This window comes from Streptomyces sp. NRRL S-455, assembly GCF_000717875.1.
Classification (GTDB): Bacteria; Actinomycetota; Actinomycetes; order Streptomycetales; family Streptomycetaceae; genus Streptomyces.
This window is the reverse complement of record NZ_JOCT01000021.1, coordinates 170,078-225,400: the sequence shown is the minus strand read 5'-3', so window position 1 is coordinate 225,400 and position 55,323 is coordinate 170,078. Positions and strand designations below refer to the sequence as shown.

At 70.8% G+C, this 55,323-nt stretch carries 54 protein-coding genes, 1 tRNA gene and 4 pseudogenes (1 of these 59 running past the window's edge); 26 read left to right on the top strand and 33 right to left on the bottom strand.

Features of this window, described 5'->3' with window-relative positions:
* From IE97_RS0126380 to IE97_RS0126360, 5 genes are all read right to left on the bottom strand, one after another.
* A protein-coding gene (locus IE97_RS0126380) for a hypothetical protein (RefSeq protein WP_030245446.1) crosses the window boundary here: on the bottom strand, positions 1-1,037 show its 5' portion. Its footprint begins 292 nt before the window's first position; 1,037 of the gene's 1,329 nt are visible here — the first part of the coding sequence; the start codon lies at positions 1,035-1,037; the stop codon falls past the left edge of the window.
* 25 nt (positions 1,038-1,062) lie between these two features.
* On the bottom strand, positions 1,063-1,740 hold the full coding sequence (locus tag IE97_RS0126375; protein WP_030245442.1) for an iron-containing redox enzyme family protein: 678 nt from the start codon (positions 1,738-1,740) through the stop codon (positions 1,063-1,065).
* 69 nt (positions 1,741-1,809) lie between these two features.
* Positions 1,810-1,891 (bottom strand) — tRNA-OTHER (locus tag IE97_RS0126370).
* Between the two features lie 167 nt (positions 1,892-2,058).
* Complete coding sequence (locus tag IE97_RS0126365; RefSeq protein ID WP_030245441.1) at positions 2,059-3,153, bottom strand: alanine racemase; 1,095 nt, start codon at positions 3,151-3,153, stop codon at positions 2,059-2,061.
* Positions 3,154-3,282: 129 nt separating this feature from the next.
* Positions 3,283-3,660, bottom strand: a complete 378-nt coding sequence (locus tag IE97_RS0126360) for a DUF6223 family protein (protein WP_030245438.1) — start codon at positions 3,658-3,660, stop codon at positions 3,283-3,285.
* 139 nt (positions 3,661-3,799) lie between these two features.
* Here IE97_RS0126360 and IE97_RS0126355 point away from each other — a divergent pair.
* Positions 3,800-4,252 (top strand): annotated as a pseudogene (locus IE97_RS0126355) (DNA-binding response regulator); the annotation flags it as partial.
* Here IE97_RS0126355 and IE97_RS0126350 read toward each other — a convergent pair.
* On the bottom strand, positions 4,216-5,520 hold the full coding sequence (locus tag IE97_RS0126350) for a PucR family transcriptional regulator (protein WP_199809838.1): 1,305 nt from the start codon (positions 5,518-5,520) through the stop codon (positions 4,216-4,218). The pseudogene IE97_RS0126355 and the gene IE97_RS0126350 overlap by 37 nt on opposite strands.
* 365 nt (positions 5,521-5,885) lie before the next feature.
* Between IE97_RS0126350 and IE97_RS0126345 the strand changes: the two genes are divergently transcribed.
* A complete protein-coding gene (locus tag IE97_RS0126345) occupies positions 5,886-6,731 on the top strand; it encodes a DUF4394 domain-containing protein (protein ID WP_030245430.1) in 846 nt (281 codons plus the stop codon).
* A 304-nt stretch (positions 6,732-7,035) separates the two neighbouring features.
* Here the strand turns inward: IE97_RS0126345 and IE97_RS0126340 are convergent, their stop codons facing one another.
* Entirely contained in the window at positions 7,036-7,554 is a 519-nt protein-coding gene (locus tag IE97_RS0126340) for a GNAT family N-acetyltransferase (RefSeq protein WP_030245428.1), read from the bottom strand.
* A 237-nt stretch (positions 7,555-7,791) separates the two neighbouring features.
* Between IE97_RS0126340 and IE97_RS0126335 the strand changes: the two genes are divergently transcribed.
* A complete protein-coding gene (locus IE97_RS0126335; RefSeq protein WP_158708334.1) occupies positions 7,792-10,275 on the top strand; it encodes an ABC transporter permease in 2,484 nt (827 codons plus the stop codon).
* Between the two features lie 100 nt (positions 10,276-10,375).
* Here the strand turns inward: IE97_RS0126335 and IE97_RS42600 are convergent.
* The 3 genes and pseudogenes from IE97_RS42600 to IE97_RS42230 form a co-directional block, all read right to left on the bottom strand.
* Positions 10,376-12,380, bottom strand: a pseudogene (locus tag IE97_RS42600) (PAS domain S-box protein).
* A gap of 394 nt (positions 12,381-12,774) precedes the next feature.
* A complete protein-coding gene (locus IE97_RS0126320; protein ID WP_037844798.1) occupies positions 12,775-13,608 on the bottom strand; it encodes a hypothetical protein in 834 nt (277 codons plus the stop codon).
* Positions 13,609-13,636: 28 nt separating this feature from the next.
* Positions 13,637-14,275 carry a hypothetical protein gene (locus IE97_RS42230; RefSeq protein WP_158708332.1) on the bottom strand — a complete coding sequence of 213 codons (639 nt, stop codon included), beginning with the start codon at positions 14,273-14,275 and terminating at the stop codon, positions 13,637-13,639.
* Positions 14,276-14,431: 156 nt separating this feature from the next.
* Between IE97_RS42230 and IE97_RS0126305 the strand changes: the two genes are divergently transcribed.
* Genes IE97_RS0126305 through IE97_RS0126290 form a run of 4 tightly spaced genes read left to right on the top strand, consistent with a single transcriptional unit; the run spans position 14,432 to position 17,357 of the window.
* Positions 14,432-14,758 carry a hypothetical protein gene (locus IE97_RS0126305; protein ID WP_030245416.1) on the top strand — a complete coding sequence of 109 codons (327 nt, stop codon included), beginning with the start codon at positions 14,432-14,434 and terminating at the stop codon, positions 14,756-14,758.
* The gene (locus tag IE97_RS0126300) at positions 14,758-16,041 is read left to right on the top strand and encodes a putative T7SS-secreted protein (RefSeq protein WP_051705109.1); all 1,284 of its coding nucleotides are present in this window, start codon (positions 14,758-14,760) and stop codon (positions 16,039-16,041) included. Before IE97_RS0126305 ends, IE97_RS0126300 begins: the two co-directional genes overlap by 1 nt.
* Positions 16,038-16,736, top strand: a complete 699-nt coding sequence (locus tag IE97_RS0126295; protein ID WP_030245410.1) for a hypothetical protein — start codon at positions 16,038-16,040, stop codon at positions 16,734-16,736. The genes IE97_RS0126300 and IE97_RS0126295 overlap by 4 nt, the downstream gene beginning before the upstream one ends.
* Before the next feature lie 15 nt (positions 16,737-16,751).
* On the top strand, positions 16,752-17,357 hold the full coding sequence (locus IE97_RS0126290; RefSeq protein WP_030245407.1) for a hypothetical protein: 606 nt from the start codon (positions 16,752-16,754) through the stop codon (positions 17,355-17,357).
* 170 nt (positions 17,358-17,527) lie between these two features.
* Here the strand turns inward: IE97_RS0126290 and IE97_RS0126285 are convergent, their stop codons facing one another.
* The 4 genes from IE97_RS0126285 to IE97_RS0126270 form a co-directional block, all read right to left on the bottom strand.
* Positions 17,528-17,977, bottom strand: coding sequence for a DUF3618 domain-containing protein (locus IE97_RS0126285; RefSeq protein WP_030245405.1), 450 nt, complete (start codon positions 17,975-17,977; stop codon positions 17,528-17,530).
* Positions 17,974-18,411: a phage holin family protein gene (locus tag IE97_RS0126280; RefSeq protein WP_030245402.1), complete on the bottom strand. Its 438-nt coding sequence runs from the start codon at positions 18,409-18,411 to the stop codon at positions 17,974-17,976. The genes IE97_RS0126285 and IE97_RS0126280 overlap by 4 nt, the downstream gene beginning before the upstream one ends.
* Positions 18,412-18,626: 215 nt before the next feature.
* The gene (locus IE97_RS0126275) at positions 18,627-19,736 is read right to left on the bottom strand and encodes an SPFH domain-containing protein (protein ID WP_030245399.1); all 1,110 of its coding nucleotides are present in this window, start codon (positions 19,734-19,736) and stop codon (positions 18,627-18,629) included.
* Positions 19,737-19,765: 29 nt separating this feature from the next.
* Entirely contained in the window at positions 19,766-20,203 is a 438-nt protein-coding gene (locus IE97_RS0126270) for an NfeD family protein (protein WP_030245397.1), read from the bottom strand.
* 337 nt (positions 20,204-20,540) lie between these two features.
* Here IE97_RS0126270 and IE97_RS0126265 point away from each other — a divergent pair, with 337 nt between their 5' ends.
* Together IE97_RS0126265 and IE97_RS0126260 are read left to right on the top strand one after the other, a co-directional pair.
* Positions 20,541-20,744: a cold-shock protein gene (locus IE97_RS0126265; RefSeq protein ID WP_028799214.1), complete on the top strand. Its 204-nt coding sequence runs from the start codon at positions 20,541-20,543 to the stop codon at positions 20,742-20,744.
* Between the two features lie 178 nt (positions 20,745-20,922).
* Entirely contained in the window at positions 20,923-22,461 is a 1,539-nt protein-coding gene (locus tag IE97_RS0126260; RefSeq protein ID WP_030245391.1) for a DEAD/DEAH box helicase, read from the top strand.
* A 192-nt stretch (positions 22,462-22,653) separates the two neighbouring features.
* Here the strand turns inward: IE97_RS0126260 and IE97_RS0126255 are convergent, their stop codons facing one another.
* Complete coding sequence (locus tag IE97_RS0126255) at positions 22,654-23,028, bottom strand: hypothetical protein (RefSeq protein WP_030245389.1); 375 nt, start codon at positions 23,026-23,028, stop codon at positions 22,654-22,656.
* Positions 23,029-23,519: 491 nt separating this feature from the next.
* Between IE97_RS0126255 and IE97_RS0126250 the strand changes: the two genes are divergently transcribed.
* Positions 23,520-23,864, top strand: coding sequence for a MerR family transcriptional regulator (locus IE97_RS0126250; RefSeq protein ID WP_030245387.1), 345 nt, complete (start codon positions 23,520-23,522; stop codon positions 23,862-23,864).
* A 157-nt stretch (positions 23,865-24,021) separates the two neighbouring features.
* Positions 24,022-24,243 (top strand): hypothetical protein, encoded by a 222-nt coding sequence (locus IE97_RS0126245; RefSeq protein ID WP_030245385.1) that lies wholly within the window; start codon positions 24,022-24,024, stop codon positions 24,241-24,243.
* A gap of 94 nt (positions 24,244-24,337) precedes the next feature.
* Here the strand turns inward: IE97_RS0126245 and IE97_RS43645 are convergent, their stop codons facing one another.
* The 5 genes from IE97_RS43645 to IE97_RS0126220 form a co-directional block, all read right to left on the bottom strand.
* Positions 24,338-24,676 carry a hypothetical protein gene (locus IE97_RS43645; protein WP_324608023.1) on the bottom strand — a complete coding sequence of 113 codons (339 nt, stop codon included), beginning with the start codon at positions 24,674-24,676 and terminating at the stop codon, positions 24,338-24,340.
* A 314-nt stretch (positions 24,677-24,990) separates the two neighbouring features.
* On the bottom strand, positions 24,991-25,197 hold the full coding sequence (locus IE97_RS38695; protein WP_037835550.1) for a hypothetical protein: 207 nt from the start codon (positions 25,195-25,197) through the stop codon (positions 24,991-24,993).
* Between the two features lie 11 nt (positions 25,198-25,208).
* A complete protein-coding gene (locus IE97_RS0126230) occupies positions 25,209-26,510 on the bottom strand; it encodes a diaminopimelate decarboxylase (protein ID WP_037844836.1) in 1,302 nt (433 codons plus the stop codon).
* Positions 26,511-26,774: 264 nt separating this feature from the next.
* Complete coding sequence (locus IE97_RS0126225) at positions 26,775-28,433, bottom strand: helix-turn-helix domain-containing protein (RefSeq protein WP_051705108.1); 1,659 nt, start codon at positions 28,431-28,433, stop codon at positions 26,775-26,777.
* A 187-nt stretch (positions 28,434-28,620) separates the two neighbouring features.
* On the bottom strand, positions 28,621-29,613 hold the full coding sequence (locus tag IE97_RS0126220; protein WP_030899698.1) for a right-handed parallel beta-helix repeat-containing protein: 993 nt from the start codon (positions 29,611-29,613) through the stop codon (positions 28,621-28,623).
* Positions 29,614-30,060: 447 nt separating this feature from the next.
* Here IE97_RS0126220 and IE97_RS0126215 point away from each other — a divergent pair, with 447 nt between their 5' ends.
* The 3 genes and pseudogenes from IE97_RS0126215 to IE97_RS0126205 form a co-directional block, all read left to right on the top strand.
* Complete coding sequence (locus tag IE97_RS0126215) at positions 30,061-30,510, top strand: SRPBCC family protein (protein ID WP_030245372.1); 450 nt, start codon at positions 30,061-30,063, stop codon at positions 30,508-30,510.
* Positions 30,511-30,519: 9 nt separating this feature from the next.
* Positions 30,520-30,849, top strand: a complete 330-nt coding sequence (locus tag IE97_RS0126210) for a TfoX/Sxy family protein (RefSeq protein WP_030245369.1) — start codon at positions 30,520-30,522, stop codon at positions 30,847-30,849.
* A gap of 133 nt (positions 30,850-30,982) precedes the next feature.
* Positions 30,983-31,309, top strand: a pseudogene (locus tag IE97_RS0126205) (Lrp/AsnC family transcriptional regulator); the annotation flags it as partial.
* A 36-nt stretch (positions 31,310-31,345) separates the two neighbouring features.
* Here the strand turns inward: IE97_RS0126205 and IE97_RS38690 are convergent.
* Positions 31,346-31,708 carry a hypothetical protein gene (locus tag IE97_RS38690; protein WP_030245363.1) on the bottom strand — a complete coding sequence of 121 codons (363 nt, stop codon included), beginning with the start codon at positions 31,706-31,708 and terminating at the stop codon, positions 31,346-31,348.
* Between the two features lie 333 nt (positions 31,709-32,041).
* On the opposite strand from IE97_RS38690, the gene IE97_RS0126195 reads away from it, so the two are divergent.
* From IE97_RS0126195 to IE97_RS0126160, 8 genes and pseudogenes are all read left to right on the top strand, one after another.
* Entirely contained in the window at positions 32,042-32,329 is a 288-nt protein-coding gene (locus IE97_RS0126195) for a DUF4190 domain-containing protein (protein ID WP_030245360.1), read from the top strand.
* A 596-nt stretch (positions 32,330-32,925) separates the two neighbouring features.
* Entirely contained in the window at positions 32,926-35,025 is a 2,100-nt protein-coding gene (locus tag IE97_RS0126190) for a bifunctional polysaccharide deacetylase/glycosyltransferase family 2 protein (protein WP_030245356.1), read from the top strand.
* A 387-nt stretch (positions 35,026-35,412) separates the two neighbouring features.
* Positions 35,413-36,507 (top strand): LCP family protein, encoded by a 1,095-nt coding sequence (locus IE97_RS0126185; RefSeq protein ID WP_324608022.1) that lies wholly within the window; start codon positions 35,413-35,415, stop codon positions 36,505-36,507.
* A 209-nt stretch (positions 36,508-36,716) separates the two neighbouring features.
* Positions 36,717-37,289 (top strand): annotated as a pseudogene (locus IE97_RS0126180) (RNA polymerase sigma factor); the annotation flags it as partial.
* A 101-nt stretch (positions 37,290-37,390) separates the two neighbouring features.
* Entirely contained in the window at positions 37,391-38,200 is an 810-nt protein-coding gene (locus IE97_RS43500) for a hypothetical protein (RefSeq protein ID WP_030245347.1), read from the top strand.
* 85 nt (positions 38,201-38,285) lie between these two features.
* Positions 38,286-38,477 carry a putative ATP-grasp-modified RiPP gene (gene tgmA / locus IE97_RS0126170; RefSeq protein ID WP_030245345.1) on the top strand — a complete coding sequence of 64 codons (192 nt, stop codon included), beginning with the start codon at positions 38,286-38,288 and terminating at the stop codon, positions 38,475-38,477.
* 14 nt (positions 38,478-38,491) lie between these two features.
* Entirely contained in the window at positions 38,492-39,424 is a 933-nt protein-coding gene (gene tgmB, locus IE97_RS0126165) for an ATP-grasp ribosomal peptide maturase (RefSeq protein ID WP_030245343.1), read from the top strand.
* Positions 39,425-39,501: 77 nt separating this feature from the next.
* A complete protein-coding gene (locus IE97_RS0126160; protein WP_078603375.1) occupies positions 39,502-41,481 on the top strand; it encodes a protein-arginine deiminase domain-containing protein in 1,980 nt (659 codons plus the stop codon).
* Between the two features lie 59 nt (positions 41,482-41,540).
* On the opposite strand, the gene IE97_RS0126155 is transcribed toward IE97_RS0126160, so the two are convergent.
* Positions 41,541-41,966 (bottom strand): DUF1707 SHOCT-like domain-containing protein, encoded by a 426-nt coding sequence (locus IE97_RS0126155; protein ID WP_030245340.1) that lies wholly within the window; start codon positions 41,964-41,966, stop codon positions 41,541-41,543.
* Between the two features lie 87 nt (positions 41,967-42,053).
* On the opposite strand from IE97_RS0126155, the gene IE97_RS0126150 reads away from it, so the two are divergent.
* On the top strand, positions 42,054-42,638 hold the full coding sequence (locus tag IE97_RS0126150) for a TetR/AcrR family transcriptional regulator (protein WP_030245338.1): 585 nt from the start codon (positions 42,054-42,056) through the stop codon (positions 42,636-42,638).
* Positions 42,639-42,697: 59 nt separating this feature from the next.
* On the opposite strand, the gene IE97_RS0126145 is transcribed toward IE97_RS0126150, so the two are convergent.
* From IE97_RS0126145 to IE97_RS0126110, 8 genes are all read right to left on the bottom strand, one after another.
* Positions 42,698-43,894 carry an NAD(P)/FAD-dependent oxidoreductase gene (locus IE97_RS0126145; RefSeq protein ID WP_030245336.1) on the bottom strand — a complete coding sequence of 399 codons (1,197 nt, stop codon included), beginning with the start codon at positions 43,892-43,894 and terminating at the stop codon, positions 42,698-42,700.
* A 95-nt stretch (positions 43,895-43,989) separates the two neighbouring features.
* Positions 43,990-44,937 (bottom strand): RNA polymerase sigma-70 factor, encoded by a 948-nt coding sequence (locus IE97_RS0126140; RefSeq protein WP_030245334.1) that lies wholly within the window; start codon positions 44,935-44,937, stop codon positions 43,990-43,992.
* Positions 44,938-45,088: 151 nt separating this feature from the next.
* Positions 45,089-46,093: a TAXI family TRAP transporter solute-binding subunit gene (locus IE97_RS0126135; RefSeq protein ID WP_030245332.1), complete on the bottom strand. Its 1,005-nt coding sequence runs from the start codon at positions 46,091-46,093 to the stop codon at positions 45,089-45,091.
* On the bottom strand, positions 46,090-47,481 hold the full coding sequence (locus IE97_RS0126130) for a sensor histidine kinase (RefSeq protein ID WP_030245330.1): 1,392 nt from the start codon (positions 47,479-47,481) through the stop codon (positions 46,090-46,092). The genes IE97_RS0126135 and IE97_RS0126130 overlap by 4 nt, the downstream gene beginning before the upstream one ends.
* Positions 47,482-47,508: 27 nt before the next feature.
* On the bottom strand, positions 47,509-48,168 hold the full coding sequence (locus IE97_RS0126125; RefSeq protein WP_030245327.1) for a response regulator transcription factor: 660 nt from the start codon (positions 48,166-48,168) through the stop codon (positions 47,509-47,511).
* A 22-nt stretch (positions 48,169-48,190) separates the two neighbouring features.
* Positions 48,191-49,531, bottom strand: coding sequence for an MFS transporter (locus IE97_RS0126120; protein ID WP_030245325.1), 1,341 nt, complete (start codon positions 49,529-49,531; stop codon positions 48,191-48,193).
* A 92-nt stretch (positions 49,532-49,623) separates the two neighbouring features.
* Positions 49,624-49,839 carry a hypothetical protein gene (locus IE97_RS0126115; protein WP_051705107.1) on the bottom strand — a complete coding sequence of 72 codons (216 nt, stop codon included), beginning with the start codon at positions 49,837-49,839 and terminating at the stop codon, positions 49,624-49,626.
* The gene (locus tag IE97_RS0126110) at positions 49,779-50,567 is read right to left on the bottom strand and encodes an AraC family transcriptional regulator (protein WP_030245320.1); all 789 of its coding nucleotides are present in this window, start codon (positions 50,565-50,567) and stop codon (positions 49,779-49,781) included. Before IE97_RS0126110 ends, IE97_RS0126115 begins: the two co-directional genes overlap by 61 nt.
* Before the next feature lie 70 nt (positions 50,568-50,637).
* Between IE97_RS0126110 and IE97_RS0126105 the strand changes: the two genes are divergently transcribed.
* Positions 50,638-51,462 (top strand): phytanoyl-CoA dioxygenase family protein, encoded by an 825-nt coding sequence (locus IE97_RS0126105; protein ID WP_030245318.1) that lies wholly within the window; start codon positions 50,638-50,640, stop codon positions 51,460-51,462.
* Complete coding sequence (locus tag IE97_RS0126100; protein ID WP_030245316.1) at positions 51,459-51,737, top strand: hypothetical protein; 279 nt, start codon at positions 51,459-51,461, stop codon at positions 51,735-51,737. Before IE97_RS0126105 ends, IE97_RS0126100 begins: the two co-directional genes overlap by 4 nt.
* A gap of 29 nt (positions 51,738-51,766) precedes the next feature.
* Here IE97_RS0126100 and IE97_RS0126095 read toward each other — a convergent pair whose 3' ends face one another.
* The 3 genes from IE97_RS0126095 to IE97_RS0126085 all read right to left on the bottom strand — a co-directional run bounded on the left by IE97_RS0126095 (position 51,767) and on the right by IE97_RS0126085 (position 54,866).
* Positions 51,767-52,447 (bottom strand): HAD family hydrolase, encoded by a 681-nt coding sequence (locus IE97_RS0126095; protein WP_030245314.1) that lies wholly within the window; start codon positions 52,445-52,447, stop codon positions 51,767-51,769.
* A 133-nt stretch (positions 52,448-52,580) separates the two neighbouring features.
* A complete protein-coding gene (locus IE97_RS0126090) occupies positions 52,581-53,519 on the bottom strand; it encodes a GNAT family N-acetyltransferase (protein WP_051705106.1) in 939 nt (312 codons plus the stop codon).
* Positions 53,520-53,636: 117 nt separating this feature from the next.
* Complete coding sequence (locus IE97_RS0126085) at positions 53,637-54,866, bottom strand: MFS transporter (protein WP_030245309.1); 1,230 nt, start codon at positions 54,864-54,866, stop codon at positions 53,637-53,639.
* A gap of 94 nt (positions 54,867-54,960) precedes the next feature.
* Between IE97_RS0126085 and IE97_RS0126080 the strand changes: the two genes are divergently transcribed.
* Positions 54,961-55,308 (top strand): ArsR/SmtB family transcription factor, encoded by a 348-nt coding sequence (locus IE97_RS0126080; protein WP_037837047.1) that lies wholly within the window; start codon positions 54,961-54,963, stop codon positions 55,306-55,308.
* Positions 55,309-55,323 lie beyond the last annotated feature (15 nt).

Sequence of the window (55,323 nt, the reverse complement as noted above, 5' to 3'; positions counted from 1 at the left end):
ACGAAACGCACGCCGTTGGCGCGGTGCCCGTTGTGATGGGCGTCCTCCATCACCGCGATGTCGGGGTGCTGGAACGCCTGTGCCTGCATGCGCTGCTCGCGGTCGGAGCTGTAATTGCGCACCCGGCAGACGACGTTGTAGCGCATGCGCTGGCTGATCGCGTTCATGATCTGGTCGTTCTTCAGCCGTACGCCCCGCGCGGCGGGGTCGAAGTCCGAACGCACCGCCGTGTACGACATGACGTCGCTCATGGCGATGTCCTCGGGCGTCTCCAGTTTGTTCCCCCGCGCGCAGGTGATGATCGAGTAGTCGGCGTCCAACTGCGGCAGGGTCAGCGCGTACGTCGCGAGTGCGACGAGGATCTCCGCGGGGTTGGTGCCGCTCTCGATGACCTGCTCGGTCAGGCCGGTGAACCGCGCGACGTGTCCGTCACCGGGGGGCAGCCGGTGCCCGGTGTGTGCCTCGAGGTGCTCCTGGAGGTCCTCCGGGAGCTCGTCCGGGTCGATGTCCGCCTTGGGCAGGAACCACTCCCGGCGTTCCCAGGTGGCCCCGTTGATCCGCATGCAGCGGATGTGGTGCCGCTCGATGTCCTTGCGCAGCCCGACCAGCGACTCCGCGATGTCGAACAGGGACTCGGTCTCGGCCGGCGGTGTCTCCGGGCGGCCGAGGATACGGTGGTAGCCACGGCGCTTGGCGGTGAAGTACTCCTCCAGCAGGCTGAAGCTCAGGTCGGCCTGGTTCAGTTCACTGACGGCCACCTTGCCGACCTGCCACAGCCAGAGGGTGGTGACGAGGATCAGAGCCTCGTCGGTCCAGTCCGCGACCGGTTTTCCCCGGCATTCGCCGATGATCTCCACGGCTTTGTCGTTGTCGACGGACAGATCACCGACGAAGAACTGCAGCGGTCGCGGAATGACGACCTGCTCCTGCAGTTTCTCCAGTAGCTCTTCCCTTTTCTCCGTGCCGAGCTCGGACCAGCGCCGGACGGCATCATCTGCGGACAGCGAGGCGGAGGAGTCGATAACGGGTACGGACATGGCAGCCTTCCCTTCTTCGGCCCCCTCAGACGGCCGCGTGCACGTCGTCCCAGAACCGTACGTGGCGGACTATCTGATCCTTGGCCGCCTCGACCAGCCTGCGGTCCTTCTCGGACTGCGTGGCAACCGCTCCCCACAGGCCGCGGAAGTGCTCCACCTCCAGTTCCTCGTGGAGGTGGAAGAACTCCAGGGAGTCACTGATGCCGTACTTCTCCTGAAACGCGTCGATGGTGAGCCGATTACGCTTGGGCGCCACCAGCTCCCGGCCGGCCAGCGCCGCGAGGGCCTCGTCACCGCTGCGCTCGGGGGTCATGTAGAGCTCCGCGAAGTGGTTCTCGTACGCCGTGGTGTGCGGCAGCGGGAGAACGTCGCGAGGGTTGTCCACACCCAGGACCTTCAGGAACTGGACGGCCAGGCCGTGATGGTCGCCGGAGACCTCCTCCTCGATGTGCTCGCTCAGCTCCTGGAGGATGTACTCGGTCTGCCGCCCGCTGCCGAAGGCCGGGCTCTTGGCGATGCACACGCCGAACCAGCGGTGGAAGGTGTTGCGCCACAGGTAGTACTGGAGAAAGACGTCGCGAACATGCTCCAGGGGGAGCTCGCCTCGGGTGAAAGCCCGCCAGAAAGTACTGTTGTCCAGTTCTCGGTCGACCGTGTCCGAAAGCTCACCGACGATGATGTCGCTGGTGAATTCCGTAGTCACTTGCCCTCCTAGCATGGAAACCAGTATCGAAAAGGGCACGGCACAGACCGGCGTCCGGTAACTGGCCAGTGCCGAGTGAGGGACTCGAACCCCCAAAGACCTGAAGGTCCACCCGCAAACGCAGGCGCGTATTCCTTTCCGCCACCTCGGCCCGAATTGCGGAAACAACTTAACGCGGATCCGGCGCACTGCCAGTGGCCGAGGGGAGTAGCCGTTCGGCTACTCCGTGGACGCCGTCTATGCCCCTTTTGCCTGTCATGCGGATTGGGCAGCGGAACATCCCTCGGGCGATGGGCGGCGGTGGTGGCGGTGACGGGCTCAGGTATTGGCGCCTCGCGCCGTTACCTGCCAGCGGTCGACCACCTGACGATCCTGGACGACCAGCAGCTCATCGGCGAGGTTCACCGGCGTGCAGATGTGGTTGGGGACGACAGCGACCACCGACCCGAGGCGTGGCCCCCGCACCCCTTCCGGAAGCCGGACGACAGCGTGGTGCTCCCACAGCCCGGTAATGGATCCCTGCGGGAACTGGGGCAGGTAGCCGTGCCCCGTCACCCAGGATGACCGGTCGGAGCCGAGGACCTTGCTCCCGACGTCCAGCACAAAGCGGTCCGGGGCGGGAACGCTGATCACCGTCGCCGCAGCGTGCAGCGCCAGATCTTCCACCTCACAGGTGCCGATGGCCAACTGGGTGGCGTCGTTGAAGACGTAGACGCCGGGCCGCAGTTCGTTGACCACGCCCGGCTGCCACTGCCCCACCGTCGGAGTCGACCCGCCGCTGACCACAGGGACGTCGAGCCCAAGATCCCGCAGCGCCCCTGCGGCCTCACCCAGCGTGCGGTCCTCATCCCGTGCGGCGCGCTCGCGCGCCTGCGCGTCGTGACCGTAGCCGTGTCCCGGGAACGTAAACACCCCGACGACATCCAGGCCCGCGTCGACAGCTGCCTTCCCGACCTCACCAACAGCGGCAGGCTGTACTCCGGTGCGACGACTGCCGCTGTCGACCTCGACGAGAACCTCGACGCGCCGGGCGCTGCCGCGCACGGCCTTACCCAGCCGCTGCGCTCCTTCGGCTGATTCGACGCCGACCCTCAGGGCCACCTCGTCCGCCAACCGGCGCAGCCGCTGCGCCTTGCCGGCATCGAGCCACACCGGGTAAGCGATGAACAGGTCATCGACGCCTGCCCCGGCGAATTCCTCGGCTTCGCTGATCGTGGCCACCGACAGCCCACGCGCACCGGCCCGCAGCTGACGGCCCGCGATCTGCGCACACTTGTGGGCCTTGGCGTGCGGACGAAGGTCGAACCCTTGAGACTGCGAAGCCTCAGCCATCCGCGAGATGTTTCTGTCCAGAACCTCCGGATCGACCACGAGTGCAGGCGTAGCCAGCCCCTCAGGCAGCGGTATCGCCATCTCTTGCCTCCCACCACGAAGATGTCGCGGTGATCATGGCAGGTCGGCGAAACGAGGCGGCAGCGCTGTATTCGGCGGCGCCTGATGGGCCTTCGGGCGGGCGCGAACGCGTGCCCGTATCCGTCTCCGTCAGCCGGTACGCCGAGCGCGGGTCAGTGCCAGGCCGCCGAGAGCCGTGCCGATCAGCCCCAGTGCCAGGGCCATGACGCCGGCGATCACTCCGTTGCCGGTGCCGGGGCCACCGTCGGCGACGGCCAGGTTCACTACGCCCATGGCCAGGCCGACCAGTCCCGCCGCCAGGGCCGTGAGGGCCCTGTTTCGCCTCTTGCCGATGCCGGGACGATCGGTGGAGCGGGCCAGAGCCAGTGCGCCGATGACCACGCCGGCCAGTGCCACGACAGCGGCCGTGGTGCCCACCAGTCGCCCGGAGGTCAGGCCGGTGGTGGCAGCCGACTGGACCGCGATGTGTGCGGCTGCCGGTACGGCAAGCACGGATGGAACTGCCACGAGAGGCCTCCTCGGCTCCTGCGATTCGATGTCGCCTCAGTGCGACTCGATGTCGGCCCAGCATGTCCGTCGGCCCCGCCGCCAGTCGTCCGGCGGACGCGGACAGTTCACGCTGCTGCCGGTGGTTCATGCGCGCATCGCGGACCCAGCCCTGGCCGGGGTGCACGTGGTCATCCTGACCAACTACGGCCTGGACGAGTACGTCTTCGACGCCCTGCGCGCCGGCGCCGCCGGTTTCCTGATCAAGGACGTGGTGCCGGAGGACTTCCTGCACGCCGTACGCGTCGCCGCTCGAGGCGATGCCCTGCTCGCGCCCTCGATCACGCGCAAGCTGATCAACCGGTACGTCACCCAGCCGTTCCCCACCGACGCCGGCGCGGGGCTGGAGGAGCTGACCGGCCGCGAACGCGAGGCCGTTGTCCTTGCCGCGCGGGGTCTGTCCAACGACGAGATCGCCGACCGCATGGTGATCAGCCCGCTGACCGCGAAAACCCACATCAATCGGGCCATGACCAAGCTCCGGGCCCGTGACCGTGCCCAACTCGTGGTCTTCGCCTACGAGGCCGGCCTGGTTGCCCCACGCAACCCTTGACCGTGCCACGCTTCCGACAGGCGCCGGGTGACGACCGAGCTGAAAACGCGCACGCCGCGCGTCGAGCCGGGATCGATGCCGGTGAGCTCCCGCACCCGGCGGAGGCGATAGTCCAGGGTGCGGGGGTGGACGTTGAGGGCTGCCGCCGTGGCGCCGCGGTGCATGTCGTGGTGATAGTACGCGTCAAGCGTGACGAGGAGGTCCGGACCGGGCTGCAGGCTCCGGCCCACGGCGTGGAGCCATTCGTCGACGAACGGCGCGTCCGCGACGGCGAGTTCGACGAACACGTCCGACACGGTGTGCGGCCGCAGCCGAGCGGACGCCGGTCGCAGCGGTGCCGCCCTGCTGATCCGCCGGGCCAGGTCGAGGGCGTCGGCAACCTCGGACAGCGGTGAGGTGACGGTGCCGGCGGCGCAGGGGCGACCGAGGGCCTGGACGAAATCCCGTACGAGATCGGATACGAGGTCGGGCAGCAAGAGGTCGGGGGCAAGGTCGGGTACGGAGTGCGGCTGTACGGTCTCGGCTGTACCGGGCCCCGGAGACGCCTGGGGTGTGGGGGGATGCAAGGGAATCAGGGCGATCAGCTCACCGCTCCTGCTTCCACTGCCCGGGCACCACGTGATCGGCGCGTGGTGGGTTTTCACCAGCGCCTCGATCTCCCTTTCCAGGTCGAGATCACCGACGGGACGGTCCGGCACCCGGATTACCGTCACCGCGCAGCGCTCGGGCAGTTCCATGCCCAGTGCCGAAGCGAGTTCCGCCGATATGGGATCTCCGTTCAGCAACGACCTGGCCAGCAGGGCGGCCTGCTCGGCATACGGCAGACGGTGTCGCAGCGCCGTCACGAATCCCTGACTGTAGGCACGGATACCGCGTTCTCCCTGCGGGGCGAACCAGCTCATCATCCGCATGAGTTCGTCGACACCGGCGCCGCGCTGGGCTTCGGTCGCTTCGTTGATCTCGCGCAGCATGAGCGAGGTGTGCAGTCGCAGGACCCGCTGCCGTGCGTCGAGCGACATCCCCGCCGCGGCCCGCGACTCTCCGATCGCCGCGATGTAGCCGAGGTCGTCGTCGCTCAATTCGCCGTTATCCGGGGACAGTTCGACCGTACGGCGGCGCAGCCACAACGCGTACTCCAGCGTCTCGGCCCGCGCCCGGGAGTTCGTGTCCAGGAACCTGAACTCCGGAATCTCGCGCGCGTACGCCTCGACCTCCCGGCGCGCGTTGGCCGACGCCTGCCGGGCCAACTCGGCGAAGAAGCTCCCCATGGGCGGGAGCATGCCATCGCGGTCGAAGAAGCCGACAGGGCAGATCCGGACGGCGTTCATCACTCTGCGCACATCGGAGACCACCGCGTCTGGGGCACTTTGTCACAGTGCGCAAAATCCCTGGATCGGGGCATTCCCATCGACTGTTCCACTTGTGGAGGCGGTGTGAACTGGCCTTAATGGGGAGCGCGTACCAGCCCGTGGGGGAACATCACAGCGATCATTCCGGCCATCGCTCCGGATCAGCGCGGGAATCGGTACGGGAATCTCTCATCCGCGCGCCACTCAACGGTGCATGTTCAAACGGGAGGGAAACACCGATGAAAGCAGGAACGAGAAAGAGAGTCGCGGCGGCGGTCGCGGTCATGGCCACGTCGACAGCGCTCATGCTGAGCACGCCGGGCAGTGGCTCGGCCGCTCCCGCCGCCACTCCCAGCCTGCGCGCGTTCGGGATCACAGGTGACGGCACCCAGATGGCCACGTTCACCACCGACCGGCCGAACGTGCTCGACTGGGTCAGGGACGTCGTCGGGCTCAGTGGCGACACGGCTCTGATCGGCATCGACTTCCGGGTGCAGAACGGCCTGATGTACGGCGTCGGCAACAAGGGCGGCATCTACACGATCAAGACCCCGCCGGCCACCACGGACGTCGTGATCACCAAGGTGTCCCAGCTCCAGTACACGCTGCACGGCGCGAACTTCGGCGTCGACTTCAACCCGGCCGCCGACCGGCTGCGCGTGATCAGCGACAACGGCCAGAACCTGCGGCACAACCTCAACGACCACACGACGATCCAGGACCTGAACCTCACCACGCCGCCGATCGAGGGCACGACCAAGGGTGTCTCCGCCGCCGCCTACACGAACAACGACCTGAACGGGGCCACCGGGACCACGCTGTTCGACATCAACACGACCAGCGACCAGGTGGTCATCCAGTCCCCGGCCAACAACGGCACGCTGGCAGCCACCGGCAGCCTCGGCATCGACGCGCAGATCAACGCGGGCATGGACATCTTCAGCACCCTGTCGGGCGACAAGACGGTCAGCAACGCCGCCTTCGCCGCTCTCACCGCCTCCGGCGCCAACAGGCCCTCCCTCTACAGCATCAACCTCTTCACCGGCGAGGCCACGCTCGTGGCCGACGCCGTCAAGTCCAAGTTCCCCCTGAACATCACGGACCTGGCCATCTCCCTCACCGGAAGCTGAGCCCCTCCCACAGGTCACTTCCTCGCCGCGGCCCGACCGCTCCCGGGCCGCGGCGAGCCCGGAACGTGGCCCTTCGGACACACCCTGTCGCGGCCGTTCCTGAGCGGGCTGCCCTGGACAGCACACCTGTCACATGGCTTCGACCACGCCACGAGGGCCGTCGGCCTCGAGGGCCTGCCCGGATCAGGGGACAACCACTGATCGATGCCGTGGAGCTGCCGGTCTCCGGCTACCCCCGCAGGGCAGGTGTCGGATGCATGGCGGGAGCCGTTCCGAGCCACCTCCGTCCCTGTGCACCGTGAAGTCAACGTCTGATGATCCGGTGCCATCGGATCTCGCCTTCGTGCCATTCGTCGGTGGGTATGAGCCCCGCGGCGGTGGCGACGGCGGTGGATGCCCGATGGCCGGGGTGGATGTGGGCGATGACGGTGTGCACCGGCTGCCGGCTGAGCCAGGCGACGAGTCCTCTGGCTGCTTCGGTGGCGATGCCCCTTCCCTGCCACGGGGTCCCCACCAGCCAGGCGATCTCGGCGATGTGGCCGTGGCCGGAGGGGCTGACCGTGGCCTGGACTGTGCCCGTCAGGCAGGACTCGTCACGAAGCCGGATCACCCAGTTCAGCCAGGACACGGCCGGATCGGGAGAGCCTGCGGTCATGCGCTGGTAGCGCGAGCGCAGGGCTTGCGGGGTGTCCGGAGCGCCGCCGATGAAGGTGTGCAGGGCCGGATCGGACAGCACCGCGGCCATCTCCTCGGCGTGCTCGATGTGCAGCGGCTGCAGGTCCAGCCTGCTGGTGTTGATGGCCTGGGCCGCGAGGGGGCTCACGCCGCGACCGCCCCGGGGAGTTCGACGAGCTGACCGCGTTCGAAGCGGGCACCGGCCCGGACGTCCGACCGGCCTAATTCCCTGCTCGCAAACCGCATCTGACATTCACTCACCCCTGCGACGATAAGCTTCCAGCGCCCATCGTGTGGAAAGGCTCGCCCGCTCCGAAAGGCACCCGTGATACGACTGGCATGGCGGACCCTTCCGGGCCGCAGGGCAAGCTGGGCAGCCAGTTTCGTGGCTCTCGTCCTCGCGCTGACCATGACGACGGCGTGTGCCGTGCTGCTGGAATCGAGCACCCGCGCCAAGTCCCCCACCGAGCGTTACGCGGGGACGGACGTGGTCGTCGCCGGGCAGCCGTTCATGCCCCGGGCCGAGGAACTCCGTACGGCGCTGGAGAGGTTGCCGTCCGTCAAGCGGGCCGTCCCCGAACTGTCCTTTCCCACCACGGCGGTGGACGCCTCGGGCAGGCCGGTCGAGGCGCCCTGGGACGGGCCGTTCCTTGGGCACTCGTGGGAGAGTGCGGTCCTGGGTCCCTTCACCCTGCGGCAGGGCCGCGCCCCCGCCGGCGACGCCGAGGTCGTGCTGGACGGTGCCCTGGCCGGGCACCTCGGCGCCGGGGTGGGCGACACCGTACGGCTCCAGGGATCGGAAGGACTGCGTCCATATGAGGTCTCGGGCGTGGCCGATCCGCCCCGGCCACTGGCCCGCCAGTACGCCGTGTTCCACACCACCCGCGAGGCGGAGCGGCTCGCGGACTCGGAGCAGCCGGTGCGGGCCATGGGCATACTGGCGAAGGAGTCGGCGGACACAGCGGCTCTCCGACGGCAGGTGGAGGAGGCCGTCTCGGCGCTGTACGGCGACGATGCCGGGTCGCTGGTCGTCGCCTCCGGCGCCGGGCGGGCGGACGCGGAGTTCTGGGACGTGCCGTCCCCGGCGTCCACGCTCTCCTCCCTCGTCGGGACGTTCGGGGTGCTGGGCCTGTTCGTGGCGGGTTTCGTCGTCTCCGGCACGCTGACGCTCGCGGTCGCTGGGCGGCTGACCGAGATCGGCCTGCTACGGGCCGTCGCGGCGACGAAGGGGCAGATCCGCCGGATGATCGCGGTCGAGGTTCTGCTGGTGACGGTGGCGGCCGCGCTGCTCGGCGTGCCGGGCGGAATCGGCGTGGCGATGCTCCTGCACCGGGTGCTGGTGGAGGGGGAGGTGCTGCCCGGGTCGTTCGCCCTGGCCGTGGGGCCGGTCGCGCCCTGGGCGACTCCCGTGCTGGCCGCGGTGGTGGCGCAGCTCGCGGCGTTCACCGCCGCGCGTCGCGCGTCGCGGGTGCGGCCCGTGGAGGTGCTCCGCGAGTCTGCCGCTCCGGTCCCGAAGCTGGGCCGGCGGCGCGTGCTGCTCGGGGTGGGTGTGTTCGTCGGGGCAGGTGGCTGTCTGGGCGCGGTGACGACTGGCCGACTGGACGGCGGCGGTGGGACGACCGAGAGCATGGTGCTCGTCCTGATGGTCGGGATGGCGCTGCTGGCGCCGCTGATCTGCCGGGTGGCCGGTGCCCTGTTCCTGGCTCCTGCGGCCTGGTTCCTGCCCAGGGAGGGCGCGCTGGCGGTCCGCAACCTTCTCAGGCAGAACGGACGGCTGGCGGCCACCGTGACACCGCTGGTGCTGGCCCTCTCCCTCACCGGCACCCTGCTCTGCGTGCCGCTGGTGACGTCGCAGGGGGCGCAGCGGGCGGAGCGGGAACGCCTGCTCGCCGATCACGTCGTGTCCTCGACCGGGCCGGGCATCGCGCCGGGCTACGCGGAGCGGGCCGCCCGGCTCCCCGGTGTGGCGGCGGCCTCCGGGCTGCTGCCCCTGGACGGCGAGCTGAGCCGCGCGGACGCCGGCCAAGACGACGACGCGTCGGTCATCGGCGGAAACCTGGTCGCGATGCGGGCCGGGGCCGTGCCCGACCTCCTCGACCTCGAGGTCCGCGCGGGCTCGCTCTCCCGTCTTGACGACACATCCGTGGCGCTCGGTGACGGCGAAGCCCGCGACCTGGGCGTCACGGTCGGCGACCGGGTCCGGGTGAACTGGGACGACGGCGGTCGGGACACCTACCGCGTCGCAGCCGTCTACTCTCGCGACCAGGACTTCGCCGCCGCGTTGCTGCCCCGCACCTCCGCGGCCCGGCACGCGGCCGCCCCACTGGACGACACCGTTCTCGTGCGGACCGCCCCCGGAGCCGACCCGAGCGCGGTCGAGCGGGAGCTGAAGGCGCTGGCGACGGATTTCCCGGGTGTGCGGACCGATGACCGGGCGACGGAGGACGAAGCGGGGTCCGGTGCGGCGGCCGATCTCTTCGTCCTGCTGTTGCTGACCATGATCAATGTGTTCACGGCCATCGCGGTCGTCAACACCCTGAGCATGGCGACGGCGGGCCGCCGACGGGAGTTCGCCCTGCTGCGACTGGCTGGCGCGCAGTCCGCGCAGGTACTGCGGATGCTGGCCTGGGAGGCCGTGCTCACCTGCGCGGTCGCGCTGCTGCTGGCTGCTCTGGTCTGTGCGTCGGTGCTGGTGCCGCTCAGTATCGCGGTGACCGGTTCGGCGGTACCGGCCTTGGCCGGCGGGCCGTTGGGCGCGCTCGCCGTCGCCGCGCCCGTGGTCGCCGTCGCCACGGTCACGGTCGCCGGCCGTCTGGCCATGCGCAGCGCCGCGGCCACACCCGGGGGCCTGGCGAGGGCCGTCTCCTGACCGCTCCGCCGTGGCCTGCGGCCTCACACCCGTCTGCATGTCTTCGATGGGCCGCTGCCCTGGCCGGCCGTGCGTGGGCGGGGTGCTGGGGTCTCGCCGGTCACAGCCGGAGGGCGAACCAGGTGGTCTTCCCCTGCTCGTCGGGGCGGACCCCCCAGTTGTCGGCGAGGGTGTCGACCAGGATGAGGCCGCGACCGGATTCCTCGTCCTCGGCCGCCAGCCGTGGCTGGGGCAGATGAGGGCTGAGGTCGCTGATCTCGACGGCGAGTTCGGTGGCGGTGCGGCGCAGGTGGAGGACGACAGGGCCTTCCGCGTGCTGAACGGCGTTGGTGAGAATCTCGGAGACCAGCAGTCTGGTGTCGTCGGCTTTGTGAGCGCAGCCCCAGGCGGCGAGGGTCTCGACCACGAAGGAGCGACCCGCGGACACCGCGGAGGCAGTGGCCGGTAGTTCCAGACGGGCGATGTCCAGCGGGGCGGCGGGGAGCCGGGCCAGAAGGAGGGTGACGTCGTCGTCGTGGCCCTCGGCATCGGGCAGAAGCGTGGCGAGTACGTGGTCGGCGGCATCCTCGAGGCCACGGGAGAGCGTGAAGGCGTCGTCGAGCACCGTGATGAGCTTGTCGATCTGGTACTCGATGTCGCTGCCGGGGGTTTCGACCAAACCGTCGGTGTACAGCACGAGGGCGGCGCCGGGTGGGATGGCTGCGCTGGACTGCTGGTAGAGGATGTCACCGACGCCGAGAGGAGCGTTCACCGGCGCGGGAAGCCGAGCTACGCCGCTGCCGGGGGTGGCGACGAGGGTGGGCAGGTGGCCGGCGGAGCACAAGGTGACGGATCCGGCGTCCGGGGCGATGACCAGGTAGCAGCAGGTGACCAACTGGTCCGGGACATCGAGGTCGGCGACGACCGCATCCAGAGCCTGCATGAGCTGGCGGGGCTGCATTCCGGTCTTGGCCAGGGCATGTGCGGCGGAACGCAACTGGCCCATGACGGACGCCGCTTCCAGCCCTCGGCCCATGACGTCGCCTATGAGGATGCCGACTCGGCCGGCGCCGAGCGGGATCAGATCGAACCAGTCGCCGCCCACGCCGGCGCCCTGGGTCGCGGGCCGGTAGCGGCTGGCAGCCGCCAGGCCGGGGATGGCGGGCGGGGTGCCCATGAGGCTGCGCTGCAGGGTGAGGGCGATGTGCTTCTGCTGCCTGTACAACTCGGTGAGTTCGGCCTCGGCCCGCTTGCGGTCGCTGATGTCACGGACGATGGCGCAAGCGCCGACGACCGTGCCGGTGGCGTCCCGGGTCGGCCACAGGGTGACATCCACATCGAGCATGGCACCGGTGTTGGTGACCCGCAGGGTTTCGAAATGCTCGATCTTCTCGTCCTGCCGCAACCGCTCCAGCAACGTGATGATCTCGTCCTTGCGCTCCGGCGTGGCCAGCATGGACACGTGCTGCCCGACGGCTTCCTCGGAGGTGTAGCCGTACAGCCGCTGGGCTGCGGTGTTCCAGTACGTGATGCGGCCGTCGAGCGTCTTGGCGAGGATCGCGTCCTGAGAGGACTCGACCAGGGCGGAGGAGCCCGTCCGCCGTCTCCAGGGGGCTGAGGCTGATCTCGACGGGGAACTCGCTGCCGTCCTTGCGCAGTCCGTGCAGTTCGAGCCCCGCCCCCATCGGTCGCACCTGCCGGGCGCCGGCGTAGCCGTCCCGGTGCCGGGTGTGGTGGGTCTGGAACCGCTTGGGCACCAGCATCTCGACCGGGCGGCCGAGGAGTTCGTCGCGTCGGTAGCCGAAGAGGGCTTCCGTCTGTGCGTTGACGAGTTTGATGGTTCCCTTGAGGAGCCCGTCCGCCGTCTCCAGGGGGCTGAGGCTGATCTCGACGGGGAACTCGCTGCCGTCCTTGCGCAGTCCGTGCAGTTCGAGCCCCGCCCCCATGGGGCGCACCTGCCGGGTGGCCGCGTATCCGTCGCGATGGGTGGCGTGGTGGGCGTGGAACCGGCTGGGAATGAGGATCTCGACGGGGCGGCCGAGGAGTTCGTCGCGCCGGTAGCCGAAGAGGGCTTCGGTCTGTGCGTTGACGAGTTTGATGGTTCCCTTGTCGTCCACGATCACCATCGCGTCCGGGGCCGCCTCCAGCAGCCCCCGAAACCGGTCCTCGACTGTTCCGGGTGTGCTCGCACGGCTTGTGGTGCCGCCGCGCCGGCGGCCGGCCGGCGCGGCAGCTCCTGCTCTGCCGGTCGACCCTGATGTGATCGCGTCGCTCATGGCGGCCCCAACTGACTGGCAGCTTGCGGTGAATCGGGCCATCCCAGCGCATCCCGGTCAAGCCCGTCCCGGGCTGCTCCCTACTGGCCCCGAGACGGCCGTACCTGCCTGATTGTGACCGGACGCTGTCCCTGTCTGGCGAAACGAGAGGGGGACGCGATACCGCGTGTTCGGCACGCCCGGCGGGAGCTGTTCATCGTAGGGATCGCCGCCCACTTCCACCTCACCACCAGGCAACGCCTGTTCAGACACCGGTGGGCCGGACCGAGTGGCGTTGTGCGCGCAGGGCAGGCACCTGGGCACAGTCTTCAGATCCGGCCAGGCCTTCACCCAGGGCCAGGAGCGAAAGGAGCTGCACGGGGCGGCCTGTTGTGGCCGCAGCCTCCAGTTTGTGGTGGCCGTCGAGGAGGAAGTGCGTCAGACCCCAGTGCCGGTAGTGGTCGGTCGGCAGGCCGGAGGCGGGTTCGCACACGTCCAGCGTCGAGACCGCCACCGCTGTCGGGACCGTTGCTCGGCCCATGAGTCCGACATACTCCTCGACGCGTTTCCTCGTGTTCCACGTCGGGGGAACCATGGGCACGACGAACTCGTAGAGGTGAGCGGACGCGTCGACTGCGGTCTCGAAGGTCCGGTAGTACGGCGTGTGCGGGTACTCCGGGAGCCCCCAGAACTGGTCGAGCCCCCACGTGGCCACCTGCTCGCCGCTGAAGTAGTCGCCTTCCTGGCCGGGGACGACCAGACGGGGCTCCACGCGGAGCAGCACCGGGAGGTACTCGCCCTCCGGCAGCAACGAACCGAACGCATCCGACACGCCGCCGTCGTCCGGATCGGTCAGCGCGCCGGTGAGCGTCTCTTCCACGCTCTCCAGCGACAACTTCTGCCGGGCGGTCTCCAGTCGGCGGAACAGGAACGGGCATGTTCCGCACCAGGAGCTGAGTTCGAAGGCGGGTTCCCCGTCGACCACGAGCAGCCTGCGGCCCGGCCCGCCCCCCGTCTTCCGCTGCTCCGTCTCGAAGCGCAATCGCGCTTCAGGGGCCGGAACGCCGAGCCTGCGGGGCTCGCCTGCATTGATGATCACGGACCGACCGTAACGCCCTCTCCCCCGCTCACCGCCGCACCGCCGTTTCCCGAGACACCTCCATGAGCTCGCCGCCCCCCGGGACGGAGAGGACACCGAAGCCGCGTGTCCTGGCGCCTCCTTCCCGCCACACCTCGCCGGCGTACCAGGCGCCGTGCTCCAGTTCCTCGGGCCAGTGGCGTCGGCGCAGCGGATTCCGTGCGGACATGAGGCCGGTCAGCTCTTCGCCTTCGCGGTAGCGCAGTTGGACGGGCACGCCCATGACGTCCTTGACACCGGCGGGCCTGTGCGCCGCGGGGATGAGTTGCCACGGGTGCTGCTCGAGCACGCGTCGGATGCGCTTCAAGGATCCCATTACGTCACGGCGCAGATAGAGAAGAATCAGATAGATAAACGTCACCAGGACAATGGCTCCGGCAGCCCGATCCTTGGCGATTTCGCTTGAGGCATTCGCACTGAAGGCGAAGCACACCACCCAGGACAGGGCATACAAGAAGTGCCAGAACCAGCCCCCTCGCTTCGCTTTGCGCCGCGCCTTCTCCCATGCCACCCGGGTTTCAGGATGATCGAAAGCACATTTATGCAGGGGGGCGGGCGCATCGGCAGGGCCCCGATCAGCCTGTGTGTCGGACTTGTCGAAGGGAAGACCCCCACCGCTCTCTTTCACAAGTTCTCCTCGTATATGGATTCGAAGGCTCACGAGACCTCGATCGACACGCCACTCTACTGACATATAGGCTGCCGCCCAGCCGGGCAGCACCAGGGGAATCCGTCTGTCCACGTTGCCCTGAATGTTCCATTTTCCGCCGCTACGGGGGTACCAGTGGGGGACCACTTCAAGGTCGACATCGACCAGTTGGACCAATTCGTCAAATCGCTGCAGCAGGCGACGAAGGACCTTGACGACGCCCGTAAGGCGCTTTCACACGTCCGTAGCGCCGAGATCGGTACAGCGCGACTGGACGAGGCGTGTGACGCGTTCCAGGAGAGATGGAAATACGGGTCCGAGCAGTTGAGCGAGATGATCGGCGGCATCAGCGAGGGCGTGAAGTCCAACAAGCTGAGCTATGAAGAGTTCGAGGAGAATCTGGAGAAAACCCTGAAGCAGATGGCGGAGTCGGCTACTTCGGGTGGCGGGGGGAAGAACTGATGGCTACGAACCCGTATCCGAATCTCGGCTGGAATCCGGTCCCCGGCATCCCCGCCGAGGTTGCCGCGCTGCAACAGAAGGTGAAGGCCGCGGCGAACGCGCTGGACAGCTCCCACCGCCAGATCGAGAGACTGCTCGGGGAGAGCGCGCACTGGGAGGGCGACGCGGCGGACGCGTTCCGGGACGCGCTGGACGGTGAACTGCCGAAGTACATGAAGAACGCGGCGCGTTCGCTCGGCAAGGCAGCGGCGTCGCTCGATGCCTGGAACGGCGATCTCTCCTCCCACCGCGAGCTGGCGAAGAAGTACGACGAGGAAGCGGGCGAGAAGAAGTCCGCCGCCGAGAAGGCGAAGCAGCACCACGACGAGGCGGCCAAGCACCCCGACCTCCAACTGGCCGGGAAGGAGTATCCCAGCCAGCAGGAGGCCGACGCCGCGACAGCGCGCCTGCGAGCGGCCGAGCGTTCGCTGAACGAGGCGACCACCCAGCTCAACAACGCCAACCAGGCCTACGAGGACGTCCTCACCAAGGCCCGCACCCTGGAAAGCGAGAACAAGGAGAAGGCCGAGGGCGTCGCCAGGAAGCTCGACGAGGCGGACGACAGACTGGCGCCCAAGGAGCCGGGGTGGCTCAGTAAGACTCTTGAGAGCATCGGGGAGTTTCTCAAGAACATCGGTCAGACGCTCCTGGACCATGCCGGAACCATCGGCGCCATCGCCGGCCTCCTGGCACTCTTCCCGACTCCTCTCGCGCCCGCCTTCGCCGCCATCGCGATCGTGGCCAGCGCCGCCGCGCTGAGCAAGAATCTCGCGAGCGAGGACTTCAGGGACTCGCTCATGGGTGAGCACGGATGGAACGCGGGTCTGACCGCATGGGGTTCCGTCGTCGGCGACACCCTGGGCGTCGTACCGGGAGTCGGCATCCTGGCCCGGGCGGGAAGCGAGGTGGGCCTGGCCGCAGCGGTTGCCCGGGAGGGCGGGGAGGCCATGTCGCTGGGTTCAAAGGTCACGACCTTCGCCGGCGAAGTGAAGGCCGTGAACTGGTACAGGTCCGTGGATGTGGCCACCGCTCCCAGCAAGGTGCGCGACTGGGCCCTCAACGGCGTCAACGCGACCGCGAACGTGGTCTCCTCGGCGGAGACCGCCGGACTGCTGCCGGAAGACGGCATCGGCCATGACTCCACCGAGGCCACCAAGGCGAGTGTGGCGCTGTCGGGCGCGGCGGGCACGCTCGGGACCTTCGGCACGGACATCGCTGAACTCGCGGGGAGTATCCGGCTGTGAACAACCAACTCGGCGTCGCGGGCACGGACACCGGACCGAGGCCGCAGTTCTGGTACGGGCTCCCCCACGGGTATCTGGAACTGGATCTGAATCCGACGGAGGAGGGAGTCGCGGAGCTGGCCCGACAGTTCAGCGGACTTCCCGAGGAAGCCCGCGACCGGGCCGACCAGACGTTCCGTCTGTACGCCACGACCGTGATGCTGCTGCGGAAGCAGCCGGTGGCGGTGTGCGCGCTCGGTATGCACCCCGATGGCAACGGAGGGGCCTCGCTGTCGGTCCTCACGATGTCCGCGTTCCCGTCCGGCGGCGCGAACCCCACGCGCGTTCTCGCCGGCATGGTGGGCGGGAACGCGAGCGAGGGCTTGCGGCCGATCGAACTGCCCGTCGGCATCGGGTTCCTGACCGAGCAGGTGCGTAAGACGCCGGCGCCCGGCGTCCCGCCCGAAGGTCAGGAGGGGCCCTTGGAGGGTTCCGTCTGGCAGGGAACGGTGGCGGTACCGGAGCCCCGTACGGCGTCGTTCATCGTCGTGCAACTGGTGACCTCGTCGCTCGAGCTGGCCGACGACTACCGCTCGGTGCTGCTCGGCACTGCCCGCACACTGACGTTCACGGATCCGACGGCCGAAGCGGACCAAGGGCCTGGTCCGGTGGTTCCCGGTTCCGCGGCTCACGCCGTGCAGTCCGACTTCGGGTGATCGCGGACAGGGAGGATGGTCGTCGTGCAGGAGGAGAGTCGCGCGCCCTACGCGACCGACGGAACCGATGTTCAGGGTGCTTTGAAGCACCACCGCACCATGGCGCTGAAGCGTTTCGCGAAACGTGCGGCGGTCTTCGGACTCATGTGGTCGCAGATCTTCGTGACCCGCACCGACTATCTGCTCCCCATCGCGCTAGTAGGGTTCTTCGGCATCCTGGTCTCGTCGTTCCTTGTCTGGAGCGCTCTCTCCTGGATCCGGAGATGCTCCCGTCTCTTCCGCACCTACCCGGCTGTCTTCCGCGGCCCTGTCCAGCGGATCAGCCTTGAGAGGAACAACGGCTTCGTCATCAGGCTGGGTAGTGGAGGTTCGGGATCGCCCACGCTGTCGGGCAGGAACCTGTCGGGCAAAGGATGGCCGGCGAGCGGCGATGCGGGCATCTGGTACGCCGGCGACGATCTCTTCGGAGGCGCTGCCCTCGTCCCGGTCACCGGCGAGCTGCTGTTCATGCAGCCTCACGACTGGCCACTGACGTCCGAACAGCGAGCGAACGCCCCGGCGGACCGCATCGCGAAGGCCGGGCAGGCCGGCATCAAGGGCTACGTCTCTCTTCGCTCGTAGCACGTGGAGTCATCGGTTTCCTGCCCCACCGCCATCCGGGACGACGGCCATGAGCCCCGGGTCAGAGATCCGGGGCTCATGGCCGGAGCGGTGAGGTGACATTGCCGCGCATGCGGAGCCCGACGGGCGCAACCTTGCCCGGGGCGCCGCTCACCTTTTCCCGCGGCCGCTCACTTTTTCCCGCGGCGGCACGCCAGCCACACCAGGGCGGCGCCAACGCCCGCGGCCAGCAGCAGGGTCCGGTTGTCCCGTGCGGTCCGCGCACCCTGGGCCGCCTTCTGCCGCACTGGTTCGGGCGCCTTCTCCTGGAGCACGTGGCCGGCCCGGGCGGCCCCGGACCGGGCCTGCTCGGCGGCGCGAGCCGCCTTGTCCGTCACCGAATCCGGCAGCTTGTCCTGCATCTGGTGCGCGGCTTCCGCTGCCCTGGCCTTCAGCTGCCCGGCCTTCACGGCTGCCTGCTGCCTGATGTCTGCTGCCCTCTCCTGTGCCTTGGCCCTGACATCGGTCTCGGCTGCCAGCGCCTCGACCGTCTTCCCGAGCGACTGGCGGGTCTCCTCGACCTGCTCGTGCAGCTCCTGACGGCTGGAAGCCGTCTGCTCGTCGTGAGGCGGCTGGGTCATCGCTGTGCACTCTCCTTGATCTCGGCCACGTCGGCCTTCACGCTGTCGATCGTCTGCTCGGGTACCGGCGGCGCACCCTCGCTGATCTGCTTCTTGCCGGTGAGGGCCATGAGCGCGGTGATCGCGCCCAGCACCGCGGTGACGATCAACGCCGCGGCCCACACCGGCAGCGGCACCGCGAGGGCGGCGATGGCCGTGGCCACCAGCGCCTGAAGGGTCAGGAAGCCGACGATGCCGGCACCGCCGAACAGCCCTCCGCCCTTGCCGTACCGTTTGCCCTTCTCCTTCATCTCCGCCTGCGCCAGCCTCAGCTCGCCGCGCACCAGCTCCGTGAGCTGCTGCGACGCCCGCTGCACCAGCTCGCTGACCGGCTCCGCGCCGGGATCCCGCGTCTGTCGGCCGACGTCGGCAGAGTGCGGCTGTGCAGTCGACACGATGATCACCTCCCGTTCTTCGTGGGCTGCGCCGGACGGGCCGCGCCGGGGCCCGTCCGCCTGGTGAGGGCGCGAGTACCCCGAGTTCGGGAAAGACACCGGCGGTCTGTCGAGCAGGCCGATGGCGGCACCGGGGTGCCGGGCCGGCGGCCGCGAGAGCACCCCGGCCGGCGGCCGCGCCGCACGGTTGTCGCTGACGACAGCCGACGGCCGGCTCAAGCGCCGGACGTCCGCCCCCGGCGCGGCGCCTGGGGCGACTTGGCGGCCTCGGCCTCGGCCTTGGCGTCGCTCACCGCGGCTGCGGCCTGCTTCCCGGCCTCGTCGGCAGCCGCGGCGGCGTCGCGGGCGAGCGTCGAGCCCGGTTCGAGCTGCGGAATCCCGACCTCGTGTGACGCGCCCTCGCCGCCGGCGGTGGCTGCTTCCTCGGGTCGCTCAGGTGCGGCAGCACCTGACGCCGACTGGTCGCCGAACGCGCGGGTGACGGTCCGGACCGCCTCGGTCAGCTCCCCCGGGATCACCCAGAACGTGTTGTTGTCGCTGCTCGCCAAGTGCGGGAGCGTCTCGAGGTACTTGTAGGCCAGGACCTTCGGATCGGCGTTGTTGCGGTGGACGGCCTGGAAGACGAGTTCCACCGCCTTGGCCTCGCCGTCCGCCCGGAGGATCATGGCCTGCTGCGTGCCCTGGGCCTCCAGGATGTCCTTCTGCTTGGTGCCTTCCGCGGTGAGGATCTTGGCCTGCCGCTCTCCTTCGGCGTGCAGGATGGCCGCGCGCTTGTCCCGCTCGGCCCGCATCTGCTTTTCCATCGCTTCCTTGATGGTGTGCGGTGGATCGATGGCCTTGATCTCGACGCGGTTGACCCGGATGCCCCACTTGCCGGTGGCGTCGTCGAGGACGGCCCGGAGGCGGGAGTTGATCTCCTCACGCGAGGTGAGCGTCTCCTCCAGGTCCATGCTGCCGATGACGTTGCGCAGCGTGGTCACGGTGAGCTGGTCGATCGCCTGGAGGTAGTCGGCGACCTCGTAGGCCGCCGCCCGCGGATCGGTGATCTGGTAGTAGAGGACGGTGTCGATGTTCACCACGAGGTTGTCCTCGGTGATCACCGGCCTGGGATCGGACGAGTAGACCTGCTCACGCACGTCGAGTTTGGTGTTGATGCGGTCCGCCACCGGCACGACCAGGTTCAGGCCGGGTTGCAGCGTCCGGCGGTACCGGCCGAACCGCTCGACGTTGTAGCGGCGCGCCTGCGGGACGATCCGCACAGTGGAGGCCACGAGGAAGACGACGACGAGGGCCACCACGAGAAGGGGGACGACAACTGGGTCCACAGTGCCTCCAGTGCTGTGTGTTCAGCCGTTCACGGCAGCAGTTCGCGTGGGTGGACGATGGCCGTGGCGCCTTCGATCTCCATGACGTCCACCAGCGCTCCGACCGGGATGACGAGGCTTTCGTCGAGGGCGCGGGCGGACCACTCCTCGCCGGAGAGCTTGATCAGGCCGCGGGTCCCGGTGACCTCCTGCACGACCTCGGCCCGCCTGCCGATCAGCGCGTCAGTGCCCTCGCGCGTGAGGGGTTGCTGGGCCATGTGCCGCATCGCGACGGGACGGACGACGACGAAGCCCACTGCCGCTGTCGCTCCGAAGGCCACCAGCTGGCCGGCGACGCCGATGCCCGCACCGGCGACCACGGCGGCGACCATCGCGGCGCCCGCCAGCAGCCCGAAGCCCAGTGTCAGGGTGAAGAACTCCGCGGCGCCCAGCGCCGCGGCAGCGAGCAGCCACAGGAACCACGGCATCGAACCGTCCCCCTTCAGAGGCCTCCTCCACCCAAGCTACCTCCCGGAACGCCCGGCAGACAGACGCGGTGCCGGCTTCCCTTCCACGGCAGCAACCTCATTCCGCGAATGAATATCTGTAGTGGCGACGTAAGAAATCGACGCGGCGCACGGCGAATATTCCTGCCGCCCCGGGTGGCGCAGAATTACTCAGCGCACATACCCGACGCCGACGTGCTACTGTCGTCTCCAGTTGCAGGTGTGGTTGCCAGAAGGTTTTTCCGACGGCCGATCATCACGGCGACACGGGATGCGCACACGGCACATTCCTTGCACCGTTTCCGAAGGAGAAATAAAAATGGCTACTGGCACCGTGAAGTGGTTCAACGCGGAAAAGGGCTTCGGCTTCATCGAGCAGGACGGCGGCGGCGCCGACGTCTTCGCCCACTACTCGAACATCGCCACCCAGGGCTTCCGCGAGCTGCTGGAAGGCCAGAAGGTGTCGTTCGACATCGCGCAGGGCCAGAAGGGCCCGACGGCCGAGAACATCGTTCCCGCCTGATCCGCGCACTGACGCAAACGTCGCAGCTGGGGCCCGCACTCTGGGGTGCGGGCCCCGGCTCGCTTTCTTCTCAGGGCGATTCCGCCCTGTCATTCTCGGCCCGTTCTCGCGATTCCCTGCGCCGCTCCTCCTGCTGCGGAAATTCCTTGATACGTGCCCGCATCAAGGAAGGTTCCGAATGAACCGCACACGTGCCCCGCGCGTACGCGCCAATCGCACACGTGACCACTACAGCGGAGGTGCCGCCGCAGGCCGCTCCGGGGGACCGCGCCGCTCCGGGGGCTCGCGCAGCTCCAGCGGCTATGGAAAGCGACAGTCCGCGGGGGGCGAGTTCGCGCTTCCGAAGACGGTCACGCCCGCCCTGCCCGCCGCCGAGTCGTTCGCCGATCTCGCCATGCCGGCGGCGCTGCTGAGCACGCTCGGCCACGAAGGCGTGACCGTGCCGTTCCCGATCCAGGCGGCGACCCTGCCGAACTCCCTGGCCGGCCGTGACGTGCTCGGTCGCGGCCGCACCGGCTCGGGCAAGACCCTCGCCTTCGGTCTGTCCGTACTGGCGCGTACGGCGGGCCGGCGGGGCGAGGCGCGCCGGCCACTGGCGCTGATCCTCGTCCCCACCCGTGAGCTGGCCCAGCAGGTCACCGACGCGCTCACTCCCTACGCCCGTGCCGTGAGCCTGCGGATCGCCACCGTCGTCGGCGGCATGTCCATCGGCAGGCAGGCCGGTGCGCTGCGCGCCGGCGCCGAGGTGGTCGTCGCGACGCCCGGCCGGCTCAAGGACCTCATCGACCGGGGCGACTGCCGGCTCACCGACGTCGCCATCACGGTTCTCGACGAGGCCGACCAGATGGCCGACATGGGCTTCATGCCCCAGGTCACCGCCCTGCTCGACCAGGTGCGCCCCGAGGGCCAGCGGATGCTGTTCTCGGCCACCCTGGACCGCAACGTCGACCTGCTCGTCCGCCGTTACCTGACCGACCCGGTGGTTCACTCCGTCGATCCGTCGGCCGGTGCCGTCACCACGATGGAGCACCACGTCCTCCACGTGCACGACGCGGACAAGCACCGGACGACCACCGAGATCGCGGCGCGGGACGGCAAGGTCATCATGTTCCTGGACACCAAGCACGCCGTGGACCGGCTGACCAAGCACCTGCTGAACAGCGGTGTCCGCGCCGCCGCCCTGCACGGTGGCCGGTCCCAGCCGCAGCGCACCCGGACCCTGGCGCAGTTCAAGGACGGTCATGTCACCGTCCTGGTGGCCACCAACGTCGCGGCCCGCGGCATCCACGTCGACAGCCTCGACCTGGTCGTCAACGTGGATCCGCCCAGCGACCACAAGGACTACCTGCACCGTGGCGGCCGTACGGCCCGCGCCGGGGAGTCCGGCAGCGTCGTCACCCTGGTGACCCCCGGCCAGCGCCGCGGCATGACCCGGCTGATGGCTTCGGCCGGCATCACCCCGCGCATCACCCCGGTCCGCTCGGGTGAGGCGGAGCTGAGCCGTATCACGGGCGCCCAGGCGCCCTCCGGTGTCCCGGTGGTCGTCACCGCGCCTGTCGTGGAACGCCCCCGCCGTGCCGTTCCGTCCTCCTCCGGGGGAAGCCGGGGCCGCACCGGCCAGGGCCGGCCCGTCGGCACGGGGGCGCGCCGCAGGGCACAGCGGCGGCCCGGGAACGACGCGGCTGCTCAGCCGGCACGGTCCCCGAGAACCGCGTAGCGGCCTGGAGCCGGCGTGTTCCCGAGAGGGCAGGGGCCGGCGGCGCCGGTCCCGTGGACGTAGGAGAACGGGCGGGGAACCGCCCTCAGGAGCCCGGTGGGGGCCCTGCCGACGCGCGTCGGCAGGGCCCCCACCGCTGTGTCGCCGTCCGCTCCGAGTCCGCCGGCCGGGCAACGGGGCGGGGGCCGCGTCTCACCGGTCGAAGTAGCTGAGATCCCCCACCGTCCATGCGCTGACGTCCTTGATCGCGACTCGGTACATGCCGCCCGTCTCCGGGATGCCGAGGCTTCCCTGCAGGATCCGGGCGAGATGGAAGTGCAGATGCGTGGGCGCCTCGCCGCGACCGGTCCGGTCCCCCCGCGGGCTGCGGGCGAAGACGTCCGAGAACGGGCCGAGCTTGTCCGAGTCCTTCAGGACCTCCGCGACCCGCTCCCGCCACACGGCCTCGGGAGCCAGCCGACCGGTGATGACGGCACCGCCGACGACCACGGTCAGCGACATCTGATTGCTTCGCTCGGACTCCACCGCGGCGGAGATGGCGACGAGCAGCTCATCAGTATTCGACATGACAGCAAAGCTTATTCGGCCCGCTCGCCCCGGGCCGCCCGCATGGCGTGAGTGGTCCGCTCGGGTGGCAGGGGGCGGGCTCCACGACGCATCGGGGGCGGCTGAGCGCGGCAGGGTTCCTACGATGTGAAGGCCGGGAAATCTGTTCCTGTCAGAGTAGATTTTCGTCCACGACGGGGGTACGCTGACTCTCGTAGAGAAGGTCGAACGAGACCACCAGACACGAACTGGTGGGTGCTGAGAGGAACGGAGGAGCAGACGCCATCAGGATCGCCCGGGCGCGCGAACACCGGCCCGGGTACCGCACGACCCCGGAATGGATGGTGGTCCCCGGTCAAGCAGCTGCGATCCCCCGCTCCGCCCTGCTGGGCCGGGTAGCGGAAACAGAAGGTCGGCGCCGCAGTAGGGCCGACAGATGGTGTTGAATTTCCTTCGGGGCCCTGGTGCCGTACGGCACCAGGGCCCCTCGACGCGTTGCACAGCGAGGTGACATGACATCGGACAACCCACTGGCTGATCGTCTGGACGACGACGACTACCCCGCGTACACCATGGGCCGGGCAGCCGAGATGCTCGGTACCACCCCTGCCTTCCTCCGAGCCATCGGTGAGGCCCGTCTGATCACTCCGCTCCGCTCGGAGGGAGGACACCGCAGGTACTCCCGCTACCAGCTGCGGATCGCCGCGCGGGCCCGCGAGCTCGTCGACAAGGGGACACCGATCGAGGCCGCGTGCCGCATCGTGATCCTGGAGGACCAGCTCGAGGAGGCGCAGCGCATCAACGCGGAGTACCGCCGCGCCGCCAGCGAGTCGGCGGGCCGTCCCGGCTCCGGCTGAAGACGCGGACGGGGGCTGTGGCCGGCCGGCGACCTGCGATTTACTTTCGCCGCGTCACTTTCCGGAACCGCAGGTCAGTGGCCTGGCGCGGTGGTTGCCGTCCGGATCTGTGCCGAGCGCCACAACGAGCGGGAGCCACATGGGCGCATACTGAACCATGACAAAGCCTGCGGCACCCAAGCGTCATCTGCCCACCAGCCCCTTCAAGGCCCCGGTCGCACCGGCCCCCAAGCACTTCGCCCTGGGCGATCAGGTCACCCATGACGTGTACGGCCTCGGCCGGGTCGTCGGCATCGAGGACGGAATCGCCGCACTCGTGGATTTCGGATCGGCGCAGATGCGGATCCTGAGCCCGTACGCCAAGATGACCAAGCTGTAGTACCGCTGTGCCCGGTCAGGCACACCAGGCCCCTCAGGGGACCTGTAGCGAAAGAGAGTTCTCTCATCGATCTGACTCCGTTGTTCTCCGCCCCTTACGGGGAACCCCGCCGCTCCCTCGCGGCATCGCCCACTCCGACGACAAGTCCCTTCCAGGCCCCTGACTTCGGGCAGGAGGAGGCCTTTCCGATCGAGGGCGCGCAGGAGCCCGCCTCGGTCACCCGCACGGCGCCACGCGGCGCGGCGTAGCCCTTGACGAAACGGCCGAGTTCGTCGACCGGCCACTGGTCGTAGACGTGCTCGCCGTACTGGGCAGCGAGCACCCGGCCGTCGGACCCGATGAGGAAGTCGGCGCGAAGGCCGAGCCGGCCGCCGTTCGGGCTGGTCGAGGGCAGGTGCTCCCGCCCGCGGGCGACTTCTCGCACGCCGCTCACGACGGCCCGGTCCACCGACCGCAGGTTCAGGTCGCAGACCGGGCAGCCGGCGAAGCGCCTGAACCACGTCCCGACGGGCGTCAGCTGCGCACCCGCGGGTCAGGCCCGGTTCCTCCGCGCGCACTCCGGGCTGGAAACGGTTGAGTCGTGTGTGATGCGGACCGGGCGTCGGCAGGCCCCTGAGCCGCCCGGAGGCCCGGGGAACGGCTCCCGCGAGTCGCCGGCGGCGGTCAGGGAAAGCCTGGCGTCGCGGGACCATCCCGTCGGTCGCCGCGTCGATCACGCCCGGGACATACGGGTCCACCGCTCGTTCCTCAATCGATGATCTGGTTGAAGAACATGACTGCCATGGCGCCCGCGCCGCTGCCGACGCTGACCGCGAGGGGCCAGACGTTCCCGGCGAGCGCCGCCAGGACCGCGGCGCCGATGCCGACCAGTGCGGCCAGGAGAAAGACCATGGCGGCGCGCTGGCTGAGCAGCGGGTCGTTCGCGTCCCGCCTCGGGCGGTCCTTCCGTGTCACCCGGACGCTCCTTACTGGGTCGACAGTTCGTACAGCCGCTGTGCGGGACGGACGAGCTCGAAGCGGACCTGACCGTCGCCGCTGACGCGGACACCGTGGACGGCGGGCTCGGGCAGGCTGTTGTAGTGGAACGGCGTCGAGAAGTAGTACGCGCCGGTGTCCGGGAGGACGACGAGGTCGCCGGGTTCCAGCAGCGGCAGCGCGCGGTCGCGTGCCAGCAGGTCACCGGCGAAGCAGGCCGGGCCGGCGATGTCCTGCCGGACGGGGTGGCCGTGTTTCGCCCCGCCGAGCGGGTCGTGTGCGGTGATCCGCAGCGGCCAGGCCTCGGGCTGGAACACGGTGCGCGTGGCGACCTGCACGCCGGCGTGCGTGATGGCGATGGGGCGGCCCCCCGCGCTCTTGGTGTATTCGACGTAAGCCGCGGTGAAGCCGTTCTTGGCCAGGATGGAGCGGCCGAACTCGGTGATGATCTCGTACCGGCCGGAGAACAGGGCGGGCACGTGCTCACGCAGGTGCCTCACGTACTCGTCGAAGCCGGGACTGACCTCGTCCGAGGCGAAGTTGACGGGCAGTCCGCCACCGATGTCGATGCCGACGACCTGGCGTCGCCCGAGGTGGCGGTTGACTTCCTCGGCGAACTCCACGGCCAGTGCCACGGACTGTGCCATCAGGCTCAGCGGGCAGCCCTGTGAGCCGGCGTGCGTGTGCACCCAGGTCAGCCACGGGTGCTCGGCGAACGCCCGCAGCAGCCGCTCACGGCTGCCCTGGTCCGTGAGGGGGACGCCGAACTTGGACGTCTGCGTGGCCGTGCTCATCGCGGCGATCGTCCCGCCGCCCACCTGGGGGTTGACGCGCACGCCGATCCGGGAGCGGGGCGGATGTCCGGCGAGGATGTCGTCGATCCGGGACAGTTCCTGGAAGTTGTCCACGTTGATGGTGACGCCCAGGCCGAGCGCCCGCTCCAGTTCCCAGCGGTGCTTGGCCGGTGAGTCGAACACGATGCGGTCCGGCGGAAAGCCCGCCGCCAGTGCCTGGTCCAGCTCGCCGCCCGTGGCCACCTCACAGCCCATGCCGTGGCGCCGCAGCTCCGTCAGCACCGGCACGAGGCTGTTCGCCTTGGCGGCGAAGGCGTGCAGGACGCGGAGCGAGCCGGGGAACGCCCGGTGCAGGGATCCGACCGTCTCGACGACGCCGTCGAGGTCGACGAAGCCGGCCAGCAGCAGCTCGGGCCGCTCGGGGTCCAGCAGCCGCTGCCGCACGGCCGCTCGCAGGATCTGCTGACGTCGGCGGGCGGCTTCGGTGAGGTCGGTCATGGTGCCCCCTTGGTGTCGGTGTGCCGCGCGGGTGCCGGTGTGCCGCGCGCCCGGTGCGTCCGGGCGGTTCCCAGGCTGCCCGTCACCGCCGGGCGGGGTCTTCGTGGGATGCGCAGAAGATGCCGTCGCGGGGGTCGTGGCCGGGGCAGTGCCGCACCGCGGCCGGGACCGCCGTTGTGCGCGGCGACGAAGACCATGCCGTCCGATGGTGCAGGCGTCCCAAAGGACCGCGACCGGGGCGGTGCGTGCCGGCCCGCCTCGGCGTCACGGACGGGACGGCCGGGGGCACTTGGGGGCGTCGAGCAGGCGCAGTTGGAGCTGGGCGAGCAGCCGGGCGTCGGCACTGTCGAGGTCGATGTGCGACTCCTCGGTGATCCGGCGGATCCGGTAGCGCAGACTGTTGGGGTGCACGCCCAGGGCACGGGAGGCGGCCGACACGTCCCCGAAGTGGTCGAGGTACGCCCGCAGCGTCTGGACCAGGCGGCTCCCGCTGTGCTCGGCGTCGAACGCCACAAGCCGTGCCACCGGGGTCTGCGGTGGCAGGGACACCTCCCGTAACGCGTCCATGACCTTGATGACGGCGACCGCCTCCGCGACGTCCTCGGTGCTCGCGACGACCAGCGGGCCTCCGGCCGCCAGCAGCGCGTCGAGCGCCGACTCGGCCGACCGCCGCGACTGGGGCAGCCGCGCCAGGGCCGGGGCCACATCGCCCAGGCCGACCCGCACGGTCACCCCCCTGGTGGCCGAGAGCTGTCGCGCCAGAGACCTGCCCAGCTCCGCCAGCCGTTCGCCGGCCCGCCGCTCGTCCGCGTCCAGCGAGCCCAGTACCATCAACGCTCTCTCGCCCGCCGGGACGACGACGGCCTGATGGCCGTACGCGGAGCAGTACAGCGCGAGCATGCCCGGCAGACGTGACGCCTCGTCACCGCCGCCGTTCCCGTCGTGCACCGCGAGGACGGCGCAGGGGCCCTGTGCCGGCCACCCGGCACGCTCGGCCAGCACCTCGACCGAACCACGCCCCTCCAGCACCGCCCGCGCCGCGTCCTCCACGAGCCGGGTGTCCGCACCGCGCGTACTGTGCCGCAGCAGGTGCGGCGCGGCCGCCTGAGCCGCCGAGCGCAGGGCCTCGGACGCGTTCGGCCGCAGGGGCCGGCCGGCGACCGCGGCCACCCAGATGGACCCCAGCATCTCGCCGCCCGCCCGGACGGCCACCACCAGGCGCTCCGGATCGTCGCCCTTGGCCGGCCGGTGCAGGACGTCGCTCGCGCCCCACAACGCCCGGAAGAAGCCGGCCTCCCGCATGGCGGCGACCCGCCACGGCGGAACGCGGCGGCCGAGAATGGTCAGCCTGCGTATGTCGTCCACGTCCTCCTCGGTCGAGGAGTACGCCAGCACCCGGGACTCGGGGTCCTCGATCGTCACCATTCCCCCGGTGAGCGCCGCCACCGCGTCGGCCAGCCGCTCCAGGTCCCCGAGCACGACGGCCCGCGCCACGGAACCGGGCAGGACACCGGCCGAAGCCAGCCCCGCCCGCAGCAGACCCACCAAGTGGTCCCAGGGGCACCACGAGGTACGGAAGAGGACCGCGACACCGGACTCCTCGGCAGCGGTGCGCAGCGCGGCGACGGACGGTCCCGGCTCGCCCGGCCCGAACACCACTCCCGCGGCGCCTCCCTCGCCCGCGCGCCGCAGGAGGTCCACCGCATGGGCCGACCGCGCGTCGACCCCGACCGCGAGGACCAGTTCCCGCGGCCGGAAACCGGGATCCAGCGGATCCAGCACCGTCACACCCGTGACGGGTCCCGCCAGGCCGCCAGGAGCGGTGTGCAGCTCCAGAGCACCCACCCCCACCACGGAGAGCAACTGCTCCAGCGTCACCTGCGACGCGTCGGCTCCCCAGCCCGGCAGCGCGTCCGAATCCATCAGCGATCCCCCATTTCGCACGCCGGCCCCGCGCCCCCCGACGACCACGGCGAGGCGCCCACGGCCTCGACAGCCGCGCCGGAACGACGTACGACACCACACGGCCGCCGGGCCACTCAAGGGCGCACCGTCGCACGCCCCCGGCGTGCGACGGCTCTCGCAGAAGGGTGGGTTCCTGTCGCTCAGGTCAGGACGGCGTACCGCGACACAGGCCCGGACGGTTCTCGGTCACCCCTGAGTCGTACCGCCACGTGTTGGCCGTGCCGGCGGTTCCCGCACCGACGGTGTCGTCATGGCAGTCGTGCTCGAGGTTGTTCCTGAGCGTGTTGCCGGTGATCTGATTGCCCGTGTTGCCGCCCGCCTCGATGCGGATCCCGTTTCTGGGGTTGTTGGTGACGAAGTTCGCGGAGATGACGGAGCCGGTGAGGGAGTTCGGGCCCACGCTGATGCCGTCGGTGCTGGTGGAGTTGCTGATCGAGTTGGAGGAGATCCTGACGTCGGTGCTCGGCCCTCCGCCGAAGTCGATGCTGCTCCGCACGCCACGGCCGCTTCCGGTGACGTTGTTCGAGAGGATCTGCAGTGCGGTGTTGTCGTTGCCCGCGAAGATCGCGGAGCCGGTGTTGTTCCTCGCGTTGTTCCACCGCACTTTGGTGTCGGCGGAGTTGAAGACGGCCAGCAGCGAACCGTCCTGCTGGGACGTGTTCGCGTCGATGTCGACGTCGTCGACGGCTCCCGGTGCCCCTCCGGTCAGGACGATCGCGGAGGAGTCGTTGTCGAAGAAGGTGTTCTGCGCGATGTCCGCGTCGCTCAGGCCCAGATCGGAGTAGATTCCGTTACCGGCGGCTGCTCCTGCCTGGTTGTTCTGGCGGATGCAGTTCTGTGTGGCGGCGGAATCGGTCGCACCATTGGAGTTGAAGTAGACCCCGAGCACATTGTTCTGCACCAGATTCTGCTGAACTTGGTGTCCGGAGAACGAGGCACCGGTGAAAACGCCGGAACCGAGCGTGTTGTTCTGGACCGTGAAACGCTGGAAGCGGATTCCGTCGGCCAGCAGGTTGACGACACCGCCGGCCGCGTTGTCCGCCTGGACGATCGCGTCAGTGGCCGGGTTCGGTGCTGCGGGCTGTGTGCAGTCGGCGGGGGTTCGCGGCCCCACCAACTGCAGGTTGGCCTTGTTCACGCTGACCACTTCGTTGTACGTCCCGGGGCAGACTCTGATCGTCGAGCCTGGTATCGCCGCGTTGACCGCCGCCTGGATCGATGTGAAACCCGCGCCCGGGCACTGTGCCCCGTTGTCATCGACAACGAGCGTGGTCTGCGCCGCGTGGCCGGGCACCGCGGAAAGTGCCGCAGCAAAAGCCACACACGCCGAGACAAAAAGCCGCCTCTTCACGCGTTACTCCTTCGTTGCAGGGGGGATCGACGATCAGGGCCACGCTGACTGCGCAGTCACTGAGCCACGGCACATGGGGGCATCCGGGAATTTCGGCTCGCCGATCCGTTTTGACTTTCCGGTAAGGGGAATAGGTCGGCAACCTCCCATGAGCCATCCGGAGGCTCCTGCGCAGCAGGGCGCGGCTCGACGGCCGGGTGGTGACCTCCCCTCGGGAGGCGCACGCTGAGGTTCATGACGATCGACGTGACGGCCGAGCGCGTCATCCCGCTGCCGCCCGAACGCGTGGCCGCGTACGCCATGGACTGGCGCCACGACGCCGACTGGACCCAGGGCATCCGTACGGCCGAACTGACCGGCGAGGCACCCGGAGGGGGCTTCGGCCGCGGAGCCGAGGTCACCCGTACGGCGTACTTCCTCGGCCGGCGCATCGACTACGTCCTGCGGGTCGCCGCACACGAGCCGCCCCGGCTGCTCGACATGATCTCCGTGGCCGGCCCCATGCCCATGCACGTCACCTACACCTTCGAGTCCCACCCGCTCGGCACGCACGCCCGCATCCGCGTGCGGGGCGGCCCGGGAGGCTTCTACCGGCTGGCCGCACCGCTGCTGGCCCGGCAGGTGCGAGGCAGCCTCGCGAAGGACCTGCGCGACCTCGAAGCGCGACTCGTGGAACAGGGGTGAGGGGCGGCCATGGCGTACGACGAAGGGCTGGCGGAGCGGATCCGGGAGCGGCTCGGGGCGGACCCGGCCATCAGCGAGAAGCGCATGTTCGGCGGGGTGGCGTTCCTGTACCGGGGCAACATGGCCGTCGGTGTCACCGGCGGCGACCTCATGGTCAGGGTCGGCCCGGAGGCGACCGACGCGGCCCTGGCCCGCCCGGGGGCGCGGGTCTTCGACATGACCGGCCGGCCGATGCGCGGCTGGGTCGTGGTCGACGGCGCGGCGGTCGCGGAGGACGACGCGCTCGGCGCATGGCTCGACGAGGGTCGTGCCTTCGCCCGGAGCCTGCCACCCAAGTGAGGCTCGGCCTCTGCGTCTGCGGAATGTGCCTGCGCCGCGGGGCGCCTGCTCAGCCGTGCGGCGGTTCCGTCAGCCGTCCCAGCAGTCCCGCGACCAGCGCCGTCTGGGCGGGCACGGTGTCCGGGTAGATGTGATCGTGTCGGAGTGGCTGGGCTTCGAGACGCCCTTCATGCTCCGCCTGCGGGTCGCCCCCGGTGAAACCCCCGACGTCATGCGCCGCATCGACCGGCTGCCGCAGACACGGCTCGTCGCTCACGTGGCCAGCGACATGTCCGTCCTCGCCACCGGCCTGGTCACCGACCGCTCCGCGCTGGCGCTCTTCGTCGACAACGAGCTCGCCGGGATCCCCGGCGTCCTCGCCGTCAGCGTCGACGTCATGCTCGCCGAACCCCGCCGCTACTGGCTGGACCGGGATCTCGACTCAGGGCTCGGGGAGTTCCACGCGCCGACGCTGCCGTAGGGGCCGACGCGTCCCGGCGAGACGCGTCGGCCGCTGTCAGGCCCGGTTCAGCCGAGCGGCGATCCCATGACCGATCAGCAAATACATGACAGCCGGAAGACCGTAATTGAGGACGACCCGTAGACCCTCTGTGTCCATTGTGAAAATGTCCTGCGACCACCAGGCCAGCCAGTCGGCCGCCCCTCTCACGAACTCGACGAACACATTCGCCTGATTCGCCTCGAGCAGGAAAAGGAGAATCCACAGGCCCAGCAGGCCTGCCGCGATGTCGGCGATGGTGCAGATGGCGAGGGCCACGCGCCGGCCGGTGTGCTGGCGAGGTACGGAGCGGTCCGGGCCGGGGGACTGCGGGGACTGGTCGTACGGCTGATATCCGGGAACCGGGTCGATGTTACTCACAGGAATTCCGATCTGACGTGGTGCCATTTCGGCGCGCTCGCCCCGGATCGCGATTGCGCACCGGATCGCCGCCCCGCTTCTTTCTGCTTCTGCGTCGGGCAAGCGTCATCGCGTTACACCGCCGCCCTCAATAACCTGAATTCTCATGCGTCAGGGCAATTTCCGGGTGTAAAGCGGGAGATGGTTCGCGTTGCCGGGAACGATCAGCGGCCCCGGCCCGCCCCGGCTTCGCAGACATGGGAACGCCTCGCAGGGGCATTCGACAGAAAGCAACTCAACAGTAAGGAGAGTGCGGCCCGTTCGGTCCGTGCAACCGACAACCGGGAGTATCCAATGACGAGTTACGGCAGTTCCCCTGCCGCTTCCTCCGGATCGCGCACCAACGGCCTGGCGATCGCGAGCCTCTGCTGCGGCGTCGTCGGACTGATCTTCCTGAACATCATCCTGGGCCCCCTGGCCATCATCCTCGGCGCCGTCGCCCGCCGCCAGGCAGCGGTCAAGAACGGCGCCGGCATGGCGAAGGCCGGCATCATCCTCGGCGTCGTCGACATCGTCCTCTGGCTCGTACTCCTGGCCGTCGCCGCCAGCAACGGCGGCTTCAGCTGGTACGTGGGCGGCTAGCGGCCACCCGGCGGACACACGACGAACGGGTGGGCACCGGCGAGGGCGGGTGCCCACCCGCACCAGTGGCCGAGACGCCGATCCGGCGGCCGTCGCCGGCATGAGTGTGAGAAGCGGCGCACCCGGGATGCGCCCGCGTCACCGGCCGGACCGGGTGGCTGAGAACCGCCGTTGAGGCAGGCCCGCAGCCCTCGGAAGGCCGTCTTCGGCAAGGGCACATGTGAAGACACACTGCGCCGCACCCCACCACTCCAGCGCACCGGCGGCGCCAAGTGTCACACCCACCGCCACAGCCAATTGCTCAGCTTGTTTCCGGCACACTCACAGGATTGGCTGTGACTACACTCGCCGCCCATGCAGGAGCTCGCCCCACAGACAAACCGCAAGAAAACGTGCCCTCGTCCATCGGGCCTCGACGGCGCCGACCAGCATGTGGAGAGAGTGTGGCGGGTGGCCGAAACCGTCGCCCTCACCGTCAGACCGGTGCCCTCGGACGATGCGCTCGGGCCTGCTCCCGGCGACGCACACGGAGGAAGCCGCGGCCGCACAACAGGCCCTGATGCGGCTGTGATTAACGCCATACCCGGGACGGCTGCGTGAGCCGCACGGCACAGCGTCGGCACGCCCGTTCCCGTGACCCCCGCGGACACTGGCGGCTGCTCGCCCTGACCCTGCCCGTCATCTTCGTCACCTTGCTCTTCGAGGGCTGGACCATCCACGAGGTGGACGCCGCGAAGGCACGCCGCCCGTGCACCAGCCCCGTGCCCAGGTCCGTGGACGAGAGCGGCCCGGTCCTGCGCGGTATCGACGGGGACAAGGTGTCGTCCGCCGCGGCACCACCGCGCACCGTCGCCCTCACCTTCGACGGCGGACCCGATCCCGAGTGGACCCCCCGGCTGCTGGATCTGCTGCGCGAGCACCACGCGCACGCCACCTTCTTCGTGTTCGGCGCCCAGGCGGCACGCCATCCGGACCTGGTCCGGCGGATCCTCGACGAGGGTCACGAGATCGGCTCGAACACCTACACGGGAGCCGACCTCGGCTCCTCGTCGCGCGTGCGCTTCGGGATGGAGCTCGGCCTCACCCGGAAGACGCTCGCGGGCACGGCGGGCATCCGCACCGGCCTGCTGCGGATGCCGCTGACCACCGAGGTGGACACGCTGTGCGGCGCCGAGTGGCAGGCCGCCCGGAAGGCCGCCGCCGACGGCTATGTGCTGGTCGCCGCCGACCGTCCGACGCGTGATCCGGCGCGGGGTCTGATCCGCCAGTTCAGCCAGACGGAACTGGCGTACGACGAGGCGAAGAAGCTGCTCGACGACCCGCGCGCCGACCGGTTCACCACCGTGACGGACGCGGTCGGCATGCCGCCCGCCGACACCCGGGTGTCCACCGCCGAACGGTGGCAGGGCAAGGTCCTGAACTGGGCCGTGGCGGCCGGAAGTACGTTCACGCACGTCATGACCTGGGTGCTGGTCGTGGCGGGAGCGCTGGGCCTGCTGCGGCTGCTGTCGCTGGTCTTCTTCGCCCGCGCCCATGTCCGGCGCCTCACCCGCCCACGCCCCGGCGCGCCCTGGCTGCGGGAGGTCAACGCCCCGGTGACGGTGCTCGTACCCGCCTACAACGAAGAGGCCGGCATCGAGTCCACCGTCCATTCGCTGCTCGCCTCCACGCACCCGTACCTCGAGGTCATCGTGATCGACGACGGCTCGACGGACCGGACGGCGGACCTCGCCACGTGGATCGACGACCCCCGGGTCCGGGTGATCCGGCAGCCCAACTCCGGCAAGGCCGCCGCGCTCAACACCGGTCTGGCCAACGCGTCCCACGAGATCGTGGTGATGGTCGACGCCGACACCGTCTTCGAGCCCGACGCCCTGTTCCAGCTCATCCAGCCGCTCGCGCACCCGGCCGTCGGCGCGGTCAGCGGCAACACCAAGGTCGGCAACCGCCGTGGACTGCTCGGCAGATGGCAGCACCTGGAGTACGTCTTCGGCTTCAACCTCGACCGTCGCATGTTCGAGGTGCTGGAGTGCATGCCGACGGTCCCCGGCGCCATCGGCGCCTTCCGCCGGGACGCGCTCATGGGCGTCGGCGGGGTCAGCGAGGACACCCTCGCCGAGGACACCGACCTCACGATGGCCCTGTGGCGGGCCGGCTGGCGGGTGGTCTACGAGGAGTCGGCCATCGCGTGGACGGAAGTACCGACCTCGCTGCGGCAGTTGTGGCGGCAGCGCTACCGGTGGTGCTACGGCACCCTGCAGGCGATGTGGAAGCACCGCCGGGCCGTCGTCGAGGTGGGCGCGGCCGGTCGCTTCGCCCGCCGCGGGCTGAGCTACCTGGCCGTCTTCCAGGTGATCCTGCCGCTGCTGGCGCCGGTCGTCGACCTCTTCGCCGTGTACGGGGCGCTCTTCGCCGACCCCCTACAGGCGACGGGCGTGTGGATCGCCTTCCTCGGTGTCCAGCTGGTCTGTGCGGCCTACGCCCTGAGACTCGACGGCGAGCGGCTGCGGGCGCTGTGGTCGATGCCGTTCCAGCTCTTCGTCTACCGGCAGCTGATGTACCTGGTCGTCATCCAGTCCGTGGTCGCCCTGCTGCTCGGCACCCGGCTGAAGTGGCATCGCATGCAGCGCTCCGGCACGGCTGCCACCCAGCAGCTCAGGAATCCGGTCGCCGAACGACAGCTGTCATCGAGGTGATGAAAGGTGGTCCATCCCATGAGTGACGGGCCGGGCGGGTGGCCCGGAAGCGACCGGCAGCACGAGAACGAGGAGGCACAAGGGCATCGGGTGATCACGGGACAGGTGTGGCAGAGCGGCACCTCTCCGCTTCAGGCGCCCGCCCGGCCGTACGAGGGGTACATCGTCGGGCCGTACCCGTACGGAAGTTCCGACGGTGCCGGCCTCGGGCCCTACCCGTACGGCAGTCCCGACGGTGCCGGCCTCGGGCCCTACCGGTACGGCAGTCCCGACGGTACCGGCCTCGGGCCGTCTCCGTATCCGGCTCCCGCTCCTTACCCGGCTCCGGCTCCGGCGCCGACTTCGGCTCCGACCGCGGCTCCGACTCCGGCTCCGGCGCCTGTGCCCGTGGCTGTGCCTGTGCCGAAGGCCGGCCCTGTCTACGAGCCGGGCCAGGACCGGGGCGAGGCCCACGACACCGGGCGTGGCGGTCACAGCACCAGCGTCCGGCCCCGCTGGGTGCGCCCCGGCCGGTTCCGCCGGGCCGTGCGCCTGCTGACGGCACTGCTGTGCGTACTGGCCCTCACCGGCGCGGGGACCTACGCCTGGGCCGAGGTCAGACTCGACAGGTCCGTCGACCTGGGCGGGATCGCCGACCGTCCTTCGCGGGGGAAGGGGACGAACTACCTCATCGTGGGCTCGGACGGCCGGGACGGCCTGTCCGAGCAGGCCAGGAAGGAACTGCACACCGGCACGGCCGGAGGCAGCCGCACCGACTCGATGATGCTCCTGCACACCGGCGCCCACGGCACCACGATGGTGAGTCTGCCGCGCGACTCGTGGGTGACCATCCCGTCCTACGTCGACCCGGACACCGGCAAGTCCCACCGGGCGGCGAAGAACAAGCTGAACGCGGCCTACTCCCTCGGCGGGCCCAGGATGCTCGTCCGGACCGTCGAACTGAACACGGGGCTGCGCGTCGACCATTACGCGGAGATCGGATTCGGGGGGTTCGTCGGCGTCGTGGACGCAGTCGGCGGTGTGGACATGTGCGTGGACCGGGACATCAAGGACCCGAAGTCGGGACTGGACCTGAAGAAGGGCTGTCACAACCTGACCGGCACCCAGGCGCTGGCGTTCGTCCGCCAACGGCACCAGGAGGCGGACGGCGACCTGGGGCGTTCCAGGAACCAGCGCGCGTTCCTCTCCGCCCTCGCCCGCAAGGCCGCCACGCCGGGCGTCGTGCTCGATCCGTTCCGCACGTACCCCGCCCTGAGCGCGGGGCTGGAGACCCTCGTCGTGGACGAGGACATGGAACTGCCGACTCTGTTCTCGCTGTTCCAGGCGATGAGGAGCGTCTCCGGAGGCACCGGCAGGCAGTTGAACATCCCCGTGGCCGGCGCGGCCGCCGGGAGCGCCCTGAAGTGGGACGACGCGAAGGCGAAGAAGCTCTTCGCCGAGTTGCGGAACGACCGGCCGGTGAGCATCGAGGAGGACGGCTGACCGGCCGGACCGGAGTGCGGGAAGAAGAGCAGTGGGGCGGCCGGGCTCCGTGCAGTGGACGGAGCCCGGCCGCCCCGTCCCTCTCCGTCCCACTCCCGGGGGGAGTCAGGAGCGGCACGGAGAGAGGTACGGGGGTCGTCATCGACACTCACACAGCGCACGGCCGGCGCGGAACGTCACCGGACACGGCACGAACGTGTGGGACGCCCCTGGGCGCGGCCGTCGCGCGGGCGCAGCAGGGCGACGAGGCGGCCTTCGCGGTCGCCTACCGGCTCGTGCAGCCCGGCCTGCTCGGCTATCTGCGCGGCCTCGTAGGGGACGACGCGGAGGACGTGGCGTCCGACGCCTGGCTGCAGATCGCCCGGGACCTCGGGCGGTTCAAGGGCGACGGGGCGGGTTTCCGCGGCTGGACGGCGACCATCGCCCGGCACCGGGCACTGGACCATCTGCGCCGGCAGCGCACGCGCCCCCGGCCGGGGGCGATCGAACAGGACGTCCTGGACCTGCCCGGCCGGCACAGCACCCAGGAGCAGGCCCTGGAGTCCGTCTCCACCGAGCGGGCCCTGGAATTGGTCCGCGGGCTGCCGCGGGACCAGGCGGAGGCCGTGCTCCTGCGCGTCATCGTCGGCCTGGACGGCCCCGCCGCCGCGCGCGTCCTCGGCAAGCGCCCCGGCGCGGTGCGCACCGCCACCCACCGGGGACTGAAACGCCTCGCCCGCCAGCTGGGCGTCGGGGCGGAGGCGGCGGAGAGTGTGACGGATGAGGCTTCCCGAACGCTGGGAAGTCGACATGAGTCACGACGGCGTCAGTGGACGGACAGACCGGCATCACGGCCCGGCCTTCCGGACCCCTCCAACAGCTCGGGCAGGAACGGACAACGGACATGGGTGATCGGCTGAGCCGCGACGCGGGCACAGGCCGTCGACGTGTGCATCCCGGCGACGCCGAGACCGGCCCCTGGGACCCGCGTGACGACACCGCGCTGCGGGCGGTGCTGGCCGCCGCCCTGCTCGCGGAGGACCTCGGCCCCGAAGCCGAGCAGCGGGCCGTGGCGGCCTTCCGGACCGCCCGCGACGCGGGGGTGCACCGAGCGCGTACCCGGCACCGGGACGACTGGCGGCCGCCCGCGGTGCGACGCACCGGGCGCCCGGTGAAGGCGACGTTCGCCGCTGTGTTCACCAGCATCGCTGTGGGCGGTGTCGCGGTCGCGGCCATCGGTTCGGTCGGTTCGTCCGCGAACGGCACCGGAGGCGGGACCGCGCATCCCTCGGCGACCGCTCCCGTCCGGCCGGGCGGAGAGGCGTCACCGGATCCCTCCGGCAGCCGGGGCCCCGGGGACGGCTCGTCCTCCGCCCTGGACGCCGAGTCCCACTGCCGCGCCTACGTACGAGGCAGGGAACGCGGAAAGACGCTCGACGCGACGGCATGGCGGCGGCTCGTCGCGGCGGCGGGCGGCGAGGGCGAGGTCGACGCGTACTGCGCCGAACGGCTGCCGCGGCCGACGGCCACGCCGAGCAGGGCCGGCGACACGGACGGGGCCGGCGACGCGAACGGGGCCGGGGACGCGGGCAGGCCCGGCGAGGGTGCCGCGGACGCCGGCACGGGCGGCACGGCTGGGAACGCCGGCGACCCCGGCGCGCCGGGCAACGGGAATCCCGGCAACGGCCGGACGGGCGAAGGCAAGGGCCGGTGACGATTCCGGCATCGGTTTCGGTGTGTAAGTAGTGAAGAAACTGAGCGCTGCCGGTACCGGCGATGTGGAAGAGACGAGGCTTCGAGTGCGACCGTTCACCCTCAACTACGCCTTGCCCAGGCCGCTTCCGACGGTGGTGACGCCCTACCGCTTCGACGATTCGCTCCAGCTGAACGTGCTTCCCGACGGCCGCCCGGCCGTCAGTGACCCGGAGCTCCTCCTGGCGGTCGGCACGACGGCGTCCACCGCCGGTTCCAAGACCCACTTCGACGACTGACGATCCGCGCCGGAATGACCGTACTGATCCTCACCGCCAAGGATGACGTCACCGCCGACATGGTGGTGACCAAGCTGCACGACGCGGCGGTGCCCGTCATGCGGCTGGACCCGGCCGACCTGCCGGTCAATACCGTGCTGTCCGCGCACTACACCCATGGCGACTTCGAGGGCCTCCTGTCGGCGAACGGGCACGTGGTCAGCATGGGGGGTCTGCGATCCGTGTGGGTGCGCAGACCCGGCGAACCGGCCGCGCACGCGGATGAGCCCTCCGCTTGGCTGACCGCCGAGACCCGCCAGGCGCTGTTCGGGATGCTCTACTCCGCCTCCGCCCGGTGGATGAACCATCCACGCGACGCCGACCGGGCCCGCCTGAAGCCCTGGCAGCTGAGGACCGCTCATCTCAGCGGCTTCGCCGTACCGCCGACCGTCATCACCACCTTGCCGCGGCTGGCACGGCAGTTCGCCGAGGAGTACGGGGAGGTGGTGGTGAAGTCCGCCTCGGGGCCGCCGCCCGGTGAGCCGGCGCTGGACCTGCCCACGACGCTGATCGGGCCCGACTCGGACTTCTCGGCTGTCGCGGCCGGTCCCACGCTGCTGCAGCGGTACGTACCCAAGCGTGCCGACATCCGTCTGACCTGCGTCAGCAGCCGGCTGTTCGCCGCGCGGAAGACCGCCGAGCCGGACCAGGTCGACGGACGCTACGGCGACACCGGGCACACCTGGGAGCCCGTCCCGGTGCCCGACCGGATCCGCAAGTCGGTGCGCGACTACGTCGACATGGCCCGGCTGGCGTACGCGGCCTTCGACTTCGCCGAGGACGAGGACGGCTTCTGGTGGTTCCTCGAGTGCAACCAGAGCGGCCAGTTCGGCTTCCTGGAACTGGAGACCGGGCAGCCGATCTCGGAGGCGGTCGCCCGGTGGCTGTCGCTGCCGGCACGGCGTTGACTCTGGCGGCGCAGTGAACGCACGGGCGCCGTTCCTCCTCTTGCACAGCGACACCCCCCAACTGAGAGGAACGCGCTGTGCGTCCACCTATACGCAGACGTTCACGCCTGTACCCGGTCGGGTCGGTCGTGCTGGCGCTGGCCGCGGCCGGATCCGTACTGGCGGGGGCGGCCGGTCCCGCTTCCGCCGCCGGGTCGCCCGTCCGTGCCGATCTCCGCGCCGATGTGAACCGTGACGGACGGGTCGATGTCTCCGGCAGCAGCGACAAGACCGGCGAGGACGGCTGGTCCGTCGGGCGCGGGGCCGTCTTCCTGCCCAACATCGACGACGACACGAAGCGCTGCCCCGTCACCGGCCCGGGCGGCAGCCCCCTGTCCGACGCCAAGCTGGCCGCCTGCAACGACGCCACGGACACGAAGGTCAACGGCAGCGCGGACGCCTCCGACCTCGCCCGGGTCCGTTCCGTGCCCATGCCCGGCCTCCCCGCGGGCGTCCAGGGCAGCCTGGAGATCACCGCGGGAGGCAAGCACGCGCGTCTCTTCGTCAAGCGCTCCGGCACGTGGGTCCTGGTGACGTCCGGGACCAGGCTGACCGCCGCCGAGCTGCGGTCCGGTGTGGAGTTCGGCGTCGAGGGCACCGACGTCGTGCGGGACAGCGCCAAGTGGGACGGGCGGACGGTGGTCCGGCTGACGGTGCAGGCCGGGAGCAGGTCCACGTCCGACTCCGTGACCCTGCGCGTCGCCCCCCTGCTGACCCAGCATCACCTGCAGAACACCCAGCAGGTGATGGTGACGGAGGTCCAGGGCGAGGGCCCGTACAGCCGTCTTCAGCAGAAGTTCGTCAGGGAACTGGCGAAGGAGGTCGAGAAGGCCGGGGTCACCACGCCCTTGGTCAAGTTCACGAAGTACGCCGACCCCTGGGCCCAGGACTTCGTCGAACCGGCCTACGTCAGCATGACCGGGCCGGGTGGTGAGCGGCAGGTGATGCGCGTGATGCTGCGTTCCGCCCAGCCGGACCGGGACGCCGGCCGGGAGCTGTTCGAGAAGGTGCGCGGCCGGGACACCGGCGTGGTGCAGGTGACCGACCCGGCGGAGCCCGACGACTGGTCGCTCAACTCCATGGGGAACCTGGAGACCATCCCGCCCCACGCGCACGGCGGGCGCTCGTTCCCGGCCGGGCGGATCATCATGGGGGAGCGCAAGGACAGCGGGGCACGCCCGTCGAAGGTGATGCGCACGCTGCTGAAGTCGCAGGGCATGCAGGACCCGCTGCTGCTGGACACGTCCTGGCTGGGCGTCGGGCACGTCGACGAGTTCGTGCAGTTCCTGCCGGCCGACACCCCGCGCGGCTGGCGCATCGGCGTCGCCGACCCTGAGGCGGGACTGCGGCTGCTGCGCGACGCCCAGGGCGCGGGGCACGGCCGGACGAAGATGTTCTCCGTGCCGGGCCGCAGTGACAGCCCGGCGCCCAAGGAGACCATCGACCAGGCGCTCGCCGACCGGCATCTGGTGGCCGACAACGAGATGGCGGCGCGGCGCATCGCGGCCAACCTGGAGATCCTCAAGCGCGAGACGGGCGTCACCGACGGCGAGATCGTCCGGGTGCCCGCGCTGTACACCCGTGACTCGGAGGCGTCGGCCGGCAGCGGGGAGGAGGTTCCCGTGCCGCGTCTGACCCGGATGGGCGCGGGCGCCGACCTCGTGGGCACGCTGAAGGACCGCGGGCAGCAGAAGTGGCTCGCGCAGAACCCGGCCGCCTCGCCCTCGGGGGCTCAGGCCCCGGCGACGGTGACGACCAGCGCCTATGTGCCCGGAGCGGTCAACGGCGTGCTGCTGGGCCGCGATCGCTATCTCGCCCCGCGTCAGTGGGGGCCCGTCATCGGCGGCAAGGACATCTTCACGGAGGCGGTCACCGCCGTGTACCGGCGGGCCGGTCTGAAGGTGTCGTACATCGACGACTGGTACACCTACCACCTCGGTATGGGCGAGGTGCACTGCGGCACCAACACCCTGCGGGACGCGTCGGGGGCGTGGTGGCGGCTTCCGGCGACAGCCTGAGCCAGGGCTTCCCTCCCCTCCCTTCGGGGAGGGGAGGGGCCCTTCGGGGAGGGGAGCCTTCAGTCCTTCGTGCCGTCCGCGTCCTCGCGGGGCCAGACGGCGAGGGCGATCAGCACGGCCGCCCACACCCCCAGCGGCGTGACCGGCCAGTAGTACGTCAGCTCTCCCTCCCGGGCGCAGCGCACGCCCCAGATCCCGGACATGATCACCGCCCCGCCGAGCCAGTAGCGCCACTCGGCCAGCCACTCGGCGAGGTCCTTGCGGTCCCGTTCCTGACGGGTCGGCGCGGGTGCGGGCAAGTCCGCTGTCAGCGCCGCGAGTTCGTCGGCGGTACGCGCCCGCAGAGCGCTGTCCGACCGGCTCTCGTGCTCGGACGCGTCCAGCCGCCCCTCGGCCAGCGCCGCCGCCAACACCTCCAGCGCCGCGTCGCGTTCACGGTCCGACACCCGCACAGCGGGCACGACCGGTTCCCCTCGGTCGTCCATCCCCGTCCCCCTTCCTGCACCGTGGAGGCGTTCAGCCTCGACAGCTTTTAGAATACGACCGTATCCTAAAAATGGGGAGCGTGACCGATGCCCAAGACCGTCGACAGAGAGGAACAGCGCCGGCAGATCGGCGCCGCCCTGCTCCACCTGGTCGCCGAACGCGGCCTCGACGAGGTCAGCGTGCGCACCGTGGCCGCCGCCACCGGGCGCTCCCCCGGCGCCGTGCAGAAGTACTTCCGCACCAAGGACGAGATGCTCACCTTCGCCGCCGAGCTGGCCGGTGAGCGCGTCGAGCGCCGGATGGCCGGCGTGGACACCGCACTGCCGCCGCGCCAGGCGCTGCGCGAGCTGATCCTGACCACGCTCCCGGTGGACGCGGACCGTCGCGCCGAGGCCACCGCGCAGCTCGCCTTCGCCGTCCACGCGGCGCACCACCCCCGCCTGGCCGCGATCCGGCGCCAGGTCGACCGGGACGTCCGTGAGGCGCTCGCCGCCTGGCTGGAGTCAGCCGGGCACGGCACGGACGCGGCAGCCGTCGCCGACGCCGTGATCGCACTCTCCGACGGCCTGGCCCTGCGCATGCTGTACGCCCCGCGGGAGCAGGAGCAGTTGCTCGTCGCGCTGGAGCGGGCGCTCGACGCGCTGGTCCCGGAGGACGGGCGGACGTCGTAGCCGCGCGGGCCGGGGCGCCGCCGCCCGCCGCACGCCGGACCGGAGCGACGGCGGTCGCCTCAGACCCTCGTGAGGGACGCCGGCGCCTCCGCCCGGGCGGCCTCCCGCACCACGCGTCGGCGCCGGGCCGGCGTCAGGAGCGGGTGGGCGACGCCCCAGGCCGCGCCCTTGCAGACCAGTTCCTTGTAGACGGCGGCGAGCCGCCCCGTCAGGGCCGCCCGGACGGCGCGGTCGTCGGCGGTGACGTACTGGATCAGGCCGTCCTTGCGTCCCAGCGAGATGCACTGGTTGAAGTAGCGCAGCGGCACGGTCGGGATCTTCCCGCCGGTCAGGCGTGCCGCGATGGCGTCGGCGGCCTGCCAGGCGGTGGGGATGCCCGAGGCGCACGACATCCGCAGCGGCTTGTCGCCGGGCCCCGTCACCATGGCCGCGTCGCCGACGACGTAGACGTCCGGGTGGGAGACCGAGCGCATGGTCCGGTCGACGACGATCTGGCCGGTGCCGGTCACCTCCAGGGCGGTGGCCCGTGCGATCGGGTGCACGGCGAAGCCCGTCGTCCAGACGGTGACGGCCGCCGGGATGGAGGAGCCGTCGGCGGTGGTGACGCGGTCGGCCTCGACGCCGGTGACATCGGTGTGCTCGTGCACGGTGATGTCCAGCCTGCCGACGACCTCGCGCAGGTGCGCGCGGCCCTTGTCGGAGAGCCAGTCGCCGAGGCCGCCGCGGGCGGCGAGGGCCACGTCGAGGTCCGGGCGGGCCTCGGCGATCTCGGTCGCGGCCTCCAGGCCGGTGAGGCCGCCGCCGACCACGACGACGGTCTGCCCTGCGTCCAGGCGGGCCAGGCGCTCGCGCAGCCGCAGCGCTCCGGGACGGCCGGCGATCTCGTGGGCGTACTCGGCGGTGCCGGGTACCCCCTGGTCGTTCCAGCCGCTGCCGAGGGCGTATACGAGGGTGTCGTACTCCAGTTCCTCGGCGCCGTGCTCGCCGGTGACGGCGACGGTCCGGCGCTCGACGTCGACGCCGGTGACCCGCGCGGGCTTCAGCTCGACGCCGGTTCCCGCGAACATGTCGGCGAAGGGCCGGGGCCTGAGGTCCTGGCCGGTCGCGAGCTGGTGCATCCGCACGCGCTCGACGAAGTCGGGTTCCGCGTCGACGAGGGTGATGGCGACGTCCTCGCGGCGCAGCCGCCTGGCGAGGCGTCCGGCGGCGGTGGCTCCCGTGTATCCGGCTCCGAGGACGATGATGCGGTGCTGCATGGCTTGGCTCTCCTGTCTCGAGCGGGTTCGCCACCTGAACCGGGCAGCCCGCGGTTTCCTGACAGGAAGACCATGTGACACGGGTCACATTGCGGTCAGAAGGCGCCGCGCAGCAGAGGTTCTCCGTGGTCCGCGGCCGCCCACCGCCTGGTCACGCGGTCGAGCTTGTCGGGGTTGACCTGGCTGCGGAACGCGGCGATGCCCTCGGGGGTGACCTCCAGGCAGGTGACGCCGACGACCCGGCCGTCGACGACCGCGACGATGGCGGGGTCGCCGTTGGCGGTGGTGGCGTAGACCTCGGGCGAGCCGCCGACCAGGGCCCGCTTGGCCTTGCTGGGCTTGAACAGGCCGCGCATGAACTTGGCGACCGCGAGAGCACCCTCGAACGCCTTGGCGCGGGCCGGGACCTTCCCGCCGCCGTCGCCGATGGAGACGGCGTCCTGGGTGAGCAGCTTCACGAGCGGCTCGGTCCGGCCGCTGGTGGCGGCCGTGAGGAACTCGTCGATGATCCGCCGGGCGGCGGTCTCGTCGACCTCGGTGCGGACCTTGCCGTCCGCGACGTGCTTCCTGGCCCGGTGGAAGATCTGCTGGCTGGACGCCTCGGAGATGTCCAGGATCTCGGCGATCTCCCGGTGCGGGTAGTCGAAGGCCTCCCGCAGCACGTACACCGCCCGCTCGTTGGGCGACAGCCGCTCCAGCAGGACGAGCACCGCGTACGACACGGACTCGCGCTGCTCGGCGGTGTCGGCCGGGCCGAGCATCGGGTCCCCGGCGAGCAGCGGCTCGGGGAGCCACTGCCCCACGTAGGTCTCACGCCGGGCGCGGGCCGAGGTGAGCTGGTTGAGGCACAGGTTGGTGAGGACCTTCGTCAGCCACGCCTCGGGGACCTCGATGCGCCCGGGGTCGGCGGCCTGCCAGCGCAGGTACGTCTCCTGCACGGCGTCCTCGGCCTCGCTCGCCGAACCGAGCAGACGGTAGGCGATGGCCTCCAGACGCGGCCTGGAAGCCTCGAACCGGTCCACGTCGTCCATGGTCAGGGCCATGGCAGGGAGCTGCAAGGCGGAGGAGGGAGTCGACGCGATGGGGGCGCCCCCGCGCGAGCGAAGCCGAGCGTGGGGGAGTCGGCGACCGACGACAACGCGGCAGATGTACGTGCCAGGCCCCGCGTCTGCGGCGTGATCCAAACGGCAGGCCCTAACCGTGCAGCTCGCGGTAGGCCGCGACCGCCCCCGGATGCAGGGGGACGACGCCCGTGGAGATCAGGCTGCGGGCGTCGAGGAACTGGGTGCCGAGGGCCGGGGCGGGGACGAGGCGGGTGGCCCGGCGGACCAGGACGCGGGTGAGGGCGGCGGCGACGGGGGCCGGAAGGCCGGGGCGGCAGAGCAGGAGGTTGGCGACGCCGATGGTGGGCACCTCGGGGCTCTTCCGGTACGCCCCCGCCGGCACCGTCACCGCCTCCAGGCCCGAGCCCGCCCGGCCCAGACCGGCGCGCAGCCGGGGCAGCAGGCCGGACAGGGGCAGCAGACGGATGCCGGGTCCGGTGTCGAGCCCGGCCAGTACGGGCAGCGGCACTCCTCCCGCGACCAGCAGGGCGTCGATGGAACCTGCCCGCATGGCATGCCCCGCCTGCGGCATCAGCAGATGCCGGACCGTCACGTCGGTGCCGGGGGTCAGCCCAGCGGCGCGCAGCAGCCGGTCGCCGAGCACCGCACCACCGGACGCCGCCGCGCCCAGCGAGACCGTACGGCCCGCCAGGTCGGCCACGGAGTGGATGCGCGAGGCGGAGCGCACCGCGAGTTGGACATAGTTCTCGTAGACGCGGCCGATGGCGCGCAGCGGGACGCGGTGGCCGAACGGCGCGGTGCCGCCGTACGCCGCCCAGGCGATGTCCGACAGGGCCAGTGCCACGTCGGCCCGGCGGGCCTGCAGCAGCCGTACGTTGGCCACGCTGCCCTCGCTGTTGATCACCTCGCAGGACAGCCGCGGGTAGGCCGCCGTGACCTCGTCGGCGAGCAGTCGGCCGAAGGCCGCGTAGAAGCCGTCCGACTCGCCGGTCGCCACCCGCAGGACGCCTTGCGGGCCGCGGTCCGGGTCCGGTGCGTCGGCCGTGGCGGCGCCCGCGAGCAGGCCGGCGCACGCCGTGCCGAGCGCGGCACGCAGGGCGGTGCGGCGGGTGGGGCGGCGGGCGGGGCCGGTCATGGCGTGGGCCCGTTCGGGAGTACGACCCGGACGCGCAGGCCGTGCGGTGCGGCGGCCGCGAACTCGACGCGTCCGCCGCGACCGGCCACCAGCCGCTCGGCGATGGCCAGTCCGAGGCCGCTGCCGCGGACGTCACGGTGGCGTTCCGCCCGCCAGAAGCGGGTGCCCGCCCGGGGCAACTCGCCGGGAGCGAGGCCCGGGCCGTCGTCGCGGACCTCGAACACCGCCTCCGGCCCGTCGGTGAAGCAGCGCGTCTCGACGCGGGCTCCGCTCCCGGCGTACTTGATCGCGTTGTCGAGGAGGATGTCCGCCACCTGGGCCAGTTCCCCTTCCGTGCAGGCCGTGGGGACGGCCGGGCCGGTGACGAACTCCAGGCGGACCCCGGCCTGTTCGGCCACCGGTCTCCACAGCCCGGCCTGGGCCGCGGCGACCGCCGCCGCGTCGCAGCGGGCCTCGCGCGCGTCCGTCACGGCCAGTTCGCCGGCGCGGTGCTCGGCGTTGGCCAGGGTCAGCAGGTCGTCGAGCAGGTGCTCCATGCGTTCGAGTTCGGCCGTCACCCCGGTGTAGGTGCGGGTGGCGCTGGTGCGCACGTGGGGCTGGAGCGAGTCGATGCGCAGGCGCAGCGCGGCCAGGGGGTTGCGCAGCTGGTGGGAGGTGTCGGCCACCAGGCGTCGCTGCTGCTCGAGCGCGGTGGTGACCGCGTCGGCCATGCGGTTGAAGCCGGTGGCGAGCTGGCGCAGCTCCGGCGGGCCGCCGGCCCGCGCGTGCTCGGGCGGCAGTCCGGCGGCCAGGGCGCCGACCGCGCGGTCGAGACGGTGCAGCGGCCGTACGACCCACTGCGTGGCCCGGCGGGCGAGCAGCGCGCAGGCCGCGGCGAACAGGCCGGCGCCGGCCAGGACGAGTGCCCAGCGCAGGGCGATGTCGTCCGCGGCGGCCCGCACCGAGGCGCGCAGCACCACCGCCCCGGACACCCTGGTGCCGGTGCCCACCGGCCGGGCGAGCAGCCGGTCGGACCGGGACCAGGGCCGCAGCGTCCCCCCGGGCGAGACGGGCTGGTTGCGCAGCGCGGCGTCGACGAGCCGGGCGACGGCCGGGTCGGCGGCGCGCAGCCCGCCCGTCTGCACCACCGGGGCACGGCGGGCGTCGACGACCACGACCGCCTCGCCGTACAGCTCGGTGTAGCGGCGCACCTCGGTGGTGAGGGCGCCGGTGTCGTCGCTCTCGGCGGCCTGCTCGGCCAGGGAGGCGAACCGGTCGAGGTCGGCGGTGCGCGCCGCGACGAGCTGCTGGGTGCGCTGCGCGGCGGTGACGGCCAGCAGCGGGACGGCGAAGCCGGCCACCGCGAGGACCGCGAAGGCCAGGACGACGGTGAGGACGCGGGTGCGCATGATCGGGGCGGGTGCCTGCGGTCCGGCTCAGTCGCCGAAGCGGTAGCCGAAGCCGCGGATGGTGGTCAGCACCTCGGGGCGGCCGAGTTTGGCCCGCACCTGGGTGAGGTGCACGTCGAGGGAGCGGGACACGGCGAGGAAGGCGTCGCCCCACACCTCGTCCATCAGCTGCTGGCGGCTGACCGCCGTGCCGGCCCGGGCCGCCAGCGCGGCGAGCACCTCGAACTCCTTGGTGGTCAGCCGCACCTCCGCGCCGCCGACCGTCACCCGGCGCGCGTCGAGGTCGACCTCGACGTCGGCGGCGCGCACGGTGCGCGGCGCCGGGGCGGCGGGCGTGGTGGCGCGGCGGGTGACGGCCTCGATACGGGCCAGCAGCTCGGCCAGCCGGACCGGCTTGACCAGGTAGTCGTCGGCGCCCAGCCGCAGGCCGCGCACCACCGACCGTTCGTCGCCCCGCGCGGTGAGGACGACCACCGGCAGGGCGCTGACCGCGCGCAGCTTGCGCAGCACCTCCAGACCGTCCAGGTCGGGCAGGCCGAGGTCGAGCAGCAGCAGGTCCGCCTGCCGGTGGCGGGTGAGGACCTCCTCGCCGCGCCGCACCCGGGCCGGCAGATGACCGTTGTCGTAGAGGGCCTCGGTCAGCGCTCCCGCCACACCGTCGTCGTCCTCGGCCAGCAGCACCCGCACGGTCCGCCTCCTTCCCGCCTCGTCAGCCGCGGGGCCGGGAGACGTCCTCGTCCAGCGGCGACGCGTCCGACGTCTCGCGCATCCGAATGTAGACGAGCAGCGAGACCAGGACGCAGGCGGTGACGTAGAAGAAGTACCAGTTCTCGTGCCCGGCCTTCTTGAACCACAGGGCGATGTACTCGGCGGTCCCGCCGAACACGGCCACGGTCAGGGCGTAGGGCAGGCCGACGCCGAGCGCCCGGATCGAGGTCGGGAACAGCTCGGCCTTCACCACCGCGCTGATCGACGTGTACAGGGAGCTGACGGCCAGCGGCACGGTCATCAGCAGGAACGCGTACACGGGGTCGCTGGTGTGGGACAGCAGGGTGAGCGAGGGCACCACCACCACGGTGCCCAGCACCCCGAACGCGATCAGCAGGGGGCGGCGCCCCACCCGGTCGGAGAGCAGGCCCATGACCGGCTGGAGCACCACGAACACCAGCAGTGCGAAGAAGTTGATCCAGGCCGCGGTCGGCTTGGCGATGCCGCTGGTGTTGACCATGAACTTCTGCAGGTAGGTCGTGTACGTGTAGAAGAACAGGGTGCCGCCCATGGTCAGCCCGACGACCGTCAGGCACTGCCGCGGATACGACAGCAGCGTCCGCAGGGTCCCCCGGCTCTCGCCGGTCCCGGCGGCCTCCGCGGCCTTCTCGAAGCTCTCCGACTCGTCCATGCCGCGCCGCAGCCACAGCACGACCACCGCCCCCGCGGCGCCGACGACGAACGCGATGCGCCAGCCCCAGGACTCCATCTGCGCGGCGCTGAGCACCTGCTGCAGCACGATCTGCAGGCCGAGCGCCGTGAGCTGGCCGGCGATGAGGGTGACGTACTGGAAGCTGGAGTAGTAGCCCCGCCGGCCCGGGGAGGCCACCTCCGACATGTAGGTGGCCGAGGTCGAGTACTCCCCTCCCACCGACAGGCCCTGCAGCAGCCGCGCGGTCACCAGCAGCACCGGCGCGGCGACCCCGATCGACCCGTACGACGGGGTCAGGGCCACGATCAGCGAACCGGCCGCCATGAGCGTGACGGACAGCGTCAGCGCGGCGCGCCGGCCACGGCGGTCGGCGTAGCGGCCGAGGACCCAGCCGCCGATCGGCCGCATCAGGAAGCCGACGGCGAACACCGCGGCGGTGTTCAGCAGCTGGGCGGTCTGGTCGCCCGAGGGGAAGAAGACGGAGGCGAAGTAGACGCTGAACGCGGTGTACGCGTACCAGTCGTACCACTCGATCAGGTTGCCGATCGATCCGCGCACGATGTTGCTGACGACCCTGCGTTCGCCCTGGCGCGGCTGCCGCGCCCGCTCGGCGGTGGTCTGTGTGGCCATCGAGAAACTCCCTTGTCTGCGGCCCGGGAGCACACAGAGTCGATGGCGGGAACAGGACCGCTCAATGGCGTGAACCGAGTCCTAACAGTCCCTTAGGGGTCCTGGCGCTGTGAGCCCTCCCGGTCGCTCCCGGGGCCGAGGCGCCGGTAGGCGGCGCGGGCGTGGCGGAGGCGGGCCGGGACGGTGCCGCCGAGGGCGGCGGTGAGCAGGCAGGCCAGCCAGGTGGTGTCGCGCTGTCCGGCCCAGGTCAGGGTGCCGGCGGGCGGTTCCGTACCGCGCGCGGTGAGGCGCCGAGTTCCTTGCGGCACGTCTTGTTGAACGCCTGCAGGTCGGGGATGCCGACCGTCGCCGCGATCGCCGGGATCGCCAGGGTCGAGGCGATCAGCAGATGGCGGGCGCGCTCCATACGACGGTGCCGGAGATAGCCGACGACCGTGTGCCCGGTTTCCTCGCGGAACAGCCGGGTCAGGTGCGTGTGCGACACGCCGGCGGCGCGGGCGATCACCGGGACGCTCAGGGGGTCGGCCAGATGCTCCTCGATGTGCGCCATGGCCGTCCGCAGCGCGGGGTGCCGCGCCCCCGCGGGGCCCTCGGCGGCGTCGGTCAGGCCGGTCGTGCGCCACAGCACCGTCCACAGCTCCGCGGAGGCCCGCGCCGGGGACTGCGCGCTCGCCGTGATCGTCTGCCGCAGCAGCCCGCTCAGCACGGCCGCGTCCGCACCGGCGTCCCGCATCACCGGCAGGCGGTGCCGCTCACCGTCGCCGGGCAGCCGGAAGTGGGCGTAGAGGTGCTCGCAGCGCGCGGCTCCGTAGTGGAAGTGCACCTCGGCGCCGGGCGGTACGAGGCTCAGGTGCCCGGGCCGGATCGGGTGCCGTGAGCCGCCGAACTCCAGGGTGCCGGAGTAGCCGTAGAGGTGGAGCTGCCACAGGTGCGGGAGGCGGAAGACCTCGTGCGGTCCGGCGGAGCCGTGCACGCCCACGCCCGCGTGCACCAGGTCGGGGGGTAGCTCGAGGGACAGTTCCACGGTTGACGGCATGGTGGAAAATTACCAGTGGTTGTCGACTACAGCCCACGACTGGCAGGCTTGGCGCTTCTACGGTCGTTCCATGTCAACCACTGATCAGCTCCTCACCTCCGCCCAGGTGGCGCGCTTCGTGGCCCACGGTTTCCTGCGCCTCGACGGCGTCGTGCCGCCGGAGATGAACGAGGAGGCGCCGGCCGTCTTCGCGGCCGGGCTGCCCTCCGTTCCGTACGGCTCTCCGGTCCCCGTGGCCTTCCCCGAGGGCTCCCTGTCCCGCAGGCTGGTCGAACTCCCCTCCGTGGCGGGCGCGTTGCGGAGCCTGGTGGGACGGGACCCGGAGGTCGACCACCACTTCGTCCACACCCGTCACCCGCACGAGGGCAGTGCGCAGCCGCTGCACGCCGACGCCCTCATCGACGTACGGACCGACGCGTTCGACGTGCAGCTCATGTACTACCCGCAGGAGGTCACCGCCGACATGGGCGGCACGCTCGTCGTCCCGGGCAGCCATCTGCGCCGCACCAACGAGTCCGACACCGGCCGCTACCAGAACCTGCGCGGCCAGACCCGGCTGACCTGCCCGGCCGGCACCGTCATGCTGCTGCACCACGGCATCTGGCACGGCGGGCGGCGCAACGACAGCGGCACCGTCCGCCACATGTACAAGATCCGTTTCAACCCGACCGTGCCGCAGGTGCGGACGTGGGACACGGAGGACGTGAACTCCTCCGCCGTGCGCGAGGAGTTGCGGCGCACGTTCCCCTGGTACGAGCAGGCCACCGCCCGCCTGGAGATCCACAACCGGATCATGCTGTGGCGCTCCCTGACCGCCGATCCCGGCTTCGACATCGACCACTGGGCCACCCGCATCACCAACCGGCCGGCCGCACGCCAGAGGAGCACCTCATGACCACCACCCGCCAGCAGGTCCTCGTCCTCTACCTGGACTCCTCGGGTCTCGACTCGAAGGTCATCGGCTGGGCCCGCTACGACGGCACGGGCACGACCCACCCGACGACCGGCGACAGCGACGAACCCCCGTACGAGACGGGGGTCGCCGCCCTGGCCGACGGCTGGCGGCTCTTCCAGGCGGCCCAGCTCGTGCCGCCGTATCCGGGTGCGGAGCACACGACGTCGTTCCTCAAGCACGAGTTCTTCTTCGAGAGGCTCGTGAGCCAGTCGTGAGGCAGTGTCAGTCGTGAGCCCCTCGTCAGTCACTGAGGACGGTCGCCGACGCGGCCCAGCCCCCTGGCCCAGTCCAGCAGTTCCGGTTCGGCCAGGCTGGTGCCCAGCCAGTCGTGGTCGATGTCGCCTCCGGGAAGGGACGGCACGACCGCCACGTGGAGCCCGGCGGCACGTGCCGCGGCGGCACCCGTGGCCGAGTCCTCGAAGGCGACGGAGCGCCGCGGCGCGACGCCGAGTGCCGCGCACGCCGTGAGGTAGAGGTCCGGGGCCGGCTTGGGGGAGCGCACCTCGTCGGCCGCGAACGACAAGGGGAAGCAGTCGATGAGGCCGGCCGACTCCAGTGCCAGGTCCAGGAGTTCTCGCGGACTGTTGCTGGCGACGGCCACCGGCACGTTCGCCCGGCAGGCGTGTACCAGGTCCACCACCCCGGGCAGGGCCTCGGCACTCCGCTTCAACTCCTCGCGCACCCTGGCCAGAAGGTCGGCGGCGATCTCCGCACCGGCTCCGGGTCGCCCGAAGTGGCCGGCCATGACCTCCCCGGCGTCCTCCAGGGTCCGGCCGAGGACGAGAGCCTTCTCCGCCGGGCCGAACGGCCGGCCGTGTGCCGCGAAGACCGCCGACTCCGCCACGGTCCAGCAGTCCTCGGTGTTGACCAGGAGACCGTCGCAGTCGAAGACCACGGCCTCCGCACCAGTGAGCAGTGAGTTCATGCGGGGACTCTAGGCCGGAGAAGCGCGTAACTTCCAAGTTCTTGCCCGACATCGGGCAGGATCGCGGAAGTTCAGGGGCCGTCGCACTACCTGTCGGTCGCGACCCCGGTAGAACGCCATTCCCGTCGGCACCTCACGCGACCCCCGGAGCCTCCAGAACCATACGGATCTCCGTCACCTCGTAGTTGGCGCGGTCGAAGGCGGCGGCCATCGGGATGTTCGTGGTGTCCGTGGTCGCGGTGATGCGCTCGGCTCGTTCGGTCGCGTGGAAGCGGGTGATCTCGGCGAGGATCTCGTCGACCAGTCCCTTGCCGCGCTGCTCGGGTACGACACCGAGATACCCGACGTTGCGGTGGTACGGGGTCGCCGACGGGATGGCCAGGCCGGCGAGAGTGCCGTCGGGCAGCTCCGCGAGCCTCCACCAGGAGCGCTCACCCGGGCAGTCGAGGTAGAACTGCATGTCCTCTTCGGCCAGCTGCCTGGCGCTCTTGGTGCGCAACTCGTCACGAGTGGCCTCGTCGAGACTGTCGCCCGACACCCGGACGAAGGCGTCCAGGAACTCCTCGTCGCTGCCCTCCCGGAACGTCAGCCGACCGTCGGCCCCGGGCAGTCCCGCCGCCGGAGTCCACTCGTATCGCAGGCGCTGAATCTCCCGGCTCAGCCCTGTGCGCAGGCACGCCTCGCGACGCCAGGCCACCGCCTCGCACATTTCCGGTCGGCTGCTCCAGTCCGCCGGGAGGGAGAGGTTGTACAGCGGCCGCGCGCCGAAGGCGGCATGCCCGGCGTCAAGGAGCCTGGTGGCGACGGCGACCGGATCGGTGACGGTGGAGCGGACCTGGAGGCAATCGAGCGCTATGGGGCGCTCGCTGTCGGCACGGCCCCACCACAGCGCACGGGCCAGGACGCGCCCGTTCTCGTCCTCGGCAAGCCAGACCCATTCCGGGCGGAACTGGTTGGCACCGAGCTCCTCGCGGATCCTCCCAGCGGTCAGGGCGGTGATGGGACCGTCGGCCGGGTACGCGGCGGCACGGTCCAGGGCGGTGGAGTCCGCGGTAGCGGGGAAGAATCGCATTCGGCACATGATCACGACTGGAAAATGGCGGAGCAATGCATTTATTGCCGGCGCCGCTTACTGTCGCGAACAGCACCGCGGCGAAGACGGCTCCCGATGTGCCGCGCTCGCCGCAGGTCAGCCGCGGCGCACCCGGACGACGACGCCGCCGACGACGGCCAGACCCGCCAGGACGGCGCCGAACGCGGTCGCCCCGGTGGGCAGTCCCACCGCGTCCATGACATAGCCCGTGGACACCGGCAGGAGACCCGCGGGGAGGTAACCGCCCGCGTTCAGCGCCGCGTTGGCTTCGGCCAGCCGCTGCGCCGGGACCGTGGAGTTGAGCAGCGAGAGGCCGCCGAGCTGGCCCATGCCCTGGCCGGCCCCGGCGAGCAGGGCGGAGGCCACGAGCAGGGCGGCCGACGAGGCGTGCACGGCGGCGATCAGCGCGGCCATGCTGAGCGTGGTGCTGCTGGCACCGGTGGTCAGGATGGTGCGCCGGGACAGCTTCCGCACGGCGAACTGGACGCCGGTGGCCGCGAGGAACATGACGAACGCCATGCCTCCGGAGACGATCCTGCTGGTGGTACCGAGCAGTTCGGTCAGCAGGGTGGGGCCGAGCGACAGCACGAAGGACGTGGCGGTGATGCCGGGGGCGAACACCGCGATGCCCAGGGCGAGATGAATGCCGTTGCCGCGCGGTACGCCGGGCACGCGCACCCAGGCGCCCTTCCCGGGTGAGGCGGGGCGGCCCACGGGCATGCGCAGCACCACGAGGACGGCCGTGGCCAGCAGGACCGCCTCGACGGCGAAGACGGTCACGGTGGGCGCCGGCAGCGTCTCGGACAGCAGGCCGGCGAGCAGCGGGCCCAGGCCCGCCCCGAGGACCATCGCGCTCGACGCGAGCAGCGCGGCCAGCCGCTTGCGCTCCGGTCCCGCCACCTCCGTGACGGCGGCCATGCCCGCGGAGACGACGGCGCCGACGGCGATCCCGGCGAACAGCCGGGCGACGATCAGCGCCGCCACCGTCGTGGCCGTCGCGAAGATCGCGCAAGCGGCGAGGGCGAGGGCGAGCGCGGGAAGCAGTACGGGCCCTCGTCCCAGCCGGTCGGAGACGACACCCGAGACGAGCAGTGAGCCGAGCAGGCCGACGATGTAGCACGCGAAGACGACGGTCAGGGTGCCCTTGGAGAAGCCGATGTCGCGCTGCCACAGCACATACAGCGGCGTCGCCGCGTTGGACAGCACGAAGACGGCGGTGACCGGCCACGCCGCCAGCCACACCCACCAGGTGGGCGTACGGGCCGCCTTCCGTTCCGGCTCCGCGGGGGCCGCGGGCTCGGCGGACACGGTCTGACTGTCCGGCATGGGTGTTCCCTCCCGAGGGCTCAGTACGAGTTTTTTCGAACCTAGCATGCAGTACGATAAAACTCGTACTAGGACTGGTGACAAGGAGCTGCCCGTGTCCGCGACGGAGCCGGAGAACCTGCCGGAACCGCTGCCCGAGCCGTCCGTCGAGGAACTACGCCTGGAGACGGTGCTGGGAGCGCTGAGCGACCCGCTGCGCCTGACGATCGTGCGCAAACTGCTGCTGGAGTCGGAGGCGTTCGACCACTCCTGCGGCTGGTTCGGCCTGGACCGGCCCAAGTCCTCCCTCACCCACCACTTCAAGGCCCTGCGCGAGGCCGGTATCACGCGCCAGCGCCAGTACGGCCTGGAGCGCCGCAGCCAGGTCCGCGTCGCCGACCTCGACGCCCGCTTCCCCGGCCTCCTGGACCTGGTGGCGGCGTGGACCCCGGACACGCGGTGAGCTGACGAGGAGCCG

Bases quoted from the DNA above. Each gene is read 5' to 3' on its own strand.
- IE97_RS0126245 (WP_030245385.1), top strand. From the start codon at position 24,022: ATGACAAAGCCTGCGGCACCCAAGCGTCATCTGCCCACCAGCCCCTTC.
- IE97_RS0126145 (WP_030245336.1), bottom strand. From the start codon at position 43,894: ATGCAGCACCGCATCATCGTCCTCGGAGCCGGATACACGGGAGCCACC.
- IE97_RS0126365 (WP_030245441.1), bottom strand. From the start codon at position 3,153: ATGGCGATACCGCTGCCTGAGGGGCTGGCTACGCCTGCACTCGTGGTC.
- IE97_RS0126225 (WP_051705108.1), bottom strand. From the start codon at position 28,433: ATGGATTCGGACGCGCTGCCGGGCTGGGGAGCCGACGCGTCGCAGGTG.
- IE97_RS0126135 (WP_030245332.1), bottom strand. From the start codon at position 46,093: ATGACCGGCCCCGCCCGCCGCCCCACCCGCCGCACCGCCCTGCGTGCC.
- IE97_RS0126100 (WP_030245316.1), top strand. From the start codon at position 51,459: ATGACCACCACCCGCCAGCAGGTCCTCGTCCTCTACCTGGACTCCTCG.
- IE97_RS0126195 (WP_030245360.1), top strand. From the start codon at position 32,042: ATGACGAGTTACGGCAGTTCCCCTGCCGCTTCCTCCGGATCGCGCACC.
- IE97_RS0126285 (WP_030245405.1), bottom strand. From the start codon at position 17,977: ATGACCCAGCCGCCTCACGACGAGCAGACGGCTTCCAGCCGTCAGGAG.
- IE97_RS0126210 (WP_030245369.1), top strand. From the start codon at position 30,520: ATGGCGTACGACGAAGGGCTGGCGGAGCGGATCCGGGAGCGGCTCGGG.
- IE97_RS0126155 (WP_030245340.1), bottom strand. From the start codon at position 41,966: ATGGACGACCGAGGGGAACCGGTCGTGCCCGCTGTGCGGGTGTCGGAC.
- IE97_RS0126090 (WP_051705106.1), bottom strand. From the start codon at position 53,519: ATGCGATTCTTCCCCGCTACCGCGGACTCCACCGCCCTGGACCGTGCC.
- IE97_RS0126255 (WP_030245389.1), bottom strand. From the start codon at position 23,028: ATGTCGAATACTGATGAGCTGCTCGTCGCCATCTCCGCCGCGGTGGAG.
- IE97_RS0126260 (WP_030245391.1), top strand. From the start codon at position 20,923: ATGAACCGCACACGTGCCCCGCGCGTACGCGCCAATCGCACACGTGAC.
- IE97_RS0126215 (WP_030245372.1), top strand. From the start codon at position 30,061: ATGACGATCGACGTGACGGCCGAGCGCGTCATCCCGCTGCCGCCCGAA.
- IE97_RS0126265 (WP_028799214.1), top strand. From the start codon at position 20,541: ATGGCTACTGGCACCGTGAAGTGGTTCAACGCGGAAAAGGGCTTCGGC.
- IE97_RS0126095 (WP_030245314.1), bottom strand. From the start codon at position 52,447: ATGAACTCACTGCTCACTGGTGCGGAGGCCGTGGTCTTCGACTGCGAC.
- IE97_RS0126120 (WP_030245325.1), bottom strand. From the start codon at position 49,531: ATGGCCACACAGACCACCGCCGAGCGGGCGCGGCAGCCGCGCCAGGGC.
- IE97_RS0126105 (WP_030245318.1), top strand. From the start codon at position 50,638: ATGTCAACCACTGATCAGCTCCTCACCTCCGCCCAGGTGGCGCGCTTC.
- IE97_RS0126110 (WP_030245320.1), bottom strand. From the start codon at position 50,567: ATGCCGTCAACCGTGGAACTGTCCCTCGAGCTACCCCCCGACCTGGTG.
- tgmB (WP_030245343.1), top strand. From the start codon at position 38,492: ATGACCGTACTGATCCTCACCGCCAAGGATGACGTCACCGCCGACATG.
- IE97_RS0126350 (WP_199809838.1), bottom strand. From the start codon at position 5,520: ATGGGGAGCTTCTTCGCCGAGTTGGCCCGGCAGGCGTCGGCCAACGCG.
- IE97_RS0126085 (WP_030245309.1), bottom strand. From the start codon at position 54,866: ATGCCGGACAGTCAGACCGTGTCCGCCGAGCCCGCGGCCCCCGCGGAG.
- IE97_RS43500 (WP_030245347.1), top strand. From the start codon at position 37,391: ATGGGTGATCGGCTGAGCCGCGACGCGGGCACAGGCCGTCGACGTGTG.
- IE97_RS0126250 (WP_030245387.1), top strand. From the start codon at position 23,520: ATGACATCGGACAACCCACTGGCTGATCGTCTGGACGACGACGACTAC.
- IE97_RS0126270 (WP_030245397.1), bottom strand. From the start codon at position 20,203: ATGCCGTGGTTCCTGTGGCTGCTCGCTGCCGCGGCGCTGGGCGCCGCG.
- IE97_RS0126150 (WP_030245338.1), top strand. From the start codon at position 42,054: ATGCCCAAGACCGTCGACAGAGAGGAACAGCGCCGGCAGATCGGCGCC.
- IE97_RS0126140 (WP_030245334.1), bottom strand. From the start codon at position 44,937: ATGGCCCTGACCATGGACGACGTGGACCGGTTCGAGGCTTCCAGGCCG.
- IE97_RS0126345 (WP_030245430.1), top strand. From the start codon at position 5,886: ATGGCCACGTCGACAGCGCTCATGCTGAGCACGCCGGGCAGTGGCTCG.
- IE97_RS0126290 (WP_030245407.1), top strand. From the start codon at position 16,752: ATGGTCGTCGTGCAGGAGGAGAGTCGCGCGCCCTACGCGACCGACGGA.
- IE97_RS0126130 (WP_030245330.1), bottom strand. From the start codon at position 47,481: ATGCGCACCCGCGTCCTCACCGTCGTCCTGGCCTTCGCGGTCCTCGCG.
- IE97_RS0126230 (WP_037844836.1), bottom strand. From the start codon at position 26,510: ATGACCGACCTCACCGAAGCCGCCCGCCGACGTCAGCAGATCCTGCGA.
- IE97_RS0126300 (WP_051705109.1), top strand. From the start codon at position 14,758: ATGGCTACGAACCCGTATCCGAATCTCGGCTGGAATCCGGTCCCCGGC.